Source organism: Halopolyspora algeriensis (assembly GCF_003337235.1).
Classification (GTDB): domain Bacteria; phylum Actinomycetota; class Actinomycetes; order Mycobacteriales; family Pseudonocardiaceae; genus Haloactinomyces; species Haloactinomyces algeriensis.
Window position 1 is genome coordinate 264,061 of the sequence record NZ_QPJC01000003.1, and the last position, 57,671, is coordinate 321,731.

Here is a 57,671-nt window from a genome sequence, read left to right on the forward strand (position 1 = left end):
CGGCGATCATCTCCTCGTTGAAGACCACGTTGAACCGGAAGTCGTCGACACCGCCCCCGCCGTGGCGTTCGTCGACCGACATGCCCAGCAGTCCTTGCTTACCGGCGGCAAGCCACGCATCGCGGCTGACGATGCCCGCGGCCTCCCACTCCTCCTGGTGCGGCACCAGTTCCCCGTCGATGAAGGACCGGGCCGCCTCTCGGAACGCCTCGTGCTCGTCGTCGAACAGTTCCCTGCGCATGGGATCACGCATCCTTTCGGTTCGGCCGAACGGCTCCGGAATCGAGCAGTCCTTCGGCACCGGCGACCCGCCACTCCCGCAGCACGGACTCGCTGTCGGCGCCGGAACGCGGAACCGGCCCGGGCTCCGGGTTCGGCGTATGGGAAAACCGGGGCGCGGCCGCCGGTTGCAGCGCCCCGCTGTGCTCCACGAGCGACCCGCGTGCCCGCACGTGCGGGTGTTCGGCGGCCTCGGTCATCGACAGCACCGGGGCCACGCAGGCATCGGAGCCGGAGAAGATCTCCGTCCATTCCTGCCGGGTCCGTGTCGCGAAGACCTCGGTGAACCGCTCGCGCAGTGCGGGCCAGTTCGACGGATCGTCCCGGTCGGGCACGGCACCGGCCAGCCCCAGGCGCTCCAGGAGCTCGTCGTAGAACTGCGGCTCCAGCGCCCCGACGGCCATGTACTCGCCGTCGGCGGTGGCGTAGACGTCGTAGAACGGGGCTCCGGAGTCGAGCAGGTTCGTGCCGCGTCGGGTACTCCAGGAACCGGTCGCCAGCATGCCGAACAGCATTGTTCCCAGGTGTGCCGAGCCGTCCACGATGGAGGCATCGACAACCTGGCCGCGCCCGCTGCCGCGCGATTCCAGCACGGCCGCCAGGACCCCGACCGCGAGGTACATCGCGCCCCCGCCGAAGTCACCGAGCAGGTTGACCGGCACCTGAGGAGGGCCGTCCGCCCGGCCGATCCCGTGCAGCATCCCGCTCAGGGCGATGTAGTCGATGTCGTGCCCGGCACTGGCCGACAGTGGGCCGTCCTGGCCCCATCCGGTCATCCGCCCGTAGACCAGGCCGGGGTTGACCTTCCAGCACGCATCGGGGCCGACTCCGAGGCGCTCGGCAACGCCCGGGCGGAAACCCTCCAGCAGCACATCGGCCTGTTCGACCAACCCGAGCACGGCGGCCGGTCCTCGCTCGTGCTTGAGGTCCACCGAGATCGAGCGCTTGCCGCGGTTGAGCAGATCACCCTGCTCGCCCGCGCCGGCGGGGCGGTCCACGCGCACGACATCGGCGCCCAGATCGGCCAGCAGCATGGCGCAGAAGGGGGCGGGTCCGATCCCGGCCAGCTCGACCACCCGGATTCCGGACAGCGGACCCCGCCCGGTAACCCGTTTCCCGGAATCCTCGTCTGCTGCCACGTTCCCACCTCCCTGCGTGCCTGTGTCCGCCGACACAGGATTACGACGCAAGTAGTGTTACACCGCTGGTGTCACACCGGTCAAGGAGTATTGTGCGACGCATGCTCCGGACAGCGGACGAAGAGCTCACCATCGACGAACTGGCAGCACGTGCGGGCGTCACCGTGCGCACCGTTCGGTTCTACGCTTCCCGCGGGCTCCTGCCTCCCCCGCGCCTGCGCGGTCGACTGGGACTGTACGGGGGCGACCATCTCGCGCGGCTCGACCTCATCCGGGAGCTCCAGGCACTCGGATTCACCCTGACGGCCATCGAGCACCACCTCCAACGCATCCCGCACGATGCCCCGCCCGAGGAACTCGCACTGCAGCGAGCACTGCTGGCGCCGTGGACCAGCGACCAGACCGAGGACATCGACCGGCACGAACTCAATCGGCGCGCCGGCCGTCCCCTCGACGACGAGCGGATCGAGCAGCTCGCCACGCTCGGCATTCTGGAGCGCATCGACGACGATCCGGACCGCGTGCGCCTTTCCAGTACCGCGATGCTGGGCATCGGCATGCAGATCCTCGATCTCGAGCTACCGCTGGACATGATGGTGCAGGCCAAGCGGATCGTCGAGCAGCACACCGCGCAGATCGCCGCCGACCTGCGCGAGCTGTTCGCCGCCCACGTGCTGCGGCCCTATGTCGAGCGCGGCAGGCCGGAGGACGAGCGGGAGCGAGTGCGGACCGCGACCGACCGGCTCCGGCCATTGACGATCCAGGTCCTGGTCAACGGCTTCCAGCGAGCCGTCAACGACGTGATCCGCGATCACGTCGAGGAGCACGCCGACGGCACACGTCTCCACCGGGACACCGACACGGGCGAGGAGGACAGCCAGTAGGCAACATCCGGACGGGGGAAGCTCGATCAGGTGGTTTCCGCCGTTGAACGCGGAAACTCGGCGACCTTACCGGTAGAGATGTGCCTGTCGCTCCCGATCCGGATGGAGGCACAACGAGCATGGCTGCAACCCGGTCACTCGGCCGCGCACTTCTCGCCGCCACCGCGGTATTCGCTGCCACCCTGGCGCCCGCAGGCGCCTCCGCCCAACCGCCGCCCGCACAGGATTCCGCCCCTGCCGCACCACGGCCCTCCGACGTCATGCGTCTCACCGTCGACAGCGCCACCGGTTCCGGCACACCGCGGTCGGTGGTACTCGCCTGTCATCCCTCCGGCGGCACGCATCCGAGGTCGGCAGCGGCCTGCGCTGCCTTGTCCAAGGTCGACGGGAAGTTCGAGAACCTGCGCAAGGGCCGCGCCAACGGCATGTGCACGATGATCTACAAGCCGATCACCGTCACGGCCACGGGCACGTGGAAAGGCACCACGGTGAAGTACGACGACGATTACCCCAACGCGTGCGTCCTCACCGCGCACACCGGCCCGGTCTTCGACTTCTGACGACCGCCCGCACGGACACGTCGCCGTCGTGGCCGCGCTTATCGGGCGGCCGGCTGTTTGCGGCCGTCCGGTAAGCGGCGGCACCTGCTTTCGGCCACGCACGCAGTCGGCACCGCGCGGCCAGGTCCGCGCGGAGGGCTGGTTAGGGTGGCCGCATGGGTTCCGCCGATTCCGAGACAGAGCCCCGGCGCCGCCCGTACCGGGTCTACCGCGAGGGTTCCGAACCCGATCCCCGCTTCACCCTGGCCAACGAACGCACCTTCCTCGCATGGCTGCGCACTGCCCTGGCCCTGATGGCGGGCGGAGTCGGCATCGAAGCCCTCAACGCGGCACAGGGCGAGACGGGGCCGCTGCGGACACTGCTGGCGGTCGTGCTGCTCGTCGGTGGCATTCTGTGCAGCATGACGGCGTTCGTGCGCTGGGCCGTGACCGAACGAGCCCTGCGCACGGGCAGTGCTCTCCCCGCACCGCGGCTGGCTCCCGTGCTCGGTTACGGACTCGCGGTGATCGGTATTTTCGCCTGCATTCTCGTTCTGGTGGCCGGGGTTTAGACCAATGCCGGGACGTGACAGCGGCGACCGCGAAAGCAGCGGGCGCCCGAGCGGCCCGTGGGATCCCGGGCTGCAGATCGAACGGACCACCCTCGCCTGGTCGCGCACAGCCCTGGCATTCGTGGTGGGGGCAGCGGTGTTCATCCGCTTGCTCGTTCGGGCCGACATCGTCCTCGCCACCGTCTGTGCCGCGCTGACGCTGCCACTGGTCGTGATCATCACCCGGCTGGCCTGGCGACGCCACCGGCAGGACGAGCGCAGTCTCCGCAGTGGGGCACCGCTGTCGGACGGTGCGCTGCCCGCTTCGCTGGCCGTCCTCACGGTCCTCGTCGGCGGGATCGGCCTCACCTACGTGCTGGTGAACTGAGAAGACCGCCGGGACCGGTTACCGGCTGCGCCGTTGCTTTGCCGCCAGAGCCGGCGATCGCCACCCCGCGTCGGCCGGATTCAGCGTCGTGCCGGGTGGCACGATCTCGTCGATGCGGTCGAGCGTGCTCTCGTCGAGCTCGACCTCGGTGGCACCGAGCTGGGATTCGAGAGGTTCCATCGTGCGCGGTCCGATGATCGCCGAGGTGACCGCCGGATGCTCCAGAACGAACGCCAGCGCGAGATCGATCAGCGTCAGCCCGGCATTGTCGGCCAGTTCCACCAGTGATTCGACCGCGTCCAACTTGCGCTCGTTGTCCGCTGTGGAGGGATCGAACTGCGACATCGAGGCCCACTGGGCCCGCTGGGTCCGCACTTCCTGCCCCCGCCGCGAATCAGATCCGTCAGCGCGGCCAGTGTCTCGTCGATGTGCGTGTCGGGGTCGGGCCGGTGGATCTGGTACAGGTCGATGTGGTCGGTACCCAACCGGCGAAGGCTGTTCTCGACCTCGCGGACCAGCCAGCGCCGTGAGTTCCCCCGCATGTTGGGGTCCTCACCCATCGACCCGTGGGCCTTGGTCGCCAGTACGACATCGTCACGGCGGCCGCCCGCCAGCGCCTTGCCGACGATCTCCTCCGACTCTCCCCGCGAGTACACATCGGCAGTGTCGATGAAGTTGATCCCCGCGTCCAGTGCGCGGTGGATGGTGCGGATCGAGTCGTCGTGATCGGCGTTGGCCCAGGCGCCGAAGTTCATCGCGCCCAGGCACAGCGGGCTGACCTTGACCCCGGTGCGCCCGAGAGAAACGTGATCCATGTCGGCGGCTCCCTCCTGTCCCGGTAGTGCGGGTTCCCCGTCCGTACGGGTGCCATGCCGGCCGTGCGCCTACACGGGTGCGCGCAGTCCGCGCAACTGCCCGGTGCCCTCGCAGTGCGGGCAGGTGCGCCACTCGGCCATCGTCATCCCGGTTTGCAGGTCGGATGTGGCCTGAACGGCATACAGTCGCGCTTCGCCGATGCGGCGGTAACCGCCGCAGATGAAGCACAGGGTGTTCGGTCCCCGCGCGAAATCGCTGTTGTCCTGATCACTCGTCACGTCGCTCCCTGCCCGGTGTGCCCGGGCAGGGCGGCTGCCCGGGCGATTGTGCCCACTTTCCGGCGGGTTTGCGGTCGACCTCGGAAAGGGAGCTTCACGTTGCCATCCTCCCTCGAGACCACCGTGACACCGAAAGCGCCGGACGTGGTTTCCCCGGCGACGAACGACACCGTATCGATTTTCCCGAACGGAACGGGCAAGCCCGCCGGGCATGTCACCGAGTCCGGGCTGCGCCACCTTCCGTGCGAAACTCCGGCCGACTCGGGCGAACGACCATGGCATGCCGTTCTCGTCATGCGGGCGGATCCACCGACAAGAAACGGGAGGCGCCGGTCGCCGTTGACCAGCGCCTCCCGCATCCGCACACGGGTCTGCTCACCCGCTGGTCAGTTCGGCGTACTGCTCGGCGGTGAGCAGCTTGCCGTTCTCGCTCACCCGCAGTTCCAACAGCCAGCCGTCACCGAAGGGGTCGGCGTTGACCAGCGAGGGGTCGTCGACCACGGACTCGTTGACCGCCACGACCTCGCCGGTGGCGGGCGCGAACAGGTCGCTGACGGACTTCGTGGATTCCAGCTCGCCGCAGGACTCACCCGCCGTGATCTGCTCGCCGACCTCGGGCAGCTGCACGTAGACGATGTCGCCCAGCGCCTCGGAGGCGTAGTGCGTGACGCCCACACGCACGGTGCCGTCGCGCTCTTCGAGCCATTCGTGCTCTTCGGTGTAGTGCAGATGCGTTGGCAGAGACATAGGGGAGGCTCCGTCGATGTCGAGGGCATGGACATGCCCGGGTACCGGACCTCCCCCTCTGTTGCGATACCTGAGAGCTTCGCCGCGGGATCGCGGCTTGCACCGTGGGTGCGCGGGCGCCCCTGGGGGACGTGCGGCTTTCCAGAGCTGCCTCGGTCGAGCGGTCATGGGTGCCTGAGAGTTTGCGGGGAGTCTTGCTCCTTCGGCGCCCTGCTCACCCGGAGAAGTCGCCGTTGACCTCTTCCATCTCGACAGGGGCTCTCCCGCCCGACTTCGACGGCCGATATGCGATTGTCGCTGTTGTGCGGCAACGATAACCCGGCCGCCGGACACGGCCAATCCGGGTGTGCGCTCCGGGAGGCAGCCGATGATCGACGTTCGTGCCCTGGCCGAGCGGGTCGGTCCGACCTTGCTGCACCTGGTGCACGTCCCCGACTCGACCGGGTGCGTCGGCGACGTCGTCATCACCGAGCCCGATGTGACTCCCGCCCTCGCCGAAGGCGATCTCGTGCTCGGTGTCGCCGTGGCCGATCCCGCGCACGCGGTGGCCCTCGTCCGCGAGTGTGGCGCGCAGGGCGCGGCGGCGGTGCTGCTCAAGGCGCCGATGGCCACCGACGGCGAGGTGCGCCACGCCGCCGAGAGCGGCGGTCTCGCGCTCGTCGAGGTGCGCCACGGCACGGCATGGGCGCAGCTGGTCTGGCTGATCCGCGCCACGCTGGCGGGTACCGCTGTCGAGGACGTCGACGGCGGTGACCCCACCTCGGTGGGGACAGCCGGGGTCGGGGACCTGTTCCGGCTCGCCGACGCGGTCGCCGATGTCGTCGACGCACCGGTGACCATCGAGGACGCGCACTCCCAGGTCCTGGCTTACTCGGCACGCCAGGACCTCACCGATCCGGCCAGAGTGTCCACGATCATGGGCCGCAAGCAGCCCGACGACGTGCTCGCGAAGTTCCGTGCGCGCGGCACGTTCCGCCGGCTCACCCGGGGCAGCTCGGCGATCTTCGTGCCCGCGCAGCAGGACGGCACCCTGCCGCGGTTGATCATGCCGATCCGGATGGGCGGTGAGTTGCTCGGGTCGATGTGGGCGGTCGTCGGTGACGAGGTCTCCGAGGAACGCGCCACGGCGTTCGCCGACACGGCACCGCTGGTGGCCCTGCAACTACTGCGCTGGCGTGTCGTCGCCGACGCCGAGCGCAGGCGCTCGGCGGAACTGACCCGGCGGCTGCTGGAAAGCGGCGAGGGGTGGCGCGCGGCCGCGAACGAGCTCGCCCTGTCCGATGAGGCACACCGCGTCGTCACCATCGACGTCTCTGCCGCGGACGGCCTCGCCGAGGGGCATCGACTGGCGGTGTGGGAGTGGATCACCAAGGGCATCGGCACCCGACCGCTGATCGCCGAAGTGGACGGGTTGCTGTACGCGCTCGTCCCCGACCACGGCGGTCCCGGCGGGTGGTCCGCGTTGCGGGACACCCTGACGCTCCATGTCCACCGGCGCGCCGCGGATGCTCCCCGGCTGCTGGTCGCGGCGGGCGCCGCCGCCGCTGTCGGGGACCTGGCACGTTCCCGGGCGCAGGCCGAGGAGATGCTCGGGGTGCTGCGCAGCGGCCGGACGCACGAGCCCATCGCCGTGCACGAGGAACTGTGGCACCTGCTCGTGCTCGACCGGATGGCCGGTGCCGCCATCGATGCCGGGATCGGCACGCTCGGCCCGCTACCGCAACTGCGCGAGCACGACCACACCCACGGCACGGAGTACCTGGCCACGCTGTACGCCTGGCTGCGGCATCCCGGCGACCCCCGCACCGCCGGCGCCGAACTGTGCGTGCATCCCAACACCTTCCGCTATCGGATGAAGCGGCTGAGCACGCTCGTGGAGGTGGACCTGACCGATCCCGAGGTGCGTTCGGCGCTGCTGGTACAGCTCCTCGCCGAGCGGTGGGCACGCCACACCTGAGTCGTTTGTGTCGGCGGAACAAGCAGCACGGGCGAATCTCGTGCCGGGGCAATGATGCGCCCTGCCGGGCGGCAGCGGATCGTGGTGCACACCGCAAAGGAAAGGATTGCCCGTGAAGATCGCCGTTCCCCGCGAGATCAAAAACAACGAGTACCGGGTCGCGCTGACGCCCGCAGGTGTGCACGAATTCACGGCTCGCGGTCACGAGGTCCTCGTCGAATCGCAGGCAGGCATCGGCTCGTCGATTCCCGATGAGGAGTACCTGGATGCCGGGGCCGAGGTCCTGCCGAACGCCGAGGAGGTCTGGGCGGAGGGACGGTTGGTGCTCAAGGTCAAAGAACCCGTCCCCGAGGAGTACCCGTACCTGCGCTCCGACCAGGTGCTGTTCACCTACCTGCACCTGGCCGCCTCGGCCGAGCTCACCGACGCGTTGCTGCGCTCCGGAACCACCGGCATCGCCTACGAGACGGTGCAGACCGGTGACGGCAGCCTGCCGTTGCTCGCCCCGATGAGCGAGGTCGCCGGCCGACTCGCACCCCAGGTCGGTGCGTACGCGCTGCTGCGTCCCGGCGGAGGGCGTGGTGTGCTGCCCGGTGGAGTACCCGGCGTGCCGCCGGCTCACGTGGCGGTGATCGGCGGCGGCGTGGCCGGTCGCAACGCCGCCGCCGTCGCCCTGGGGATGGGTGCCGACGTGGAGTTGCTGGACACCGATGTCGACAAGCTCCGCGACATCGATCGCGACTACCGCGGACAGCTGCGTACCGTGGCGTCGAATCACTACACCATCGAGCGGGCCGCACGCGCGGCCGACCTCGTCATCGGCGCGGTACTGATCCCGGGCGCCAAGGCGCCGAAGCTGGTGTCCCATCAACTCGTCGCGCGGATGAAGCCGGGCAGCGTGCTCGTCGACGTCGCCATCGACCAGGGCGGATGCTTCGCCGACTCCCGGCCGACCACGCACGACGATCCGACGTACCCGGTGCACGAGTCGGTGTTCTACTGCGTGGCGAACATGCCGGGCGCGGTTCCGAACACCTCGACGCATGCGCTGGCCAATGTGGCACTGCCCTACGCGCTGCGGATTGCCGAGCAGGGATGGCAGCAGGCGTGCCGCGAGGACGCCGCCCTGGCCCGGGGTCTCAACACCCACGGCGGCGCGCTCGTCAACGCAGCCGTTGCCGCAGCACACGGGCTGACGTGCGAGTCCGGCGAGGACGTCCTACGGTAAAGGCAGCATCGACCGGTGCCACGGCACGCACTCCGCACGGCCACCGGCCGGCATCGGTACCGGGCGAGTCCGGGTACCGGGTCGTGACAAGAAGGGGCGGCCTGCTCAACCAGCCTGGGGGTCACCGGGAGCGGGCCGCCACCCTTCAGTATAAGTCACGATCGCGTTCCTATCGAAGGGTCGAAGCGGGACGATCTCAAAAATTCCGCTCACCGGGAGTTCACCGGTCCGACATCCGCTTTCCGGAGCCATCCTGCCCCGCATTCATCACTCGAACGAGTGTTTCTGTGCTTTTCCTCTGAAGTTCGTCCCCACAACGACCGATCCCTGCACAGAAGAAGCCGGAACCGGACGTCTCCGCAGACCTAGATCGGGCTCCTCCGCAGACCGGACGCCTCTGCAGAGCAGCGTTTTTCGCGAGCACCCGGCTTCGGCCTTCCGCGGCCCGCAACACCGGCGATGGTCACCGTTCGATGGCGCTGGGAGACGACGTGACGGACACGAGGGCAGCGGATCCGGGAGATCCGGATCCGGCACGGGGAGACCGGGAACAGCGGGAGGCGGTTCTCGAACAGCTCGACAGGCTGGACGAGGTGGCCCGGGAAGGTGAACCGGACACGCTGCTGCCGCTGGCGCGCAGCGAGCTGTACCGCCTCACGGAAGGCTTGCGTGTCCTCCTGGAGGAGCACCGGCCGGACGAGCACGGTCGCTGCCGCATCTGCCCCGGCTCCCTGCGGGCCCGCCGCTGGCCCTGCCCGGTATGGACCACGGCCCACTACCAGCTGATCGGCGAAGAGGCCGACCGGTCCGACCGCGCGAACCGTTCCCGGCTCAACGCGCTGCGCAAGCCCTTCTCCCGGGCAAGCTCCCGCGGTGGGCCCAACCGGCGATCGGCGCCACCACATGCGGTCACCACCTCGGACGAGCGCCCTTCCGGCGATCGGACGACCGACGAGTTCGAACCCTCCGGTGCCGCCGACCACGTCACCGGTGCCGACGACCACTCCACCTCTCCCCCGATCGGTGGCCATATGGAGACCGACCACATCCGGATCCATCGCGCCCCCGTGGCCGACACCACGGTCAGGTGGCCGCCGCCACGTCACCACCGTTTTTGAGCGCCTGTCTTCGGACCGGCTCCTCGCTCGCGGGATCAGCCCGAGCGACCACCCGACCAAGTCCCGAGACAACTTTTGATCAACGTTGTGCCGGGATGTCCCCGGTAGCTGCCACTCGTACGTTCGCCATGAGGCAGGATGGGCACAACCGGCGTACCCGGTTTCCGGCAGTGAGCTCCGCCGGAAACAGCGCCGTTGCGACACATCCTGTCCTCTGGAGGAGCGCGTGCACGACGGCAGCGGCCGGATCCTGGTGCAGGGCCTCAGCAAGAACTTCGGGCCGATCGACGCGGTCCGGAACCTCCATTTCACGGTGGAGCCGGGCTCGGTGACCGGGTTTCTGGGACCCAACGGATCCGGCAAGACCACCACTCTGCGGATGATCCTGGGTTTGATCGCACCGAGCGCCGGAGTGGCGACCATCAACGGGCTGCCCTTCGCACAGTTGTCGAACCCGGGCACCGTGGTCGGCGCCGTACTGGAGGCGCAGAGTTTCCACCCCGGCCGCACCGCACGCAACCACCTGCGCAGCTATGCCGCCGCCATGGACGTGCCGGACCAGCAGGCCGACCAGGTGCTGGAACTGGTCGGCCTGGGCAGTGCCGCCACGCGCAAGACCGGTGGCTTCTCGCTCGGTATGCGTCAGCGGCTCGCCCTGGCCACCGCCCTGCTCGGGGATCCGCAGGTCCTGGTGCTGGACGAGCCGTCCAACGGGCTCGACCCGGAGGGCATCGCCTGGCTCCGCGGCTTCCTCAAATCGTTCGCCGCGACCGGCCGTACCGTCCTGGTCTCCAGCCATCTGCTGCGCGAGATGGAACACACGGTCGACCACGTCGTGATCGTCAGCCAGGGGCAGTGCGTCTACAACGGCGATCTGGGACAGCTGCGTTCCGCGCAGCGCTCCCGGGTCCTCGTCCGGGCCGCCGACCCGGGAAAGCTGGTCACCGCGCTGCAGCACAGCGGCTTCGTCGTGGAACACCTGCCGGACGGCCGACTGGCAGTGCTCGACTCGGATTCCCGCACGGTCGCCGATCTCGCGCTGCAGGCGGGAGTCGCGCTCTACGACATGCAGGACGAGCACGTCGATCTCGAGCAACTGTTCTTCCAGCTCACCAACGGCCAGTACACCGGCGGGGCAGCTCCGTGGGGAGGTCCCGGTCCTGCCGGAGGTGCTCCTCCGTGGGGGCCGCCGGGTGGCGGCTTCGCCCCACCCGCCCCGCAGCAAACCGGGCAGCAGCCCCACCAGCCGCAGGACGCGGCACTGTGGGGCGCACCGCAGCAGGGACACCGGCGCGAGAACGAAAACGGCGATTCCGGAGGAAAAGCCTGATGGGCGGGCTGGTCAAGGCGGAGTTCCGCAAGATCTTCACGGTCAACCTGTGGTGGGCGCTGCTCATCCCGGTGGCCGTGCTCAGTTTCGGAGCGGGGTGGATCGGCACCGCTTTCGGCTCGATCGAGCAGATGCAGGAGGCCGCGGGGCGGTCCCTGCCGACCGGACTGCTCACCGTGTCGATGTCCACGAACTACAGCACGATCTTCGCGGCGCTGTTCGGTGCGCTGGCCGTGGCGGGCGAACACCGCCACAAGAGCATCACCACGACCTACCTCACCGGTAATCCGCGTGGTGCCGTGCTCGGTGCCAAGCTCATCGCCTACACGAACATCGGTTTGCTGTACGGCCTGGTCAACGTGCTCTCGGCCAGCATCGGCGGGCTTTTGGGGGCCGGCCTCGACGGTTTCGGCAATCCCGTCGACTGGTTCACGGTGGGTGGCGCCGGCCTGCTCGCGATGGTGCTGTGGACGCTGCTCGGCGTCGGTTTCGGTGCGCTGGTGACGAACTCGATCGTGGCCGTGCTCGTGCTGGTGGCCTACAAGTTCGTGATCGAGTTCATCCTGTCGGTCGTGCTCCTCGGTTCCGAGATCGCCGGTTTCGTCGCCTACCTGCCCGGTGCTGCGAGCAACGGGATCGTCGGCAACCTCGCGGTGCCCATCTTCATTTCCGCGGTGGCCGGGGACTCCGAACCGTACGTGCAGGTGGAGGCCTTCCAGGTGCTGCACTTCTTCTTCGGCGGAACCTACGGGCATCCGTGGTGGCTGAGCCTGCTCACCTTCCTCGGCTACACCGCCGCCTTCGTGCTCGGCGGCTGGCTGGTCAGCCGCCGGCGCGACATCACCTGAGGCGGCGCACCACTTCCGAGGCTTTCTCCTCCCCTGTCGGGAACCGGTCCGGCAACGAGGGGCGGCGACCGATGAGTTTTTCTCGCCGGCGCGGTCCACCGTGAGGAGGAAGTACGCGGAGCCTGCGGGCTCCCCGGAGGAAAGGGCCACCGATGTCCACGACGACCCCGTGCCTGTGGTTCGACACCCAGGGCGAAGAGGCAGCGAACTTCTACACCGGTGTCTTCCCGAACTCCCGGATCCTGGACGTGACTCGCTACGGCGAAGCCGGTCCCGGGCCCGAGGGATCGGTCATGACCGTCACCTTCGAGCTGGACGGGCGGCGGTTCGTCGCCCTCAACGGCGGTCCCCATTTCACTTTCACCGAGGCCGTCTCGTTCCAGGTGGACTGCGAGACGCAGGAGGAGGTCGACTACTTCTGGAGCAAGCTCTCGGAAGGTGGGGAGGAGATCCAGTGCGGCTGGCTGAAGGACAGGTACGGCCTGTCGTGGCAGATCGTGCCCACGGTTCTGCACGAGCTGATCGGTGATCCCGATCCGGAGAAGTCGCGACGGGTCGTGACGGCGATGCTCGGCATGATCAAACTCGATATCGCAGAGCTCCGGCGCGCTTCCGAGTCCGCCCAGGAAGCAGCCGCCGTACACGAGTGAACGCCAACTTTCGTTACTTCTCTCCGAGCGAAAGTTGGCGTTCACTCCTTTCCCCGCTCCGGCTCGGCAACCTTGTGCGGGGCTCTCCACAGTGCCAACATCGATGCGGCGTCGCGTGTCGGTGGCGGGCAGCGTCAGGCATGGAGGCGTCGGATTTTCCGAAAGGTCTTCGATGACCATCCTGTTCAACCACACGATCATCGCCGCGCGCGACAAGCAGCAGTCGGCTTCCTTCTTCACCGAGATCTTCGATCTCCCGCCCGCGGAGCCCGGTGGGTTCTTCCTCGTCGTCCGCCTCGACGGGGATGTCCTCCTCCAGTTCGCCGAGCCGGGGATCGACTTCCCACCGCAGCACTACGCGTTCCTCGTGAGCGAGGACGACTTCGACGGCATCTACGCCCGGATCCGGGTCGCCGACATCGAGCACTGGGCCGACCCGCGAGGGAAGCTCCCCCAGCAGTACAACACCAATCACGGCGGTCGCGGGGTTTACTTCTGCGATCCCTCCGGTCACTACCTCGAGGCCATCACCCAGCCGTACGGCGCGGGCACAGCCGCCTGAGGCGCACCGGCAACCTCACTTTCCGCGCTCGAAGGTTTCCGGCTGCCCGCTGCTTGCCTGCGGTGTCGCCGCGGTGGTCCTCCGGGGTAGCCGCAGCCGAAGTTCACGAGTGAACGCCAACTTTCATTACTTCTCTCCGAGCGAAAGTTGGCGTTCACTCCTTTCCCCGCTCCGGCTCGGCCGCGCGGGAGCGTTCGCGTTCGGTGCGCTCGCGGAAGCGCTCGCGCTCGGCACGGGCCCGCTCGGCGCGGGCCCGCTCGGCGCGGGCATCCCGGCGTGAGCACGCCTCGGCCATGCAGGCGTCGCACGTGGGCATCAGCCAGTCCACATCATCGGGTTCGGTCAGCGTGACGGACTCACCGCACACCGTCTCCCGTTGCCGACCCGCCACCGGGCGCTCCTCGGGCGGCAGCGCGTGCCGGTAACCATCCACCGGACGCCACCACACCACCGGACCCTCCCACCGGAAACCGTCGTAGGTCACCGCAATCACTCCTTTCCTCGGGCAATGCCGCTGCGCACCGCTTCGGTCGATCACTCCTGCTCCGGGCGATCGAAGCGAGCCGGGGCGGCGAGCATCGCGCGCATCACGCACATCAGACACGGCTCAGCGCGATCCTGCCCGGTCACGGGCGGGAACTTCGCCGGTTCGTCGGCCTCGTCGAGATCACCGCGGTCGAACCGCCGCCCGCACGGCGAGACCAGGTAGCTCCCGCCCATCGGCATCTCGGGATCGGCGACATGCACCAGCCGTTCGGACTCCTCGACCACCCCGGCCCGGTACCGGAACCACAGCATCCCCGCCCCGCCCCTTCACTTGATCACCATTTACGCAAAAAGAGCATTGCAAGTCGCAATGCGAGTAGCAATGACACAAAAGGGTGATCACGATCGGGCTGTTGAAGCGGCAAGATTGACGACCATGAACCCACCGAGCCCTGCTGTGTGCCGTCTCCTGCTTGGCCGCGAGTTACGACAACTGCGCGAAGCGGCCGGGATCAACCGCGATGAGTTGACCACGAGCACGAAGTGGCAACCCAGCAAGATCAGCCGAATCGAGCAGGGTCAGGCCACCCTGCAAGCTGCCGAGCTCGAGCGACTCCTGGAACTGTTCCAACCTCCGGCAGCGGATGCCGAACGAGTCCGGTCCCTGGCTGCGCAAGCCCGCAAACGAGGAAGTTTTGGCAAGGTCCCGGACTGGTCACGTCAGTACCTGGGCTTGGAGTCGGACGCGGACGCACTGATGACCTGGGACAGCGAGCTCATACCCGGGCTGGTTCAAACCGAGGAATACGCCCGCGCGATCGTGTCGACTTCCGTCGTGGTCGCCCCTGCGGACATCGATCAGACCGTGCAAGCTCGACTTCGCCGTCAGTCGCTGGTGACTCGCTCCGATCCGCCGCAGCTCAACATCATCCTGGGCGAGGCAGCACTGCGCCGGGAGGTCGGTGGAGCGGACGTACTCCGGCGACAGCTGGAGCACCTGCGGTCGGTTGCCACTCTGCCGCACGTCACCCTTCAGATTCTTCCGTTCACTTCCGGCGAGCACGCGGCCATGGGAACCTCATTCACCTTGCTGCGCCTGGAACTCGAGGACGCCACGTTCACTTACGCCTACCTGGAAAGCCTCACCCGTGCCGACTGCCTCGATGGCGCACAACACGTTGAGGTGTACCAAATGGTCATCGAGCGGCTACGCATCGCAGCGATGGGTCAGCGTGAGACACTCACGGCACTCGATAGAGCGATCAGCGATCTGACGAGTAGGAGCCCAGCATGACGACGCCGAAACCGGCCCACATTGCGTGGCGCAAGAGCAGCCGCAGCAGCGGTGGCGCGAACAACTGCGTCGAGGTCGGTTTTGCTGCTGCGGCGGTTGCCGTGCGGGACACCAAGGATCGCGCGGGCGGCACGCTTGCGGTCTCACCCGGTGCGTGGAGCAGCTTCCTCACCGGCCTCAAGCGGGGCGCCTTCAACCGGCGCTGACCTTCCCTCTCCACCGAAGCCCTACCCGCAGGACGCGGGAACGGGCCACTTCGCGCCGTTATGAAACCGTTTCACTTCGCGCGTTGACCCTCCGTGTCAAGATCAGTACGTTGTGCCTGCTGGAGTGCGCACGCGCGTACGCGAACGGCTGGGGGAAAGCGAACCCGTCATGACGGATCCGCAGCAGGTGGCAAGCAGCCTGTCGGCCACCAACAACGCCATGCAGGACATCATCAGCTCGGCAGGCAGAGGCCAGTTCCAGGTCACCCCCGAAGCCGGCGACGAGCTCATCCGGATCTTCCAGGAGTACGGCGACTACCTGGATGCTCGACTCAATGACATGCAGGTTGTCAAGAACCGGACACCGCTGGGAGACAGTCCCGCCGGCCAGGCGATCGCGGACTTCAATCAGCAGGTCGCCGCAGGTGGGGAAGGCTCCTTCGAGGAAGCGATTCTCCAATCGAGTAAGCAGGTGCCGCAGGTGATCGAGGCCATCAAGAAGGGCATCGCCCTGTACCAGGAAACCGACGAGGGCAACGCCACCAACTTCGGCGACCGGACGTGAGAGCGAGGACGGTCACAGTGCAGAGGAACATGCGGCGCTCGGCCGCTGCGGCGGTGTTCGCGGTCGCGGCACTCTCGCTCTCGGCATGCAGTGGCTCTTCCAGGAGTACAGAAGACACGGCCGGCAACTCGCAGCAGCCACCGAGCTCGAAAACCGGCGAGTCGAACAGTCAGCCCTTGGCCGGGGTCAAGCCCTGCGAGGTCTTCACCTCCGAGCAAGCAACCAAGCTGGGCTTGAGCGGACCAGGCACCATCAACGAATTCGACAACTCCACCTGTGACTGGAAACTCGGCGAGCACATCCTGGGAGTGTCCGTGTACAAGGACATGGCCCTCAACGAGATCAATTTCTCCGGAGACGAGAAGACCCGGACCACGTTCCAGGGACACGACGCCCTGCTTGTCCGCAGTAATGAACGCCAGTGCTCGCTCGCCTTTGCGACCTCGGGTACCACGTCGATGCTCGTTCGAAGCACGGTCGACGTCTCGACTCCACCTGACACGGCTTGCAACCTGGTCAAAAAAGCCGCACCGATGGTCGAGGCCACCATCTTCGGCAACTGAAAACAGCTGAGAGGAAGAAATGACGTCGGGGGAGCCGGAGTACCGAAGCCACGAGTACATCGCCGATCGCGAGCGGCAGGCCTATGTGGACGCCGGCGGTGTCGAGGCGCACCGGATGGCGGTATCCGGAACCGCTGCGATGGACCACGCGGTCGGCAGGGCTCAGCGTGCCGAGGCGAAACGCGAGGCTGCGCAGGTCGCCGCCGAGTACGGACACCAACAGGCAGCGACGCTGTCGGGAAACCACCGCCTGCACGAAAAACCCGCCGATCTGGGGGCGACGCACTACCTGTCCTACCCGCACAGGGAACTGTCCCGGTTCGTGCGCGAGAACTTCGATCCGGTAGCGGTGCACGACATGGGGCGGTACTACCACAAGGTCGGCAACGACCTGATCGAGTTCTCCGGCCGGATCCGCAAAGCCGCCGCCAAAACGGAGGAATCCTGGCAAGGCGCGGCCGGGGACGCGATGCGCAGCAAGATGGCTCAGGTCGCCGATCACATGGGGCATTCCGGTGAGGCCGCGCAGCTGACCGCCAACCAGCTCGGCATGCAGGCCGAGGCCGCCGAACGGGCCCGCAACGCGATGCCCGAAGAGATCGAGGTCGACACGGCCGCCGCACTGAAGGAAAACGCGCAGAACCCGGACCCCACCTCCTCCCCGCAGCAGGCCAACGCCCTGGCGGAAAAGCAGGAGAGAGCCCGGGCCGCCCACGAGGAAGCCGCCCGGGTCGTGTCCACGATGGAAAGCGACTTCGGCACGGCCGCGGCGAGCACCCCGAAATTCGCGCCGCCGCCCCCTCCCCCGGGCGACGACGGGGGTTCCGGCCCGACTTCGGGCAGCACCGCGCCGGTGGGCGGCTTCACCTCCCCTGGCGGATCCGGTGGCGCGGCCCCGACGTATTCGGCCTCCACGGCGCCGAGCGGTGCGGCCCCACCCGCCGCAGGCGGCTCCACTCCCCCACTCGCCCCCTCCGGTTCGGGTGCGCAAGCTCCGGCGGGCACGTCCCCGTCCTGGGCGAGCCCCGGATCGTCCCTGCCGCCGGGAGCGGTGCGCGGCCCGGACGGCACGATCTACCGCCAGGACCCGCGCACCGGCCAGTGGATGCGGCAGAACCCGCACAACGGCCGGTGGGCTCCGGTACCGCCGGGACAGCAGGTGCCGGGCGGCGGTCGCGCCGGTAGCGGGGCAAGCGGTGGTGGCACCGCCCGCCCCGGTGGCGGATTCGGCCCGCGCGGATCGGGTGGCTCGGTTCCCGGCAGCACGATGACCCCGGGTGGGCGCGCAGGCAGTGCCCTGACCGGCTCGCCGGCCTCGCCAACGTCCGCGGCCGGCGCCGCGCCGAGTTCGTCGCAGGCGCGGGGCGGCCGGATGCCGATGGGTGCCATGGGCGGCCAGAACCAGCAGGGCGGCGATGAGGAACAGCACGAGCGCAAGTACCTGCTGGAGGCCGACGAGATCGGCGGCGACCTCGGTCTGCCCCGCGTGGCACCCCCGGTCCTCGGGGCCCTGCCCGATGAGGACGGCGGCCACTGATGCCGGGATCGTTCACCCTCTCGCTGCAGGCCGCCGACATCCTCGCCGAGGACCTGCAGGTCGACCTGCGGCAGTTCCCGTTCGAGATCGGTCACGGCGGCGCCACCCTCGACGAGCGCGCGCGGCTGCGCACCGAGGTGTACGGCGACCTGCAACACCGCAGGTTCGCCGACCGCGGCGAAGTCGACCCCGAGGTGCACCGGGCACTGACGCTGCTGCACACCCCGGAGATCGGTGTCGCGGTCGTGGCCGTGGACGTACCCACCGACGAGGTGTTTCGCGCGCGGATCGCGGTCTCCGGGAACGCCGGGGTACTGGCGATCCAACAGCAGCAACGGATCCGGTTCGATCCCGTCGACCCGCGCGGACTCGTCCGGGTCTGCACCGGCCTGCTGTCCGACGTCCCGGCCGGACACCTGGAGTCGGCGACCGTCTCCACCACCCAGGAGCAACAGCCCACCGGTGCTACCGGCGACGACGCCGACGGCTCGTGGCTGAGCTCCGCGCAGGCCACCGCAACCCGCCAGGCCGGAGGTGCGCAGCTGCGCAAGGTGCAGCGGATCATGGCGCTGCCGGTGCAGCGGGTCGGCTACTTCTTCGTCACCGGGCGCGACGACCGGGGCGATCCGGTGCGGCTGCCCGCGATCGGGTGGCGCGACACCGAGCAGGGCCGCTACAGCGTCACCACCCGCCGCAACAACGACGGCGAGACCTGGAACACCTTCACCGGGGCCGACAAACAGCGTCTCGCCGCCCACCTCGGCGAGCAGCTCAGGAGTTTCCAGCAGCGGTGACCGGCCTGCGACGAGGACACCTTCCGCGCGGCTCACCGTCTGATGATGGTGGAGGGGTTCGAGTTCGGCATCGGTCTCAAGCCGGAGACACCCTGGAACGATTACCTCGAAACGCTGGAGCAGCAGCGAACAGGCATCAACATTCCAGAAGGATTCGTCCCCGCCACGTTCCTGGTCGCCGACGTCGACGGGGAGATCATCGGACGGACATCCATCCGACACACCCTCAACGATTACCTGGCCCGCTACGGGGGTCACATCGGTTACGGCGTTCTACCGCAACATCGTCGGCGCGGTTACGCGACGGAGATCCTTCGGCAGAGCCTTGTCGTCGCGAGAGCCGTCGGAGTCGATCAAACCTTGCTGACTTGCGACGATGACAACATCTCCTCGGCAGCCGTCATCGAGACGTGCGGCGGGCGGCTGGATTCACTCGTCGACACGGCTCCGGGAGTGCAGCCGAGGCGTCGATACTGGATCGACTGAGCCGCACCGCCGAACTGAGTGAACGGAACTTTCGTTACTTCTATCCGGGCGAAAGTTCCGTTCACTTCTCCTCGTTCGCTGGAGGGCAGCGCCTCGCGACCATCTCGCGTTGACAGGCGCGAGTCGGCGGGAGCAGTCTGAGCATCGAGAGGTGCTTACCCGGGGGGGTTGGGTCATGGCGCTGCATCGAGAGCACGACGGCGCCGGCCCGCACGGTGCCGGAGGCACCCGTCCGGCGACCCGGCACGTCGACGCTCCGGCGGAGCACGTCACGCTGAGCCGGCTGGTGGCCCCGCGCGCCGAACGGTCGGGCGATCGCACCGCGCTGTCGTACGAGGGCGAACGCTGGACCTACGCCGATCTGAGCGCGGCAGCCGACGCGCTGGCGTTCGAGATGACCGCAGCCGGACTCTCGGGCGAGCGCGTCGCTCTCATGCTGCCGAACCGGCCCGAGACGGTGCTCGCCTACCTCGCCTGCTTCACCTCGGGGGCGATCGCCGCGCCGCTCAACTCCCGGTACGCGCCGCCGGAGATCGAGCAAGCGCTGGGCCGCGCGCGCCCCGCGTGGCTGATCGTGCACTCCAGCAGGCTGGAAGCGCTGGACGAGGTGGATCCCGCGGCGCTGGCCGGGGTCCGCGTTCTGGTGGTCGGCGGCGGCGAGCGCTACGAATCGCTCGCTCCGCTCCTGACCCCGCACCCGGTGCCGCGCCCGAAGGAGCAGGCCTCGGAACACCCCGCGGTGCTGTTCTTCACGTCGGGTTCCACCGGTATCCCCAAGGGAGTGCTGCACAGTCACAGCTCGGCGCTGGCGATGCTGACGAGCACGTCGGAAGCGCTCGGGGACGTCGACGCCGAGGACGTGGTCCAGGTGTGCGAACCGCAGGTCCACGTCAGCGGCTTCATCGCCACGCTGACCACGCTGATGTCGGGTGGAACCGTCGTGCTCCACGACGGGTTCGACGTGAAGCGGTACGTGGCGGGCCTGCTCGAGCATCGGCCGACGCTGATCTGCACGCACATCGACATCCTCGCCCAGCTCGTCCACGCCCCGGGCGCGTCGCGGGAGTGGTTCTCGTCGCTGCGCGGTGTCTACACCGGTGGTGACACCGTGCCCGCCGCACTGCAACGGGAGTTCACGGAGCTGTCCCGAGAGCCGATCGCGGTGGGCTGGGGAATGACCGAGGCCATCTGGCTCACCGTGGTCCGCGAGCCCCACCTGGAACGGGACGGGTGCATCGGCAGCCCGGTGACCGGCGCCGAGGTACGAGCCGACGAGCGGACCGGCGAACTGCTGGTTCGAGGGCCCATGCTGATGAGCCGCTACTGGCAGGACGAGGCGCTCACCCGCGAGCTGATGGCCGGGGGCTGGTTGCATACCGGGGACCTGGGCTCGCAGGACGCCGACGGTCTCTGGTGGTTCCGAGGCCGGCTCAAGGAGCTGATCGTACGGCGCACCTCGAAGATCACTCCCGGCGAGGTCGAGGCGGCCATCGACGAGAACACCGCCGTGGCCGCCGCCGCGGTGGTCGCCGCCCCGGACCGGGACGAGGGGCAGGTCCCGGTGGCATTCGTCGTGCCGCGACACGGGCACTCGCTGTCCGCGGCCGACCTGCTGGACTCCCTCCGCGGGCGGATCGCCGAGTACAAGCTACCCGCGCGGGTCCACTTCCTGGATGCCCTCCCGCTCACCGCGAGCGGCAAGATCGCACGCCACGACCTGCACGAGCCCGTGTAGCCGCGGCCCCGCCGCGTGTTGCCCGCGGCAGCCCGAGTGAACCATCACAGGAACCTCCCCCATCCCGCCATTCCGCGCACCGCGTCACCGTGGGCACATAACCTGGCGGGGTGCCCGACTCCGATACCTCCGCCCCTGCATCCGGCGGCTGGATACGCCGCCTCGCCGCCGCGTGCTGGCGTCATCCCGCCATCGTCGTCCTGACGATCGGCGCATCGGTCTCGGCACTCGGCATCGAAGCCCTCATCCCGCTGCTGACCAGGGCCGCCGTCGACCGCGCCGTGGTCGGTAGCACCGCCGGACTCGGCTGGATCGTGACCGCGATGGTGGGGCTGAGCCTGTTCCGCTACGGCGCGGCCTTCGTGCGCCGATACACGGCGGGCAGGCTCGCCGTCAACGTGCAGCACGACCTGCGGCGAGCGGTGTTCGGCGCGGTGCAGCGCTTCGACGGCGGCAAGCAGGACGCCCTGCGCACCGGGCAGGTCGTCTCCCGATCCATCAGCGACCTGCAGTTGGTCTACAGCCTGCTGGCGATGACACCGATGGCGGCCGGAACGCTGGTGCTGGCCCTGGTCGCCCTCGGGATCATGCTGTGGCTGTCCCCGCTGCTGACCGTGGTCTCCCTGGTCGTGACACCACTGATCGCCGTGATCTCCGCCCGCAGCAGGAAGACGCTGTTTCCCGCCACCTGGGCGGCACAGCAGAGCGCCGCCGACATCGCCCAGCACGTCGAGGAAACCGTGACCGGCGTGCGCGTGGTGAAGGGATTCGGACAGGAGTCCCGGGAAGTCGAACGCCTGCGCTCGAAAGCCCGCACGCTGTTCGCCGACCGCCTGCGGACCGCGAGCATGACCGCGCTGCCCGCGGCGAGTCTGGCCGCCCTGCCTGCCGCCGGGCAGGTCGGTGTTCTCGGCCTGGGCGGGTGGCTGGTGCTGCAGGGCCGGGTCAGCCTCGGCACGTTCGTGGCCTTCTCCGGCTACGTGGCCATGCTGGCCGGGCCCGCACGGATGCTGTCGAGCCTGATCATCCAGTCGCAGCTCGCCCGGGCGGGTGTGGAGCGCCTCCACGACCTGATCGATTCCCAGCCCGAGGTGGTCGACGCGCCGGATGCGGTGGACCTGCCGGAAGGGCCGCTGCGAGTCGAACTCGACGATGTCCGCTTCGGCTACAGCCGGGACGAACCCGTACTGCGCGGCATCTCGCTGCAGGTGCGCTCGGGCGAGACGGTCGCGCTGGTCGGTTCCGCCGGTTCGGGCAAGTCGACCGTATCGCTGCTGCTGCCCCGCTTCTACGACGTGCACGCAGGCAGCATCCGGATCGGCACCGACACCGACGAGGCGCCCGCCCACGACATCCGCCGGATCCGCATGGACTCCCTGCGGGACTCCATCGGTGTCGTGTTCGAGGAAGCCTTCCTGTTCTCCGACACCATCCGCGGCAACATCGCCTACGGGCGCCCGGATGCCTCCGACGAGGAGATCGTGGCCGCGGCGCGTGCCGCCGAGGCCCACGAGTTCGCCAGTGCGCTGCCCGACGGCTACGACACGCTCGTCGGCGAGCGCGGGCTCACCCTGTCCGGCGGTCAGCGGCAACGCATCGCCCTGGCTCGGGCCCTGCTGTCCGATCCCCGGATCCTCGTGCTCGACGACGCGACCTCGGCGGTCGATCCGGCCACCGAGGCGACCATCCACGCGACACTGCGCTCGGTGACCGCGCAGCGCACGACACTGCTCGTGGCTCATCGCCGTTCGACGCTGGCGCTGGCCGACCGCATCGCGGTGCTCGACGAGGGGTGCGTGATCGATGTCGGCACGCAGCAAGAGCTGGAACAGCGGTGCGCGCTGTTCCGGGAACTGCTGGCCGGGCCGGGCGCGACGATCGACGATCCACAGCACACCGTGGCCCCGGCCGAGGAGGGCGTCACGCCCGAGCTGTGGCCCGAGCCCACCGGGGAGGAAGCCGTACCGCATCGGTCCGCCCCGGCTGCGGCGGCACCGACGTCCGGGACACCGCGCGGGATGCGTCCCGCCGGTGGTGGCGCGACCGGTTCGGGTGGGCTCCCGCCGAGCCACGAGCTGCTCGACGGGCTGCGCAGGCTCCCGCCCGCCACCGCCGCACCGGACCTGGGGACCGAGAACCCGACCGCCCCGGACCCCGAGTTCCGGCTGCGCGGACTGTTCCGGCCGATCCGCTGGGGTCTGGCACTGACCGTGCTGCTGGTCGCCGGGGACGCGCTGTCCTCGGTCACGTTGCCGTCCCTGGTGCGCTGGGGTGTCGACAACGGTGTCAGTGCGGGGAGCACCACGGCGCTGTGGGCGGTGACCGGCGCGGGCGCCCTGGTGGTCGCCCTCGGCTGGCTGATGGTGCGGCTGCAGACCGTCGTGACCGCCCGGACCGGTGAAAGCCTGCTGTACCTGCTGCGTCTGCGCAGCTTCGCGCACCTGCAGCGGCTCGGGCTCGACTACTACGAGCGGGAACTCGGCGGGCGCATCATGACCCGGATGACCACCGACGTCGATGCGCTGTCGTCGTTTCTGCAGACGGGACTGGCCACGGCCGTGGTCAGCGCGCTGACCGTTCTCGGCATCACCGTGGCCCTGATGGTCACCGATCTCTCGCTGGCGCTGGTGGCTCTGGCCGTACTGCCGCTGCTGCTGGCGGCCACCGTCGTGTTCCGCAGGGTTTCGGCCACCGCCTATGCCGAGGCTCGGGAACGTGTGAGCACCGTCAACGCCGATATGCAGGAAAACGTCGCCGGCCTGCGGGTCGCCCAGGCACACCGCCGCGAGCATCACTCCGCGACAGTGTTCGCCCAGCGCAGTGACGCATACCGGCGCTCGCGGCTGCGCGCGCAGCGCTACATCGCCATGTACTTCCCGTTCGTGACGCTGCTGTCCGAAGTGGCTCAGGCGGCAGTGCTGGGTGTCGGCGCCTCCCGGGTCGCCTCCGGTGACCTGACCGCCGGTGTCCTCGTCGCGTTCCTGCTCTACCTCGGACTGTTCTTCACACCCGTACAGCAGCTGTCCGGGGTGTTCGATGCTTATCAGCAGGCGAAAGTGGGGCTGCGTCGCATCGGCGACCTGCTGCGCACGCCGACGTCGGTGCCCGAACCGGCCGATGCGGCCCCGGCGCCCGAGCGGCTCGGCGGGGAGATCGAACTGCGATCGGTGTCGTTCCACTACCCCGGTACCGAGCAACCTGCGCTGAGCGACATCCACCTGCATGTGCGGCCGGGTGAGACGGTGGCGCTGGTGGGGGCGACGGGAGCGGGGAAATCCACGCTGGTGAAACTCCTCGCGCGGTTCTACGACGTCTCACGGGGGGCGGTGCTCGTCGACGGGGTGGACGTGCGCGACTACGAGCTCTCCTCCTACCACCGGCACCTCGCGGTCGTTCCCCAGGAGGGCCACCTGTTCGCCGGTGACATCGCGAGCAACATCGCCTACGGGCGCCCCGGTGCCACCCCGACGGAGATCGAGGAAGCCGCACACCGCGTCGGAGCGTTGCCGGGGATCGCGATGCTGCCGCACGGATTCCGGCAGCAGGTCGGCGAGCGTGGGCACGCCCTGTCCGCGGGTCAACGGCAACTCGTCGCGCTGGCCCGTGCCGAGCTCGTCGATCCCGCCCTGCTGCTGCTCGACGAAGCCACGGCCGCCCTGGATCCGGCGACGGAGTCGATGGTGGTGGCGGCCGGTGACCGGCTCGCGACACAGCGGACGACTTTCGTGGTGGCCCACCGGCTGGCCACCGCCTCCCGCGCCGATCGGATCGTCGTCCTGGACGGGGGCCGGATCGTCGAACAGGGCACCCACCGTGAGCTGAGAGCCACCGGGGGTTACTACGAGCACCTGTGGTCGGCGGGCGATGGCGATCCCCGAAGCCGCCGCGACACGGCACATGCGGGCAATCCTCCCAGGATGTGGCCGCAGAGGACCACTATTCGAGAAAGCAGCCGGGGCGGTGAAACATCACACGCACCACCGCGGGCACACAGGACGGGGGGCACCAGGATCGAATGGGCGAACCATGTTACTTCGATCCCGACCTGCAGAAACCCTCCGAACGGGGGTGATGTCCCCCGCACAGGGGGCTCCTGATCGATTATGTGACCCACCTCCCCGATTGCCGGGTGCACTGCGTGCCGGTTCACCGGGACGGCCGGTTAGCCTGGTATGCGAGTGTCTGTAAATCACGAGCAGATGGATTGAGGCGAACGCCAGCCGTGTCCAGCAGCAGTCCTGCGTCACAGTTCGGCCCCAATGAGTGGTTGATCGAGGAGATGTACGAGCAGTTCCTCAACAACCCTTCCTCGGTAGACTCGGCGTGGCACGAATTCTTCGCCGACTACAAGCCGGGCCAGGCAGCCACCGAAGCCTCCGCTACAGCGGCTTCGGGCACTGCAGCAGCACCGATGACCGCGACCACCGCCTCCCGCGCCACCGAAAGCAACGGCCAGGTCGGCTCGGGTGGGGCGGCGACCGGCACCGGCGAGGCCGGCACGAACAAGACCGGCGCAGGCGTCACGAGTGCCCCCACCACCCAGCCGAAGACCCCACCGGCGGACAAGCAGAAGCCGGCCGACTCCCAGCAGGCTTCCAAGCCCTCGCCGCAGCAGGCCGCCAAGGCCACCCCCGTCAAGGAGGAGAAAGCGGGCGAGGAGAGCAAGACACTGCGTGGGCCCGCCGCGGCGATCGCCAAGAACATGGAGCAGTCGCTGACGGTGCCGACCGCGACCAGTGTGCGCGCCGTCCCGGCGAAGCTGTTGTTCGACAACCGCATCGTCATCAACAACCACCTGAAGCGGCACAAGGGCGGCAAGATTTCCTTCACCCACCTGATCGGCTACGCGCTGGTCCGGGCGCTGAAGGAATTCCCGAACATGAACCGCCACTACGGCCAGGACGACAAGGGCAAGCCCGCGGCGATCACGCCGGAGCACGTCAACCTCGGCCTGGCCATCGACATGCCGGGCAAGGACGGCTCACGCAACCTCGTGGTGGCCTCCATCAAGGGCTGCGAGGAGATGACCTTCCAGCAGTTCTGGCACGCCTACGAGGACATCATCCGCAAGGCGCGGAACAACACGCTGACCGCGGAGGACTTCGCCGGGACGACGATCTCGCTGACCAACCCCGGCCCCAGCGGCACCAACCACTCGGTGCCCCGGCTCACCGCGGGCCAGAGCGCGATCATCGGTGTCGGCGCGATGGACTACCCCGCCGAGTTCCAGGGAGCCAGCGAGAAGACCCTCATCGACATGGGGGTCAGCAAGATCGTGACGCTGACCTCCACCTATGACCACCGGGTCATCCAGGGGGCCGAGTCCGGCGAGTTCCTGCGCCGGATGCACGAGCTGCTGCTCGGCGAGCACGGGTTCTTCGACGACATCTTCGCCTCCCTGCGCATCCCCTACGAGCCGGTGCGCTGGACGCAGGACATCCCCGAGGGGACGGTCGACAAGGCCGCCCGCGTGCTGGAGCTCATCGACGCCTACCGCACCCGTGGCCACCTGATGGCCGACATCGACCCGCTCAACTACCGGCAGCGGCGTCACGAGGACCTCGACGTCCTGTCGCACAGCCTCACGCTGTGGGATCTGGACCGGGAGTTCCCCGTCGGTGGTTTCGCCGGCCAGGAGCGCATGAAGTTGCGCGACGTGCTCGGGGTGCTGCGCGACTCCTACTGCCGCACGGTCGGTGTGGAGTACATGCACATCCTCGAGCCCGACGAGCGGGAGTGGCTGCAGAACCGGGTCGAGAAGCCGCACGCCAAGCCGGACCCCTCCGAGCAGAAGTACATTCTGTCCAAGCTCAACGCCGCCGAGGCGTTCGAGACGTTCCTGCAGACGAAGTACGTCGGGCAGAAGCGATTCTCGCTGGAGGGCGCGGAGACGGTGGTCGCACTGCTGGACGCGGTGCTGGACTCCTCGGCCGCGGCCGAGATGGACGAGGTCGTCGTCGGCATGCCCCACCGGGGCAGGCTCAACGTGCTGGCCAACATCGTCGACAAGCCGATCTCGCAGATCTTCCGCGAGTTCGAGGGCAATCTCGACCCCGGTCAGGCGCACGGCTCCGGTGATGTCAAGTACCACCTCGGTGCCGAGGGCAAGTACTTCCGGATGTTCGGCGACGGCGAGACCAAGGTGTCGCTGACCTCCAACCCCTCTCACCTGGAGGCCGTGGACCCGGTCCTGGAGGGCATCGTCCGGGCCAAGCAGGACATCCTGGACAAGGGGCAGGAGGGCTTCACCGTCCTGCCGGTGCTGCTGCACGGTGACGCCGCCTTCGCGGGACAGGGCGTGGTGGCCGAAACGCTGAACCTGTCCCTGCTGCGCGGCTACCGCACCGGCGGCACCGTGCACGTGATCGTGAACAACCAGGTGGGCTACACCACGGGTCCGGAACACGGGCGTTCCGGCAAGTACTCCACCGACGTGGCCAAGATGACCGGCTCGCCGGTGTTCCACGTCAACGGCGACGACCCCGAGGCCTGCGTCTGGGTGGCCAAGCTGGCCGTCGAGTACCGGCAACGCTTCGGCAAGGACGTGGTCATCGACATGGTCTGCTACCGGCGTCGCGGTCACAACGAGGGTGACGACCCGTCGATGACCCAGCCGGCCATGTACGACGCGATCGACAAGATGCGCAGCGTCCGCAAGACCTACACCGAGGCGTTGATCGGGCGCGGCGACATCACCATGGAAGAGGCCGAGAAGGCGCTCAAGGACTACGCCAACCAGCTCGAGCACGTGTTCAACGAGGTCCGCGAGCTGGAGAAGCACCCACCGGAGCCGAGTCCCTCGGTGGAGTCCGAGCAGCAGATCCCGGCCAAGCTGGACACCAGCATCTCCGCGGAGATGGTCCAGCACATCGCCGATGCGCACGTCAACCTTCCCGAGGGCTTCACCCCGCACTCGCGGGTCAAGCCGGTGCTGGAACGGCGCGCCAAGATGGGTCGGGAAGGCGGTATCGACTGGGCCTTCGGTGAGCTGCTCGCGCTCGGCTCCCTGGCCACGGGTGGATACCCGGTCCGGCTGACCGGTCAGGACACCCGTCGCGGCACGTTCGGCCAGCGGCACGCGGTGGTCATCGACCGCAAGACCGGCACCGAGTACACCCCGCTGCAGAACCTGACGGAGAACCAGGCCAAGTTCCTGACCTACGACTCGGCGCTGTCGGAGTTCGCCGCCGTGGGCTTCGAGTACGGCTACTCGGTGGCCCACCCCGATGCGATGGTGCTGTGGGAGGCGCAGTTCGGCGACTTCTTCAACGGTGCGCAGTCGATCATCGACGAGTTCATCTCCTCCGGCGAGGCCAAGTGGGGGCAGCGCTCCGATGTGGTGATGCTGCTGCCGCACGGCCACGAGGGTCAGGGGCCCGACCACTCGTCGGCCCGCATCGAGCGGTGGCTGCAGCTGTGCGCCGAGGGGTCCATGACGGTGGCGATGCCCTCCACTCCGGCGAACCACTTCCACCTGCTGCGCAGGCACGCGCTGGACGGGATCGACCGCCCGCTGATCGTGTTCACCCCGAAGTCGATGCTGCGCCTGAAGGACGCGACCAGCCCGGTCGAGCACTTCACCAACGGCAAGTTCACCTCGGTGATCGACGATCCGGCCGAGCCCGACCCGCAGAACGTGCGCAAGCTGCTGCTGTGCACCGGCAAGCTCTACTACGAGCTGGCCAACGAGAAGCGCACGCGGGAGCTGACCGACACCGCCGTGGTGCGCCTGGAGCAGCTCTACCCGCTGCCGCATCGCAAGCTCGGCAGGCTGCTGGACCGCTACCCGAACGCCACCGACATCCGGTGGGTCCAGGAGGAACCGGGCAACCAGGGTGCCTGGCCGTTCCTGGGTCTGGCGCTGCCCGAGCTGGACTCGCGCTTCGCCGGCATCAAGCGGGTGTCCCGCAGGCAGATGGCGGCCCCGGCCACGGGGCTGGCCAAGGTGCACGAGGTCGAGCAGGCCGAGGTCGTGCAGGGCGCCTTCGACGACTGATCCGTTCGGCCCGGATCAGAGGCGGGCCGCCGGTTCCCGCGGGGACCGGCGGCCCGCTTTCTGTCGGCGGAGAAGTCACCCCGGCAGGAAGAGGACGGCGTTCACAGCACGGTGAGCCCGTGTTCCCGTGCCGCGGTGGCCTGACGCTGATCCCGCGTCACCATCGCCACCTGCTCCCCTCCCGCGAGCGGGATCGCGTCCTGCAGTGCCGTGGCGAGGTGCAGGGCGTCCGGGCTCCGGAGCCGGTGGGTGGTCACCAGCTGCCGCGCTGCGGGCATGATCGTCCGGGTGTTCATGCGCAGAAATGTGAACGCTCCTTCGTCGCGGCAGTCCCAGTCGAACCGGGCGAGAACACCGGTCGGGTCGGAAAGCCGGTGATCACGATGGGCTGCGGTCACGGCGGAAGCGAACTCGAGTCGTGTCAGCTCGCTGGTCACCACGGGATCGGCGCCTTCGAGAAGCAGTTTCCGCGATATCACCATTGACTCGCAGTCCGGTCGCGAGATTCCTGCCTGTTCCCCGGAGGGAACGCGCGCTCCCCATCGCGCCATCCGTAGGCTACTGGAGAGCAAGGACGAGGACGTATCGGAGGAAGCGGTGTACTTCACCGACCGTGGCCTGGAGGAACTGGAAGAGCGGCGCGGCGATGAGGAGGTGACCCTGACCTGGGTCGCCGACCGGATGCGCGCCTTCGTCGATCTCAACCCCGAGTTCGAGAACGTCGTCGAGCGGCTGGCGACCTTCCTGGCCCGCGACGACACCGACGATCTCGATGACAACGAGGATCTCACCTCGGGCGAGGAGCCCTGAGCGACCGGTACGCACCCGCGGGTTCACGGGGGCTCATGCTTCGGCGCTGTTCGCTCCGGCTTCGGCGCTGCTGTCGACCACTTCGGTCAGGCTGTGCAACAGCGTCGGCAGCGTGTGCATGATCGTTTCGCGGGTGGCGTTCTCCGGGTCGGCGGCACCGGACAGGATCGTCTCCTGCATCGCGGACTCGTACTGGTCGATCAGCAGCCGGGTCAGGTGCACCGAATCGATGACGAAGCGCAGGCCGAGCGAGCGGGCCGTGGCTTCGAGCAACTCGGCGAGCTGCTGACGGAAGGTGCGCGCACTCTCGAGGAACCGCGGCGCGACCTCGGGATCGCGCATGGCCAGTAGCCGGAACTCGCCGAGCATGAGGCACCACTGCCGGGTGTCCGGCTGCGTGCTGAGCAGGTCGGCGATCACCCCCTCGAAGAACTCCCGGCTGGGCTTGTCCCGGGTGCGCCCGAGCGGCTCGACGACGCTGTCGAACCGCTGCCGCAGTCTCTCCAGCCGTGTGCGGTTCTCCCGCTCGGTCAGGGCGAAGAACAGCTCGGTCTTGCTCGCGAAGTTGGAGTAGAAGGCGCCTCGGGTGAATCCGGCCTCGTCGGTGATCGTCTCGATGGAGGCTCCGTTGATGCCCTGTTCGGAGAAAATCCGGTATGCGGCGTCCATGAGCCGCTCGCGCGTCTTGGCTCGACGTGCGGTTTCACGGCCGCCGCCCTGACTCGCGGCACACCCCGCAGCACTCTGCGCCGCGGGGTCCTTCCCGGTCGCCTGCACCATGACTTTTCCTTCCCACCGGACGGGGCGGTGCGCACCAACACCGGCGCACCGTCCTCGCCGCTCCGCCATCCTAAGCGGATACACCCCTGTATCGCGATACGAATCTGTATCAGATACGTTCTCGTATCGGATACGGTGTTGTATCCGCCTCCCCCGTTCCGGCGACAGGAGTGTGGCGTGTCCTCGTTCCTCTACTCACTCGGTCGAGCGGCCTACACCGCTCGGAAAACCGTCCTCGTCCTCTGGATGCTCGTCCTCGTCGCCACCGGCGGTTTGGCCCTGGCTTTCAACAACGGCCTGAACAACACCGTGACCATCCCGGGCACCGAATCCCAGGAGGCACTGGACCGGCTGGCGATCACCTTCCCGGAAACCAGCGGGGCGTCCGCGCAGATCATCGTGGTCTCCCCCGGCGAGGGCGACGTGCACGACCCGGCCGTCGAGGAACCCGTTCGGCAGGCCGTCGACGAGCTGTCCGCGATGGAGGCGGTCGCCTCGGCCGTCTCCCCCTACAACGAGCAGTTCGGCGGCACGGTCAGTGACGACGGTGACGCGGCCCTCGTGGCCGTCCAGCTCCACGGTCAAACGTCCGCCATCGACCAGAGCACCAAGGACCGGCTCGCCGAGATCACCCGATCGCTCGACCAGCGGCTGCCCGCCGATGCCCGGGCCTCCCACGGTGGCCCGCTGTTCAGCCAGGAGATTCCGGGCGCGAGCATCGTGGAAGCGCTGGGGCTGATCTTCGCCGTGATCGTGCTGACGATCACTCTCGGCTCGTTCCTGGCCGCCGGGATGCCGCTGGTGAACGCGCTGATCGGCGTCGGTGTCTCGGTCGCCCTGATCTTCCTGGCCACCGCGTTCACACAGGTCATGGCCACAACACCACTGCTGGCGCTGATGCTGGGACTGGCCGTGGGCATCGACTACGCGCTGTTCATCGTCTCCCGCCACCAGCAGGAACTGGCCGACGGCGTCCCACCGCGCGAGGCCGCGGCGCGGTCGGTCGCCACGGCGGGCTCGGCGGTGATCTTCGCCGGGATCACCGTCATGATCGCGCTGGTCGGACTCGGGGTGGCCGGAATCCCGTTCCTCACCACCATGGGATTGGCGGCGACCCTCGCCGTGGGGCTGGCCGTGCTGGTCTCGCTCACGCTCATCCCGGCGCTGCTGGGCTTCGCCGGGCAGCGGCTGCGCCCCCGCGACCGGTCCCGCCGCCGACTGCGGGCGACCACGCGAAACGCCCCCTCCGAACGGTTCTTCGCCGGCTGGGTCCGCGCGGCGACCCGCTTCCCGCTGGCGACCGTGCTCGCCGTGGTGGCCGCCCTCGGCCTGGTCACCGCTCCCGCCGCCGGTCTCCGCCTGGCCCTGCCGGACGCGGGTGCGCTGCCGAAGGACGAACCGGCGCGGATCACCTACGACCTCGTCTCCGAACACCTGGGCCCCGGTTACAACGGCCCCCTGCTGGTGACCGGAAACATCGTCACCAGCACCGATCCGCTGCAGCTGATGGAGGACCTGAAAAGCGAGATCGAGCGACTCGACGGGGTCGCCGAGGTGCCGATGGCCACCCCGGATCCCGACGCCACCACCGGCATCATCCAGGTCATTCCGGAAGGAGCCCCCGACTCGGAGCAGACCAAGCAACTGGTCGAGCGGATCCGCGCGCTGGACGAGCACTTCCAGCAGACCTACGGCGTCGACATCTCGGTCACCGGGTTCACCGCCTTGGGCATCGACGTGTCCGAGAAGTTGGGCGAGGCACTGCTGCCGTTCGGCGTCGTGGTGGTCGGCCTGTCGCTGGTGCTGCTGGCGATGGTGTTCCGATCGATCGCAGTGCCGATCAAGGCAGCGCTGGGCTACCTGCTCAGCATCGGAGTCTCGCTGGGCGTCATCGCGCTGGTGTTCCAGGACGGCTACTTCGCCGAGTTCCTCAACGTCGCCGCCACCGGGCCGGTGATCAGTTTCATGCCCATCGTGCTGATGGGGGTGCTGTTCGGGCTGGCGATGGACTACGAAGTCTTCCTGGTCTCCCGGATCCGGGAGGAGTACGTGCGCACCGGGGACGCGCACAGCAGCATCCACACCGGGTTCGTGTCCTCGGCGAAGGTGGTCACCGCCGCTGCGGTGATCATGTTCGCGGTGTTCGCGGCCTTCGTTCCGCAAGGCGACGCGAACCTCAAACCCATCGCCCTCGGCCTGGCCGTCGGCGTCTTCGTCGATGCGTTCGTCGTACGGATGACGCTGGTGCCCGCGGTGCTGGCCCTGCTGGGCGAGCGGGCGTGGTGGATGCCGCAGTACCTGGATCGGATCCTGCCGTCGTTCGACGTCGAGGGCGAGAACCTGCGCGAGGAGCTGGAACTCGCCGAATGGCCCCGGCCCGACTCGACGGACGCGGTGGCCTGCGCGGAACTGTCGCTGGTCGACCCGGCTTCCGGGCAGCGGGTGTACACCGACGTCGGTTTCACCGTGACGGCGGGCACGGCGCACGTCGTGCGGGGCGCGGAGGAGTCCTCGGTCACCGCGCTGCTGTTGACTCTGGCCGGTCGGCTCAAGCCCGACGGCGGCAAGCTGAAGGTTCTCGGTTTCGCACTGCCCACCCGGGCCTCCTCGGTGCGCTCCCGGGTCGCCTACGTCGACGTGGGCTCCGACGGAGCCGCCGCAGTGCGCCGGGCCATCGGTGAATCCCCCGAGCTGCTGGTTCTCGACCGGACCGACCGGATTCCGTCCCCGTCCGAACGGGAGTCGGTCCGGCGGCTGTTGGCCGATTCCGCGAGCACGCTCACCGTGATCACCGGAACCACCGGTTCGTCACAGGTGCGCGAACTGCTTCCTTCGGACCGCCCCGCCACCCTCTCCGACATCCGCGACGACGTACCGGACCTGTCCGGTGCGACGCGCTAACGAAGCGGAGGTACACCCCGTGAGCTCACTGACGAACAGGACACGATCCCGCGCCGACGGCGATCGGCGCTTCCCGGTCCGCCGGCGCCTCCTTCCGGTGCTCGGACTGCTGCTCGTGCCCCTGACGATCGCGGGCCTGCTGAGCTGGTCGCTGGGCGGCGCGGAGGAACGGCTCACCGACGTCGAGGCCGCCGTGGTCAACCACGACGAACCGGTGAAGGTGGACGGCCGGCTCGTCCCGCTGGGCAGGCAGCTGGCCGGGAAACTCGTCGGCGACGAGATCCAAAGCAACTACTCGTGGGAGTTCGCCACGGACAAGACGGCCGAGGAGGGCCTGCGCAGTGGCAAGTACGTCGCGGTGGTGACGATTCCGAAGAACTTCTCGGCGGCGGCCACCTCGTTCTCCCGCGATCCCGCGCAGGCGCGGCAGGCCCGGATCGACGTCACCACCGGCGAGCGCAGCCGGTTCGCCGACGAGGCGATCAACCGGTACGTGACCAGCACGGCCGCCGATCTGCTGGGGCAGCAGGTCACCACGACCTACCTGGACAACGTCCTCGTCGGGTTCAACACGCTCGGCGACCGGCTCGGCGAGGCCTCCACGGGCGCGTCCTCGCTCGCCGACGGCGCCGAGCAGCTGGCGTCCGGCATCGGTGAGCTCTCCGGCGGCGCCGAGCAGCTCGCCCGGGGATCGCAGGAACTCGCCGGGGGACTGGGCGAGCTGGAAAACGGCGCGGCACAGCTGGCAGGCGGTCTGAAGCAACTGCACGAGCAGACCGCACAGCTGCCGCAGCAGGCGAGCACGCTCGCCGACGCCGCCGCCAAGGAATCGAAGGGCGTGCAGCAGCTCTCGAAAGGTCTGAGCACCCTGGCAGGCAACCTTCAGGAGATGCAGAAGCAGTGCCCGCCCGGAATCGTTCCGCTGTGCAACAAGATCGCGGTGCAGGCAGCGATCGCCAAGAAGCTCGACGAGGGCGCAGGTCAGGTCGGGAAGGCCAGCACCGGCATCGCAGGCGGGCTGGAGAAGATGGCCGGGCGCACCCCCGAGCTCACCAAGGGGATCGGCAAGCTCGCCGACGGCGCCGAACAGCTGCACGGCGGGACCTCGCAGACCCACGGCGGCGCCACCGAGCTCGCCGACGGTGCCGAACAGCTCTCGGGCGGGATCGGCAAGCTCGCCGACGGCGCCGAGCAGCTCAGCAACGGCTCCGGTGAACTGTCCTCCGGGCTGAAGCAGGCCACGGAGCAGCTGCCCACCTACCCGGAGAAGCAGCGGCAGACCCTCGCCGACACCGTGGCCGACCCGATCACGACCTCGAACGGGACGAAGGTGGAGGTCGGAGGCACCGGCCTGCCGATGTACGCGGTGCTGGCCCTGTGGGTGGGTGCGCTGGCGACGTTCCTGGTGCTGCGACCCGTGCCTGCGCGGGCGCTGGAGTCGACCCGCTCGTCCCTCGTGCTGACGCTGCGGAACTTCGCACTGCCCGTCGGCATCGCGATCGCGCAGGGTGTGCTGGTGGCCGCGGTGCTCGGCTGGGCCCGGGGGCTCTCGCTCGACGCCTGGGTGGTGACCACCGGCATCGCCGCGCTGGCCGCCGTTGCCTTCACCACCGTCAACCATGCGCTGGCAGCCGCGCTCGGCGGTGCGGGACGCTTCGTGTCGATGCTGGTCGCACTGGTCGTTGTTGCCAACGGGTTCGTTTCGGCGGTGCCGGCCGTGCTGCAGCAGCTCGCGGCGGCGCTGCCCACCGGCCCCGCGCTGGATGCGCTGCGCGCCGTGGCGACCGCAGGATCCGCTCCCTCGGGCGGCGCGGTCGCGCTCCTGGCGGTCTGGGCACTGCTCGGACTGGGCGTCAGCTGCCTGGCCGTCGAACGACACCGCACGGTTCGTCCGGCACAGCTGCTGGCCACTTACGGCGTGCGCGGGCGCCGGCTCGGGACCGCCTGAGCATCGTCGGGGCCGGTGCGAGCTTCGCCCGGACCGGCCCCAGCTTCGCACCGCCGGCCTTCGCTGGTCTCTCGTTCCCCCGCGGGGCAGCGCGCCGTGCGGCGGGATCGCGGCTCGTCGCCGGCGCTGTGCAGCGGCGCTAACCAGCCAGTGCAGAAAGTCGTGATGGACCCGGCAGGCCCGCGCGCCCCAGACTCTGCGGCGGCAATCCCACCGGTCACCACCGGGAACGGGACTTTCGCCGAGAAGGGAGGCAGCGTGCGAGCGCTGGTCAAGGGATCGCCCGCGCCGGGGTTGGAGCTCACCGAGGTTCCCGACCCGGCACCGGGCCCCGGCGAGGCCGTCGTCCGCGTCCTGCGAACCGGGATCTGCGGCACCGACCTGCACATCGCGTCCTGGGACGACTGGGCCGCGCGGACCGTGCCGACACCGCTGGTCGTCGGGCACGAGTTCGCCGGGGAGGTCGTCGAGGTCGGCACGGCGGTGGACAAGGTCCGCCCCGGCGATTTCGTCAGCGGCGAGGGCCACCTGGTGTGCGGCGACTGCCGCAACTGCCGGGCGGGCAGGCGCCACCTGTGCGCCCACACCCGGGGCATCGGCGTGCACCACCACGGCGCCTTCGCCGAGTACGCGGTCCTGCCCGAGCACAACCTCTGGGTGCATCGCCACGACGTCGACCCGGACGTCGCCGCGATCTTCGACCCGTTCGGCAACGCGGTGCACACCGCGCTGAGCTTCCCCGTGCTCGGCGAGGACGTGCTCATCACCGGCGCCGGGCCGATCGGCCTGATGGCCGCCGGGGTGGCCCAGCACGCCGGCGCCCGCAACGTCGTGATCACCGACGTCAGCGAGCACCGGCTGGAACTGGCACGTCGGTTCGGCGTCGACCTGGCCCTCAACGTCGCGGAGCACACGATTGCCGACGCGCAGCGACAGCTCGGGATGGACGAGGGCTTCGACGTCGGCATGGAGCTGTCCGGACAGGCCTCGGCGTTGCGGGAGATGATCGCCAACATGACCCACGGGGGCCACATCGCGATGCTGGGCCTGCCCGCCGAGGAGTTCCCGGTCGACTGGTCCTCGGTGGTGCTGAAGATGCTCACGATCAAGGGCATCTACGGCCGCGAGATGTTCGAGACGTGGTACTCGATGTCGGTGCTGCTGCAGGCCGGCCTGGACCTCTCCCCGGTGATCACACACCGGTTCCCCTACACCGAGCACGCCGATGCGTTCGACACGGCGCGCGGCGGCCGCTGCGGCAAGGTCGTTCTGGATTGGACGGTGGACAAGTAATGTTCGGTACCGTGGCCGAGGACCTGCGTGCCCGGCTCGACGAGATCCGTGCGCAGGGCCTGTACAAGCACGAGCGGGTTCTCGACTCGCCGCAGAGCGCGCGCGTGCAGGTGAGCGGCTCGAGCGGCAACGGCGAGCTGCTCAACTTCTGCGCCAACAACTACCTGGGGCTGGCCGATCACCCGGCGCTGCTGGACGCGGCCAAGGAAGCCCTCGACGACCGGGGGCTGGGCATGGCCTCGGTCCGGTTCATCTGCGGAACCCAGACCCCGCACAAGCAGCTGGAACAGCGGCTGACGGAATTCCTGGGCACCGGGGACACGATCCTGTACAGCTCCTGCTTCGACGCCAACGGCGGTCTGTTCGAGACGCTGCTGGACGAGCAGGATGCCGTGATCTCCGACGAGCTCAACCACGCCAGCATCATCGACGGCATCCGGCTGTCCAAGGCCCGCCGCACCCGGTACCGCAACAGGGACATGGCCGACCTGGAGCAGCAGCTCGAAGAGACCGCGGGTGCGCGGCACCGGCTGATCGTCACCGACGGCGTGTTCTCCATGGACGGCTATCTCGCCCCGCTGGACGAGATCTGCGACCTCGCCGAACGGCACGAGGCCATGGTCATGGTCGACGACTCGCACGCGGTCGGCTTCACCGGGCCGACCGGTGCGGGAACGCCGGAACTGTTCGGCGTCACCGACCGGGTGGACGTGAACACCGGCACGCTCGGCAAGGCGCTCGGCGGCGCCAGCGGTGGCTACGTCTCCGCCCGCGCGGAAATCGTCGAGCTGCTGCGGCAACGCTCGCGGCCCTACCTGTTCTCGAACTCGCTGGCACCACCGATCGTGGCCGCCTCGCTGGCCGCTCTCGACCTGGTGGGCTCCGAACCCGGGCTGCGGGAACAGCTGCGCAGCAACAGCGAGCTGTTCCGCCGCCGCATGTCCGAGGAGGGGTTCGACCTGCTGCCCGGTGACCACCCGATCATTCCCGTGATGATCGGTGACGCGGCCGAGGCCGCGCGGATGGCCGAGCTGCTGCTCGACGAGGGCATCTACGTCATCGGCTTCTCCTATCCCGTGGTGCCGCACGGCAAGGCACGTATCCGCACGCAGATGTCGGCGGCACACTCGCACGCCGACATCGAGCGAGCGGTCTCGGCGTTCGTCCGCGCACGCGACAGGATGGGTACCCTGACCGGGTGATCGACCCACGTCGGCTGCAGGTGCTGCGCGCGCTCGCCGACCACGGAACCGTGCGCGCGGCCGCCGAGGCGCTGTACCTCACTCCCTCGGCGGTCTCGCAGCAGTTGAACGCGTTGGAGAGCGAGGCCGGGCAGCCGTTGCTGGCCCGCCGCGGCCGCCGGGTGCGCCTGACGGCCGCGGGCGAGCTGCTGGCCCAGCACGCCAAGGCGGTGCTGGCCGAGCTGGAACGTGCCGAAGCAAGCCTGGCCGCCTGCGCCGCGGGCACCGTCGGCCAGGTCGAGGTGGCCTCGTTCGCCTCGGCGATCACGCAGGTCGTCGCCCCGTCGATCGCGGCACTGCGCGAGCGCGCCCCCGGGGTGAACGTGCTGGTCCGCGACGCCGAGGCGCACGACAGCCTGCGGTTGCTGCTGGCCGGGGAGGTCGACGTCGCGATCTCGATGGAGTACGGCTCCACGCTGCAGGCCGACGGCGACAGGCTGATCCGCTACCCGCTGTACGCGGAGCCGTTCGACGCCGTCCTGCCGCCAGGGCACCCGCTGGGCGAGTCCGCGGACATCGCGCTGGACGACCTGCGCGAATCCGACTGGATCGTGCCGCTACCCGGCAATCCCTGCCGCGCGGTGACTCGGACCTGCTGCGAGAACGCCGGATTCATCCCGCACATCACCCACACCTCGGACGACTTCCACGCCGTGGTGGCCCTGGTCACGGCAGGCACCGGGGTCGCGCTCGTGCCCCGCACCGCCATCCCCACCGAGCACGGCGCACAGGTGCGGCCGCTGACGGACAACGCCCCGACGCGCCGCGTCTTCGCGGCCGTGCAGCACGGGCGCGAAGAGCACCCGCTGCTGCGCACCCTGCTCGACACGTTGGTGACGCAAGCCCGGGACGCATTCGGAAAAGCCTGGTAGGGAGCACTCGGAGCTTTCCGCAGACATCATGTGCAGCGCGTCCCCGCGCGCCAGACGGCGTGGGTCAACGGGACGCCGGGACGATAGGCCAGCCACGCCGCGCTCGGCGCATCGAGCACGTGCACGTCCGCCCGAGCACCCGGACACAGCACACCGACCGCCCCGTCGCCTTCCTCCCGGCGCAGCGCCCTGGCCCCGCCCCAGGTCGCCGCGCGGACGGCCTCGTCGACACTCATCCGCATCTGCAGCACCGCCGTGGTCACGCAGAAAGCCATGGAAGAGGTGTAGGAAGAGCCCGGGTTGCAGTTCGACGCCAGCGCCACGGTCACCCCGGCATCGAGCAGGGCGCGAGCGTCGGGCAGCGGCTGGCGGGTGGACAGGTCGCAGGCGGGCAGCAGCGTGGCGACCGTGTCCGAATCCGCCAGCGCCTCGACGTCGGAGCGCTCGAGGTGGGTGCAGTGGTCCACGCTCGCCGCGCCGAGTTCGACCGCCAGGCGAGCTCCGGGCCCCGGCCCCAGCTGGTTGCCGTGCACCCGCAGCCCCAGTCCCCGCTTCGCGGCGGCCTGCAGCACCCGCCGGGACTGCTCGGCACCGAAAGCACCCTGCTCGCAGAACACATCGCACCAGCCCGCATGCGGGGCGAGCGCGTCGAGCATCTCGCCGCACACGAGATCGACGTAGTCATCGGCGTCCTGCCCCGGCGGCACCAGGTGCGCACCGAGGAAGGTCACCTCGTCGACCTCGGTGGCGGCGAGTTTCGCCGCACGCAGCTCGTCGGCGACGGTGAGCCCGTAGCCGGTCTTCGTCTCGAGACACGTCGTGCCCTGTGCCACGGCCTCGGCGACATGCCGGCGCAGGTTCTCGGCGAGTTCGACGTCCGTGGCCGCCCGGGTCTCCTCGACCGTCACCGCGATACCGCCGGCTCGGTAAGGCTCCCCCGCCATGCGCGCGGCGAACTCGGACGTGCGGTCCCCGGCGAAGAGCAGATGGGTGTGGCTGTCGACCCAGCCCGGCAGCACCGCGCGGCCTCCGACGTCGACGCGCGTGTCGGCCTCCGGTGCCTCGGCTTCGGGGCCGACCCAGGCGACCCGGTCCCCGTCGAGCACCAGCGCCGCGCCGGTGCGTGTACCCGTCTCCTCGGCATTCGTCGTGAGCTCGCCGATTCCGGTGATCACGGTGCTGGCCATGGGAAATCCTCACTCCCGCTGCAGAGAGGTCGCCGAGTGCTCCGGAGGTCTTCCGCCCGCCAGGTGTTCGAGGGTGCGAGCGAGCGCGGTCACACCGGCCTCGCAGTCCTCGGGTTCGGCGTGCTCCTGCGGCGCGTGGCTCACCCCGGTGGGGTTGCGGACGAACAGCATCGCCGCGGGGGTGTGCGCGGCGAGGATCCCGGCATCGTGGCCGGCCCCGGTGGGCAGGACGGGAGCATCGCCGAGCAGTGTCGCGAGCTCCTCCCGCAGCCCCGCGTCGAAGTGGGCCGTGTCCGCATAGGACTCCTCGGAGATCTCCACCCGGCACCCCTCCTCGGCCGCGTACTTCTCGGCCAGCCCGGAAAGCTCCGCCACGAGCCCGCGCGTCGCCGCATCCGCAGGCGAACGCGCATCCAGCCACATGTCCACCGAGGACGCGACGACGTTGGTGCCGCCGGGATTCGGGACGAGCCGGCCCACGGTCGCCCGCGCACCGTCGACGTCCCGCGCGGCATCGCGTGCCGCGAGAACGAGCCGGGAGGAGGGCAGCATGGGATCCCGCCGGTCGCCCATCGGCGTCGCCCCGGCGTGGTTGCCCTGGCCGGTGATCCGGAACCGCCACCGGCCGTGGGACAGGATCGATGAGGCCACCCCGACCGGGCGCTGCAGGTCGATCAGCCCGCGTCCCTGCTCCACGTGCAGCTCCACGAACCGCCCGATCCGCTCCAGGGCGGCATCGTCGCGCCCGGCACGTTCCGGCTCCATGCCTGCCGAACGCATCGCCTCGGCGAAGCTCACCCCGTCGGGATCGCGAAGCGCGCGGGCCCTGTCCGGGTCGATCGTGCCGGTCAGCAGGCGCGACCCCAGGCACGGCACACCGAACCGGCCGCCCTCCTCCTCGGCGAAGACCACCACGGCCAGCGGACGCCGAGGGGTGAATCCCCGGGCCCGCAACAGATCCAGCGCCGCCAATGCGCTCACCACGCCGAGCGGGCCGTCGAAGGCGCCACCGCCGGGCACGGAGTCGAGGTGGCTGCCGGTCACCACCGCGTCCGGGCCGGGCTCGCCCCACCAGGCCCACAGGTTCGCGTTCGCGTCGGTGGTGACCTGCAACCCCCGCAGGCGGGCCTGCTCGGTGAACCACTCCCGCAGCTCCTGCTCGGCACGGTCGAGGACGTGCCGCGAGAAGCCACCGCGTGTGCGGTCGGCGCCGAGGTCGTCGATCGCCGACAGCAGTTCGCTCGCCGTCGCCATGCTCACTCCTGCGTGCTCGCGAGCCCGGGCACGTGGACGCCGCGCTCGGTGGCCACCTCACGCGCACGGCCGTAGCCCGCGTCGACGTGGCGGATCACGCCCGTGCCGGGATCGTTGGTCAGCACCCGCTCCAGCTTCTGCCGCGCCAGCGCCGTGCCGTCGGCCACCGTGACCTGCCCGGCGTGCAGCGAACGCCCCATCCCGACACCACCGCCGTGGTGCAGCGACACCCACGTCGCCCCCGAAGCGGTGTTGACCAGGGCGTTGAGCAGCGGCCAGTCGGCGACGGCGTCCGAGGAGTCGGCCATGCCCTCGGTCTCGCGGTACGGCGAGGCCACCGACCCGCAGTCCAGGTGGTCCCGGCCGAGCACCACGGGTGCGCTCAGCTCGCCGGAGGCCACCATGTCGTTGAACCGCTGCCCCGCGAGATGGCGCTGACCGTAGCCGAGCCAGCAGATCCGCGCCGGAAGTCCCTGGAAAGAGACCTTCTCGCCGGCCAGCCGGATCCAGCGCGCCAGGTGGTCGTCGTCGCCGAACATGTCGAGCACGGCCCGGTCCGTCGCCGCGATGTCGGCCGGGTCGCCGGACAGTGCCGCCCAGCGGAACGGCCCCTTGCCCTCGCAGAACAGCGGCCGGATGTAGGCGGGCACGAACCCCGGATAGTCGAAGGCGCGCTCGTAGCCCGCCGCCAGGGCCTCGCCGCGCAGCGAGTTGCCGTAGTCGAACACCTCCGCGCCCTCGTCCAGAAAGCCGACCATCGCCGCGACGTGCTCGGCCATGGAATCCCGGGCCCGGTTGGTGAACTCGTCCGGCTTGCGCGCCGCGTAGTCGTGCCAGTCCCGCACCGCGACCCCGGAGGGCAGGTAGGACAGCGGGTCGTGCGCGGAGGTCTGGTCGGTGATGATGTCGGCGGCCACTCCCCGCCGCAGCAGTTCCGGCAGCACGTCGGCGGCATTGCCGATGACGGCAACCGAGTACGCCCTGCGCTGCGCCTTGGCTGCCGTGGCCTTCTCGACGGCCTCGTCGAGGCTGCCCGCCACCTCGTCGAGATAGGCGTGCCGGAGGCGGCGGTGCGCGCGGTCGGCGTCGCACTCGACGACCAGGGCCACCCCGCCGTTCATCGTCACGGCCAGCGGCTGGGCACCGCCCATACCGCCGAGTCCCGCGGTGATGGTCAGCGTTCCCGCGAGGCTGCCGCCGAAGCGCCGTTCGGCGACGGCACCGAAGGTCTCGTAGGTTCCCTGCAGGATGCCCTGGGTGCCGATGTAGATCCACGAGCCCGCGGTCATCTGCCCGTACATCATCAGGCCGAGCGCGTCGAGACGGCGGAACTCGGGCCAGTTCGCCCAGTCACCGACGAGGTTCGAGTTCGCGATGAGCACCCGCGGCGCCCACTCGTGGGTACGCAGGACTCCGACGGGTTTGCCGGACTGCACCAGCAGCGTCTCGTCCTCTCCCAGAGTGGTCAGTTCCCGGGTGATCGCGTCGAAACTCGCCCAGTCCCTGGCTGCCTTGCCGGTGCCGCCGTAGACGACGAGGTCGTCGGGACGTTCGGCGACCTCCGGGTCGAGGTTGTTGTGCAGCATCCGCAGCGGAGCCTCGGTACTCCAGCTGCGGGCGGTCGGCTCGGTGCCGCGCGCCGCGCGCACGGGCCTGGCTCCGGTGCTCACGAGGACCACCCCCCGGTCGGAACGTCGAAGCGCCCGAGCACCTCGTGCACGGCGCCGGAACGGATCAGTTCTTCGGCCGCGGCGATTTCCGGAGCCACGTGCCGATCGGGGCCGGGACCGTCGACCCGCTCGCGCAGCAGGGCACGGACAGCCCCGGTGGCCGGTGCCGGCCGCAGCGGGGCACGCAGGTCCAGCGCCCGCGCAGCCGCGAGCAGCTCGACCGCCAGGGCCGTGGTCAGCCCGTCCACGGCCCGGCGCAGCTTGCGTGCCGCCGACCACCCCATCGAGACGTGGTCCTCCTGCATCGCGCTCGTCGGGATGGAATCCACCGAGGCGGGCACGGCCAGGCGCTTGAGCTCGGTCACCACCCCGGCCTGGGTGTAGTGCGCGATCATGTAGCCGGAATCGACGCCGGGGTCGTCGGCCAGGAACGCGGGCAGGCCGTGCGAGCGGGCGACGTCGAGCATCCGGTCGGTGCGGCGTTCGGCCATGCTCGCCACATCGGTCAGCGGGACGGCCAGGAAGTCGAGCACGTGCGCCAGCGGCGCACCGTGGAAGTTGCCGTTGGATTCCACCCTGCCGTCACCGAGCACCACCGGGTTGTCGATGGCCGCGGCGAGTTCCCGCTCGGCCACGGTTCCGGCGTGGGCGGTGGTGTCCCTGGCGGAACCGTGCACCTGCGGGGCGCAGCGCAGCGAGTACGCGTCCTGCACCCGGTTGCAGTCGGGTCCGCGATGGCTGGCCACGATCGCCGAGTCGGCCAGCAGCGCGTGCATCCTGGCCGCCGAGTGCGCCTGGCCGGGATGGGGCCGCAAGTCCTGCAGGTCCGCGGCGAACGCGCGGTCGGTGCCCAGCAGCGCTTCGACGCTCATCGCCGCGGTCACATCGGCCACGTCGAGCAGTGCGGCCAGATCGTGCAGCGCCAGTATCAGCATGCCGAGCATGCCGTCAGTGCCGTTGGTCAGCGCCAGCCCTTCCTTCTCGGCCAGCACGACCGGTTCGATCCCGGCGCCGGCCAGCGCCTCGGCGGCAGGCCGGAGCTGCCCCGACGGGTCGAGGACGTCCCCCTCGCCGGTCAGGGTCAGTGCCACGGCGGCCAGCGGCGCCAGATCACCCGAGCAGCCCAGGGAGCCGTACTCGTGCACGAGCGGAACGATGCCCGAGTTGAGCAGTGCCGCCAGCGCGTGTGCCGTTTCCGGCCGGACGCCGGTGTGGCCGGTGGCGATCGTGTGCAGGCGCAGCAGCATCAGCGCGCGCACGACCTCGGGTTCGACGGGCGCACCCGCGCCTGCCGCGTGCGAGCGCACGAAGGACTGCTGCAGCGCGACCCGGCGATCGGCCGGGATGTGGCGGACCGCCAGCGCGCCGAAACCGGTGGAGACCCCGTAGGTGGGTTTCTCGGCGGCGGCCAGTGCGTCGATGTGCTTGCGGGTAGCGCCGATGCCCTGCTCGGCGGATTCGGTGAGCCGGACCCCGCGACGGCCGCGGGCGACTGCGGCGACCTGTTCCAGCGTCAGGGGCTCCGGACCCACCTGCTGCGGGTGCACCGTGTCCGGACGGGAGCTGTGTGGCATGCCCCCATATCACCGCAGCGACCTCCGCACCGAAAGCGCGGCCACGACAACTCCGTCTGCCATTTCAGACAGATGAGGCTACACGCCCACCCCGGTGACGAACGTCTTCGCCAGATCCGCCGGATTGGCCTTGTCGACCATCAGACGCTTGTTGAGCTCGGCGAGCTTCGTGGTCGTCAGCGCCTGCGAAACCCGGTTGAGCGCGTCGGTCTGCTGCCGGTTCAGATCTCCCCGGTGCACCAGCGGCACGACGTTCTGCGCCGGGAACATGTTCTTCGGATCCGCGAGCTTGACCAGATTGTTGCGATCGATCGCCGCCGAGGTGCTGAACAGGTTCGCCACCTGAACCTCACCACCGAGCAGGGCATCCACCGTGACGCTGCCCGCCTGCAACTCGCGGATCTCGGAGAAAGTGCAGCCGTAGACCTCGGCGATGCGGTCCTTCCACCGCACCTTCCACTCGGCGGGCGCACCCAGCACGAGCTCACCACAGCGGGGGCCGAGATCGGCCATCGACCGCAGCCCGGAGGCGGCCGTTTCGGCGGTCACCGTCAGCACATCGGAGTCCTCGGCCGGGGAGTACTGCAGGACACCCAGTTGCGGCGGCAGAGACTGCTTCAGGGCGTCGTAGACCGGCTGGGACTTGGTGGCCTGCGCCTTCTCGTTCACGTACTTCAGCAGGTTGCCGGTGTAGTCCGGAATGACGCTCAGCTCACCCTGGCGCACCGCCTTGACGTAGACCTCGCGGGCTCCGATGCGTCCCTTCGTCCGCACCTCGGCGCCGGTGGAGCGCAACGCTTCGGCATAGATCTCCATCAGCAGCTCGCTCTCGGCGAAGTCGGCGGAGCCGACCACGATCGGACCCTGCGAGCCCGATCCGCTCTCCAGCGGATCGCCCGAACCACAGCCGGTCAGCGTCAGCGTCGCGACCAGCGCGAGCCCCAGCGCGAAAACACGTCTCATGCCCGTCTCCCGTTCCTTCGAAATCCTGTCGGATCTGCGGTTGCTCAACTGCCGTCACGATTGGCTTCAGCGGCCAGGGCAAGACCGCGCGGAACCACCAGCCGCGAGATCCCCGCCAGCACGAGATCGACCGCGACAGCCAACAGCGCGATGAACAGCGCGGCGGCGGCCATCTGCTCGTAGTGCCCCACGGCCAAGCCGTCCAGCAGGATCCGGCCGAGGCCGCCCAGGTTGACGTAGGCTGCCACGGTGGCCGTGGCCACCACCTGCAGCATCGCGCTGCGGACACCCCCGATCAGCAACGGCAACGCGTTCGGCAGTTCCACCCGCCACAGCCGCTGGATCGAGGTCATCCCCATTCCCCTGGCCGCATCGACGATGTCGGAAGGCACGCTGTCGACTCCCGCACAGGTTCCGGCCAGGATCGCCGGGATCGCCAGGATCACCAGTCCGGCCAGTGCGGGAGTGTCGCCGAGGCCGAAGATCAGTACCAACATGGTCACCAGGCCGAGCGTCGGCAGCGCACGCATCGCATTGCTCACGGCGACCACGGCGGTCGCACCACGACCGGTATGTCCGATGTAGAGGCCGAGCGGAACGGCGATGAGCATGGCGGTTCCCACCGAGACCACGCAGTAGTACAGGTGCAGCAGGGTTTGCGCGGGCACACCCCCGGCGCCGCGCCAGTGCTCCGGGTTCGTCAACCAGGCGAGCAGGTCCGCGATCACGGCTCGCTCACCACCTTGCTCGCGCGGGACCACGGCGTCAGCAGCTTCCGCAGCCCGACCAGCACCAGATCGACCACCAGCGCGAGCAGCAGGGTCAGCACGATACCCACCAGGATCTCGACCATGTAGCGCCGCTCGAAGCCGTCGGTGAACAACCCGCCCAGGCCACCGATACCGATCAACGCGCCCACGCTGACCAGGCTGATGTTGCTGACCGAGGCCATCCGCACGGCCGAGATGAGTACCGGAATCGCCAGCGGCAGCTCCACCGCCACGAAGCGCCGCCACGGCCGGTACCCCATCGCCGTCGCCGCCGCGGTGACATGGCCGGGCACCGACTCCAGCGCGTCGAGCACCGGCCGCATCAACAGGGCGGCGGTGTAGAGCGCCAGCGCGATGATCACGTTGATCGGGGACAGCAGCGGTGTGCCCAGCACACCGGGAATGAGCACGAACAGGGCCAGGGACGGAATCGTGTAGACGACGCTCGCCGCTCCCAGTATCGGGCCACGCAGCCGGTGATGCCGCTGAGCGAGCCTGCCGAGCGGCAGTGCCAGCAGCGCACCGAGGACCAGCGGTGTCAGCGACAGGTACACGTGTTCACCGAGCAGGGTCAGCGTCATCTCGCGATAGCCGGGGCTGGCGAAGAAGCGCAGCAGCTCCTCGATCACGGGGCGACACCCTCGGCCGTCACCGAGCTGCGATGCTCCTCGATGAGGTCGAGCACCTGCCGCGCGGTGACCACACCGACATAGCCGCCGTCGCCGTCGACCACCACGCCCAGCCCGGATGGCGCGGACAACGCCGAGTCGAGAGCTCCTCGCAGCGATGTCCCCTCGACGTGAAGAGAGCCACCTGCCACGAGCTGGTCCTCGGTGAGCTGCCCGTCCACAGCGGCCTCGGGAGGCAGCCATCCGCGCGGACGCCGGTGCGCGTCCAGCACCAGTACCCACCCGGCACGGCTGGGCACGTCGGCACTGGTGTCACCGATGTGGACGGTGTCGGTGGCTTCCGGCCGCAACCTTCGGGAGTCCCTGAAGGACAGCCGCCGGTATCCCCGGTCGCGCCCCACGAACGAGGTGACGAAGTCGTCGGCGGGTTCGGCGAGCAGCGCGTCGGGCTCGGCGTATTGCGCGAGGTGACCGCCCTGCCGCAGGACCGCCACCTTCTCGCCGAGTTTGATGGCCTCGTCGATGTCGTGGGTGACGAACAGGACGGTCTTGCCCAACTCCTCCTGCAGCCGCAGCAACTCGTCCTGCAGGCCCGCGCGCACCACCGGGTCGACCGCGCTGAACGGTTCGTCCATGAGCAGCACCGGCGGGTCGGCCGCCAGGGCTCTGGCCACCCCGACACGCTGTTGTTGCCCTCCGGAAAGCTGCGCCGGATACCGCCTGCCCAGGTCGGCGGGCAGGCCGACCCGGTCGAGCAGTTCGGCGGCGCGCGTCCGCGCCTCGCGCCGCCGGCACCCGGACAGCAACGGCACCGTCGCGACATTGTCGAGGACCGTGCGATGCGGGAACAGACCGGCTTGCTGAATGACGTAGCCGATGCCGCGCCGCAGGCGTGCCGCGTCGAATTCCCGGACGTCGGTCCCATCGACGAGCACGGCCCCGGAGGACGGCTCGATCATCCGGTTCACCATGCGCATCAGCGTGGTCTTGCCGCATCCGGACGGTCCGACCAGCACCGTGATCGTGCCGGTCTCGGCCGACATGCTCAGCTCCTGCACGGCCACCGTGCCGTTCTCGTACTGCTTGCGCACGGACCGGAACTCGAGCACCGAGCCCCCTCGCTGAACACCGACGGTCACTTGCCGACCGTCCAAACCGGCACCGAGCCTAACCCGATCAGGCGGCACATGCGACGTAATACGGCGCACGCGTGCTACGAACAGTACTCGAGTGCGGTCCACTCGGGCCGGTGTGCGCGGTCGCGTCGGCGCTCTCTCCGGGCCGGCAGCGCTGCGCAAGCGCGAGAGAGGACCGTGATCCGGCGGGTATCCGACAGTCCCGGTAGGACCGGGCGGACGGCGATCCCCTCGGCGACACCCTAAGCTGGAAGCCTCATGAGCAGTCCGAGGGATACGGGATCGTCGGCCGACACACCGCAGGCCGAACCCGCGGTGTCCGGGAACACCGGCGACTCCGCCGCCACCGAGCCGATCGAGGCCGTCGCCGCGCTCCTCGCCGCGGCAGGCGCTCGTGCACGTCGCCTGCGTGCGGTACTCGCACTGCTCGTCGAGGGGCCCCGCACCTTCGACGAGCTGATCCGCACCCCCGCGGTCCCCCGCCGCACCGTCGAAGAGCTCCTCGCGGCAGCGGGCAGCGACCTCGATACCGAAGGTGGGCTCCACCGGCTCATCCCCTCGGTGCAACGCCACTATCGCGACCGATTCGCACTCGACGAGCTGCACGCTGGCCCCGGCGGCGCCGACGTGCAGGACCGTATCCGGGAGTTCATCGACTCGGGCCCCACACCCGCCACCGCGCTCGACCACGTGACGGCCACCCCGGAGACGGTGCTGCGCCGTGCCGAGTGGCTGCGGGACACCTACGACCTGCTCCGGGCACGGACCCTGTTCCTCGGCGACCACGACCTGACCTCGCTGGCGGTGTGCCTCGTCGAACCCTCCGCACAGGTGACGGTGGTCGACCTCGACGAGCGGGTCCTGGCCCATATCGACGGAATCGCCGCCGAGTACGGGTTGCACATCCACACGTTGCACGCCGATCTGCGGTTCGGCCTGCCCCCGGCCGTCAAGGGTGCAGCCGATCTGGTGTTCACCGATCCGCCCTACACCCCGGAAGGGGTCGGCCTGTTCACCGCACGCGCCGCCGAGTGCCTGACCGACACCAACAGCCGCGTCGTCCTCGCCTACGGCTTCAGCGACCGGAGCCCCGCACTCGGTCACCGGGTCCAGCAGGAGCTCCTGCGGTTGGGCATGGTGTTCGAGGCGGTCCTGCCGGACTTCCACCGCTACTACGGTGCCCAGGCCATCGGCAGCGCCGCCGATCTCTACGTCTGCCTGCCCACCACGCAACCCCGGAAGCTGACGGGCAGGCAGCCCGCGGCCATCTACACGCACGGCCCCCAGTCGGTGGAGGCGGGCACCGCGGCACCGAGCGAGGACTTCCTGCGGAAGCTGGGCGAGCTCACGCGCACACCGGTGCAGGAGCTGCAGCGACCGGGTTGGGACCGGCCGCTGCACGGAAACCGGGAATTCCCCGTCTTCGACCTGCGGGCCGATCCGGGGCCGTGGCTGCTGCGCATGCTGCTGGCCTGCAACACCGAGCGGGCCGCTTTCGTGGTCGGCAACCGGCACCCCGACATCACCAGCGAGCACGCGCAGAGTGCGCTTTCGGGGCTGATCGCGGCCAAGTACACGGTGCGCTTCCACCGCAGCAGCCCGGAACCGACCTGCGCGGTGGTGTTCGCCGATCCCCCGGCCCGCACCACGGGCGTCGCTCACGACCTGCTGCACCGCGCGCACGGCAAGGTCGGCAACACCTGGCGGGAGGCGCTCATCACCGACGCGGCCGGTGCGGGCTCGACCCTCACCAAGAGGGAAGCCCGGCAACGCGTCACGGGACTGATCCAGGATCCCGCCGACCTCGGCGTCCGCCTCATCGACCTGCCCCGCCTCCGCCTGGATGCGCTCCTGCACACCGCCGAGGCGTGAGCATTCGCCCCGGCCGGGGATTCCTCGGCGCCGAAGCCCGCACCGGTTCCCTCGGTCAGGGGGCGGGCGGGACGTGGAGGGGGCCGCACGACAGCAGGGTCCGCAGCTCCGCTGCGGGAAGTGGGTAGGAGAACAACCATCCCTGATGGGCGTCCACGCCGATCTCGGAAAGGACGTGGAACTGCGTGGCGGTCTCCACCCCTTCCGCGATGCACTGCCTGCCCATGGCCCCGGCCATGTCGACCACCGCTTTGGCCACTGCGAAATCCGAGGCATCCTCGCCGACACCGGAGACGAAGCGGCGGTCCACCTTGATGATCTGGGCGGAGAGGTCCTTGAGCCGGGCCAGCGAGGAGTACCCGGTGCCGAAGTCGTCCACCGCGAAGCGCACCCCGCGCTCGGCCAGCTCCCCCATCGACTGCCGGGAGCGCGAGGGCAGGTCGACCAGAGCGGTTTCGACCAGTTCCAGCACGACCCGGTGCCAGTCGATTCCGGATTCCGCCACCGTGTCGGCCACGACATCGACGAAGTTGTGGTCACCGGGCACGATGCCGCCCATGTTGATCGCCACCGTCACCGGCCGCCCGTGCGGCTTCGGCCAGCTCGCGGCTTCGCGCAGGGCGTTGCGCAGCACCCACCGGTCGATCTCCCGGAGCAAGTCACCCTGCTCCGCCACCGGCAGGAACACGCCGGGGGAGAGCATGCCCCGTTCCGGATGCGGCCAGCGCAGCAGCGCCTCGACGCTGACGATCGAACCGTCCCCGTCCACCACGGGCTGGTAATGCAGCGTCAGCTCGTCATTGTGCAGTGCCTCACGGAGCTGCCCCTCCAGGTGAAGCTGCCGGTCGGCCGAGGCGATCAGGGCAGGACCGGCCAGCGAGACCCTGCCCGCACCACGCCGTTTCGCCTCGAACATGGCCGCGTCGGCAAAGCGCAACAGGTCCACGCCCCCCACTCCGCTGCCGTTGGGCGCCGACGCGCCGATCGAGGCCGACACCCGTACGAGCTGACCACGTACGGGAACCGCCGTGCGGAACAGGCCGGAGACGCGGGTGGCCAGTGAGTCCACGCCCCCCACGTCATCGGTGTCCGGGCAGGTGATCACGAACTCGTCACCGGAGAGGCGCGCGACGGTACATCCTTCGGGGAGGCCACCCTCCAGGCGCCGGGCCAGCGCCACGAGCAGTTCATCCCCCGCGTCGTGCCCCAGGGAGTCGTTGACCCGCTTGAAGTTGTCGATGTCGCAGAACAGGACGGCGACCCGGTCGGAATCGGGGCGGTCGAGCATCCGACCGAGCCTCTCCTTGACGGCCACCCGGTTCGGCAACCCCGTGAGCTCGTCGTGCGTGGCCTGAAAGTGCAGCGATTCGGCGGCCCGGCGCCGCTCGGTGATGTCCTGGAAAACCACCAGCCAGAAGTGCGTGCCATCGTCCTGTACCGACAGTGCCGTGTGCAGCTCGCAGTACACCGGCTTCCCGTCGGAACGGATCAGCGTTCGCTGGGGAACCCGATGGTGTTCTCCGTCCTCCGCGCGGGCCTCCCCCAGGGGAATACCCCGCTCGTCGGGATGGGTCATCTGCCCGGCGGTCATTCCCCGGAGCCGGTCGAGGTGATACCCCAGCAACTCGCAGAGCGCGTCGTTGGCGTCGACCAGCCGTTCGCTCCGGTCGAACAATCCGATACCCACCGGAGTGATGGCCACCAGATCGGTGAAGCGCTGACTCGAGCGCTCCATTCTGGTCACGGCCGCGCGCTGCTCCGTGATGTCCTGTGCGGTACCGACCAGCAACGTACGCCCGCCGGGATCCTCGATCACGGCACCGTGCAACCGGAGGGTGCGCACCGCCCCGTCCGGGCGGATGTAGCGATGCTCGAGCTCGATCGGTTGTCCGCCCTCGGTCAGGGGGCGCCACGCCTCGCGCACCCGGGCGCGGTCTTCGGGATGCACATGGTCCAAATAGGAGCGGAAAGTGGTGACAGAGCCGGGTGACTTGCCGATGACCTCGTAGAGCACCTTCGACAGCCGCATGCTCTCGACTTGCGGATTCCACTCCCACGTGCCCACCTGCGCGACCCGCTGCGCATCGTGCAGCTTGCGGCGTTCGTCGGCGATCCCGGAGGGATCGACGAGATCCGACACATCGACGAGCACCGTCACCGTGAGCTGCTTGTTCCTGTGGTGCGGCCAACTGAGCATCCGGACGCCGACATCACCGCAGCGAGCGCGCAAGCGCACGACATCGCCCCTGGTCACAAGCAGCTCCGTCAGCTTGCGTCCGACCAGGGCGACGGGCGAGAACTCTCCTGCCAGGGCCGCCGCCTGCGGTGTCGCGCGGATCACCGTCCCGTCCGGTGTGCTCAGCAGTGCCGGCGCCTCCGGCAATGGTTCCGGCTCCGGCTCGCTTCCCAGGTCCACTCCGGGCATACGCAACACGCCGGAGGTATGTCTTCGCCCCCCACTGTGCTCGGTGGTCAAGAGCCCTCTCCTCCTGCGTTGCCTGCGCCTCTGCGACGGGCACCGACCCCTCATCGAAGCAAGTGATCGACGCCACAGCAGGAGGCAGACCTTACCGGCAAACGAGTGAACAGGACAGTTCGGATGAATGCCGGCATCGTGCTTCCAGGGCAATACTCCAGGGGAGACGGCGACAATTCCCCGAAAACGGTGACATCCGTTGTCGCCCGCGTTTTTCGCCGGGAGCACAGCGAGCGACGAGGCCGGGGCCGCCCCGTCCACGGGTGGCCCCGGCCTCGTTCACACTGCATCCCACCTCAGGCGGTGGCGACACCGTCCTCGCGGGCCGCCTTCGCGACAGCAGCGGTCACCTCGGGCGCCACGCGTGGGTCCAGTGGGCTGGGCACGATGCGGTCGGCCGCCAGTTCGTCGGTGGCGACCTCCGCGATCGCCTCCGCCGCCGCGACCTTCATCCGATCGCTGATCATCCGCGAGCCCACCTGGAGGGCTCCCTTGAAGATGCCCGGGAAGGCGAGCACGTTGTTGATCTGATTGGGGAAGTCGCTGCGCCCGGTCGCGACCACCGAGGCATGCTTGGCTGCCACGTTCGGGTGAATCTCGGGGTCCGGGTTCGACAGTGCGAACACGATCGCGTCATCGGCCATCGACTCGATCAAGTTCTCGGGAATCTGGCCCGCCGAAACGCCGATCAGCGCGTCGGCGCCCCGCAGCGCCTCGGTGAGCCCGCCCGTGATGGCCCGGGGATTGGTCCGTTCGGCCAGCTCGAACTTGATCGGGGTGAGGTTCTCTCTGCCGGAATGGATGATGCCGCGCGAATCCGCCACGATGACCTCACCGACCCCGGCGGCTTCCAGGATCTCCGCACAGGCCACCCCGGCCGCACCCGCACCCGAGATGACCACGCGCAGCGAGCTCAGCTCGCGACCCACCACCCGGCAGGCATTGCGCAACGCGGCCAGGGTCACCACCGCCGTACCGTGCTGATCGTCGTGCATGACCGGGCAGTCCAGCGCCTCGATCAGGCGACGTTCCAGCTCGAAGCAGCGTGGTGCGGCCACGTCCTCCAGATTCACCGCTCCGAACGACGGGCGCATCCGGACCAGGGACTCGACGATCTCGTCGACATCGGTGGTGTCGAACACCAGCGGAATCGAGTCGAGCCCGGCGAAAGTCTTGAACAGTGCCGACTTGCCCTCCATCACCGGCAACGACGCCCGGGGGCCGATGTCGCCCAGCCCCAGCACAGCGGTCCCGTCACTGACCACGGCCACGAGTTGCTGCGTCCACGTGTAGCGGGCGGCCAGCGTCTCGTCCCCGGAAATCGCGCGGCTGACCTCGGCCACACCGGGCGTGTAGGCGATCGACAGGTCACGGGGACTGGTCAGCGGCGCGGTCGGCGCGATGGAGAGCTTGCCGCCCTCGTGGGCACCGAAGACTTCCTCATCGGTCAATGGCACGCTCGGGTCCTGGGGGTTGCTTTCGCCGGAGTCGGCCTCATGCGAGCCGGGCACGGTACTGCGGTCGTTCACGGTGGTCACGGCGTCCCTCCTGTTGCCTGACCTGCAGGCCGGAATGTCCTATCCCGGCCCAGGCGATTGGGCGACGGTCCGCACCTGCACGGACGGTACCGGCGAGGCGGACGTCTTGGTTACCGGCGCTCGCTGTCCCGGTTGACGAACAGCGGCTTCGGCGGACGCTGCGGTCCCGTCAGTATGACAGGCAGCTCCGCCGCTGTCTGCGATCCGGGTCACAGCGGACCAGCAACTTCAACAATTTGTCAATTTCACTGTGGTGCTTTGCGACACCCGCACGGCGGCGCCCCTCGCGGACGGCCCGGCGTAGCCGCACAGATCCGTAGCCGCACAGGGCCGTAGCCGCACAGGTGCACCAGGGCCCTGGCAGGACATCGCAAAGCCCACTTCTAGGCTTTCGGTCGTGCAGGCACGGCAACTTGAGTTCATTGGCGCGTTCGAGTTCACCCCGGATTCCTTCCCCGACCACCGCGGCCTGTTCGTGGCACCGTTCCAGGAGGCCGTGTTCACCGAGGCCGTGGGACACGGGCTCCACGTGGCGCAGAGCAACCACAGCGTGTCGGCACGCAATGTCGTGCGCGGCGTGCACTTCGCCGAGGTCCCCCCCGGGCAGGCCAAGTACGTCTACTGCCCGGCAGGCGGGATCCTCGACGTCGTCGTGGACGTCCGGATCGGCTCGCCCACCTTCGGGCGCTGGCAGGCGGTACGGCTGGACTCCGCCGAATACCGCGCGCTGTACCTCGCCGAGGGACTGGGGCACGCCTTCGCCGCGCTCAGTGACGACACGGCGGTGGCCTACCTCTGCTCCACCGCCTACAACCCCGCCGTCGAGCACGGCGTCAATCCGCTGGATCCGGACCTCGACCTGCCCTGGGGAGAGCTCGGTGCCGACCCGATCCTGTCGGCCAAGGACCGCGACGCGCCGAGCCTTTCCGAGGCCGCCGAGGCCGGATTGCTCCCGCACTACGACGACTGCCTCGCTCGCTACGAGCGCCTGCGTGCCGGGAGCTGAAGCGACTCAGCGCACCCGTCCGGGACGTGGCCACAGCCGCCAACGCACGACCCCCAGCACCATGGCCGGACCGAGCTCCCGGGAGTCCGTCGACCCGGCCGTGTTGTCCCCCGTGACGTGCCAGCCGTCGCCCTCGTGGCACACCGCCCGTTTCACCGACAACTGGTGCGGCCGCTGCGGCCAGCGCACCAGCACCACCGCATCGGGCTCCGGCCGGGCGCGCGTCCGCAGCAACACCACATCGCCGTCGCGCAGTGTCGGAGTCATCGAGGGCCCACGCACCAGCACCCGCCTCCAGGGCAACCGGTCGAGTGAGTTCACGGGCACCTCCGATAAGACAACAGCGATCTTAGGCGAGTAGGGTCATGCGTGTCGGAGCATTCACTGTCACAGGGAGGACATATGCGACTGCTGTCGCGAATCCTCAGCCCGCGCCTGGAGGCGACCGCACACTGCGACCTCCCGTGCGGCGTGTACGACCCGGCGCAGGCCCGGATCGAGGCTGAGTCCGTCAAGGCGATTCAGGAGAAGTACCAGGCCAGCGAGGATTCCGAGTATCGCACACGTGCGATCATCATCGCCGAGGAGCGCTCGGAGCTGGTCAAGCACCACCTGTGGGTGCTGTGGACGGATTACTTCAAGCCGCCGCACTTCGAGAAGTACCCGCAGCTGCACGAGCTGATCAACAAGGCCACCAAGGCTGCGGGGGCGGCCGGCACCAAGGGCTCGATGGACCCGGCCACGGGCCAGGAGCTGTTGGACTACATCGCCGAGATCGACAAGATCTTCTGGGAGACCAAGAAGGGCTGAGGTAGTCGCTTCGGTGGCGGCGCCGGCCGGCGAGAACTCTTCGCCGGCCGGCGCCGTTTTTCGTGGGCGAACCCGTGCCGATCCGGTAACGCCGCAAGCCGTCGACGGGCCCGGCAGGACGGCCGCACTTCCGGCTCGGCAAGCCGTGACGCCATGTTGATGTTGTGGTCGATGTGGGTACTTCGGGACGAGTGTGGCCGTGGTGATGCCGACGACGGCGACGGCCCCATGCCCGAACACCGGACGCAGCACTTGAGGCGCTTTTCGCGCCGGGCGGCGCGGGGACGGATGTCTGCGGTGGCGACGAAAGGCAGCGAGCACCGATGGGCGACGGACGTACCGAGGAGCGGACATCGGGCCGGGCACGGTCCTGGCTGCAGGGGCTGGTGGGCAGGGGGCGCGATCCGCTCGAACGGTTCGGCCTGAGCAGCGATGCCCTGCTGCTGATCGTCAAAAGCGTCGTGGCCGCGACCCTGGGCTGGCTCATCGCCGAGGTGGTGCTCAATGCACCCTCGTCGACCTTCGCCCCGTTCAGCGCGGTGCTGATGCTGCACGCCACCGTGTCCCGATCGGTGAATCACTCCTTCGGTTTCGCTGCCGCGATGACCGGCGGTGTCGCCCTGGCCGGGGCGCTGGTCCCGCTGCTGGGTCCGTCGCTGGGGACGTTCGCACTGCTGGTGTTGCTGGCTTCTCTGCTGGGCAGGTGGCGCAAACTCGGCAGCCAGGGCGTGCAGGTCACCGTGGCAGCGATGTTCAGCTACGCGGCGTTCTTCCAAGCCGACAGCGGACCATCGAGCTGGCTGCATCTGGCCAGCATCGCCGGGCTCGTCGTGCTGGGCTGCTTCATCGGCGTGGGGACCAACCTGGTGATCGTGCCACCGCTGCGCTACCGCACCGCCGAGCACAGCGTGCGCATCCTGGCCCAGCAGCTGTGCGGGCTGCTCGGCGACATCGCCGCATGCCTGCGCGCCGGCCACCACGACTCGAACCAGGTCGACGCGTGGTGGGACCGCGCCAACGAGCTGCAAAACACCGTGGCCCAAGCCCGCTCCAGCGTCGAAGACGCCGCCGAAACCCTGCGGCTCAACCCCCGGCGCCTGCTGCTGCGGCAAAACCCCTCCTTCGCCGGACACCGCCGCACCGTCAGCTCTCTGGAACGTGCCACCGAACAGCTGCGCTCGCTGACCCGAGCCTTCAGCGACATCAGCCGAACCGGGCACCTCGACGACGCCCAGCAGGCCTTCCTGCGCTCCTACGCCGACGTCCTCGACGCCGCAGCCGCCGCCACCCGCGTCCTCGGCGAGCTGCACACCTACGCCGACCTGCGTCAGGACAACGACCTCGACCACCACATCCACCAGGGCCGCACCGCCCACCAGTACCTCAACGACCACATCAACGCCCACCGCCTGGACGACCGCGACCACTGGCCCGTCTACGAAGCCCTGCACACCGACGGCCGCCGCCTCGTCGAGGAACTCGCCCGAGCCGAACACGAACTCGCCCAACTCGACAGCACCACCCCCAGCACCCGATGAACGGGCCGTTTCCGCTCGGGCGGGCAGACGAGAGCAGTGACCGACTGTCCGTGAAAGGGGCCCGCTTTGCCTGCCTCGCCGACCGCCGTGCCTCCTGCCGTGGCAGGATGCGTCCGGCTCGTCAGGCAGCGACGGCGAAAGGCAGGCCATGCCCGAGCAGAGAATCCGCAGGGTCACGGAATCCGATGTGCCCGCCGTGGTCACGCTGGTGCACGACCTCGCCGCGTACGAGAACGCCGCCCGGGAGTGCCACCTGACCACCGAGCAGCTGCACGCCGCGCTGTTTTCGGAGACGCCCGCACTGTTCGGCCACGTGGCCGAGGTCGGCGGTGAGGTCGTCGGCTTCGCGCTCTGGTTCCTCAACTTCTCCACCTGGCGGGGAACACACGGGATCTACCTGGAAGATCTTTTCGTCCGCCCGGAGCAC

General features: G+C 69.3%; 51 protein-coding genes, 1 pseudogene and 1 riboswitch (2 of these 53 only partly in view). Of the genes and pseudogenes, 32 read left to right on the plus strand and 20 right to left on the minus strand.

Features of this window, described 5'->3' with window-relative positions:
* Together DFQ14_RS07695 and DFQ14_RS07700 are read right to left on the minus strand one after the other, a co-directional pair.
* On the minus strand, positions 1 to 241 hold the start of the coding sequence (locus DFQ14_RS07695; protein ID WP_114452401.1) for an acyl-CoA dehydrogenase family protein. Its footprint begins 902 nt before the window's first position; the window shows 241 of its 1,143 coding nt (coding positions 1-241); it begins with the start codon at positions 239 to 241; the stop codon falls past the left edge of the window.
* A 4-nt stretch (positions 242 to 245) separates the two neighbouring features.
* Entirely contained in the window at positions 246 to 1,418 is a 1,173-nt protein-coding gene (locus DFQ14_RS07700) for a CaiB/BaiF CoA transferase family protein (RefSeq protein WP_114452402.1), read from the minus strand.
* A gap of 101 nt (positions 1,419 to 1,519) precedes the next feature.
* Between DFQ14_RS07700 and DFQ14_RS07705 the strand changes: the two genes are divergently transcribed.
* The 4 genes from DFQ14_RS07705 (at position 1,520) to DFQ14_RS07720 (ending at position 3,780) form a co-directional block, all read left to right on the plus strand.
* On the plus strand, positions 1,520 to 2,302 hold the full coding sequence (locus tag DFQ14_RS07705) for a MerR family transcriptional regulator (protein WP_114452403.1): 783 nt from the start codon (positions 1,520 to 1,522) through the stop codon (positions 2,300 to 2,302).
* 119 nt (positions 2,303 to 2,421) lie between these two features.
* On the plus strand, positions 2,422 to 2,862 hold the full coding sequence (locus DFQ14_RS07710) for an SSI family serine proteinase inhibitor (protein ID WP_141921384.1): 441 nt from the start codon (positions 2,422 to 2,424) through the stop codon (positions 2,860 to 2,862).
* 155 nt (positions 2,863 to 3,017) lie between these two features.
* Complete coding sequence (locus tag DFQ14_RS07715; RefSeq protein WP_114452405.1) at positions 3,018 to 3,413, plus strand: YidH family protein; 396 nt, start codon at positions 3,018 to 3,020, stop codon at positions 3,411 to 3,413.
* A 4-nt stretch (positions 3,414 to 3,417) separates the two neighbouring features.
* A complete protein-coding gene (locus tag DFQ14_RS07720) occupies positions 3,418 to 3,780 on the plus strand; it encodes a YidH family protein (protein ID WP_114452406.1) in 363 nt (120 codons plus the stop codon).
* 18 nt (positions 3,781 to 3,798) lie between these two features.
* On the opposite strand, the pseudogene DFQ14_RS07725 reads toward DFQ14_RS07720, so the two are convergent.
* From DFQ14_RS07725 to gcvH, 3 genes and pseudogenes are all read right to left on the minus strand, one after another.
* Positions 3,799 to 4,595: pseudogene (locus DFQ14_RS07725) on the minus strand (aldo/keto reductase).
* A gap of 69 nt (positions 4,596 to 4,664) precedes the next feature.
* Positions 4,665 to 4,874 carry a hypothetical protein gene (locus DFQ14_RS07730; RefSeq protein WP_114452407.1) on the minus strand — a complete coding sequence of 70 codons (210 nt, stop codon included), beginning with the start codon at positions 4,872 to 4,874 and terminating at the stop codon, positions 4,665 to 4,667.
* Positions 4,875 to 5,249: 375 nt separating this feature from the next.
* Positions 5,250 to 5,621: a glycine cleavage system protein GcvH gene (gene gcvH, locus DFQ14_RS07735; protein WP_114452408.1), complete on the minus strand. Its 372-nt coding sequence runs from the start codon at positions 5,619 to 5,621 to the stop codon at positions 5,250 to 5,252.
* Between the two features lie 151 nt (positions 5,622 to 5,772).
* A riboswitch (glycine riboswitch) is annotated at positions 5,773 to 5,897 on the minus strand.
* 91 nt (positions 5,898 to 5,988) lie between these two features.
* Between gcvH and DFQ14_RS07740 the strand changes: the two genes are divergently transcribed.
* From DFQ14_RS07740 to DFQ14_RS07770, 7 genes are all read left to right on the plus strand, one after another.
* Entirely contained in the window at positions 5,989 to 7,578 is a 1,590-nt protein-coding gene (locus DFQ14_RS07740) for a helix-turn-helix domain-containing protein (RefSeq protein WP_114452409.1), read from the plus strand.
* A gap of 112 nt (positions 7,579 to 7,690) precedes the next feature.
* Complete coding sequence (ald, locus tag DFQ14_RS07745; RefSeq protein ID WP_114452410.1) at positions 7,691 to 8,806, plus strand: alanine dehydrogenase; 1,116 nt, start codon at positions 7,691 to 7,693, stop codon at positions 8,804 to 8,806.
* Between the two features lie 491 nt (positions 8,807 to 9,297).
* A complete protein-coding gene (locus tag DFQ14_RS07750) occupies positions 9,298 to 9,924 on the plus strand; it encodes a hypothetical protein (RefSeq protein WP_141921385.1) in 627 nt (208 codons plus the stop codon).
* 226 nt (positions 9,925 to 10,150) lie between these two features.
* Positions 10,151 to 11,254 (plus strand): ATP-binding cassette domain-containing protein, encoded by a 1,104-nt coding sequence (locus DFQ14_RS07755; protein ID WP_114452412.1) that lies wholly within the window; start codon positions 10,151 to 10,153, stop codon positions 11,252 to 11,254.
* Positions 11,254 to 12,102: an ABC transporter permease subunit gene (locus DFQ14_RS07760; protein WP_114452413.1), complete on the plus strand. Its 849-nt coding sequence runs from the start codon at positions 11,254 to 11,256 to the stop codon at positions 12,100 to 12,102. The genes DFQ14_RS07755 and DFQ14_RS07760 overlap by 1 nt, the downstream gene beginning before the upstream one ends.
* Positions 12,103 to 12,254: 152 nt before the next feature.
* Positions 12,255 to 12,752 carry a VOC family protein gene (locus tag DFQ14_RS07765; RefSeq protein ID WP_114452414.1) on the plus strand — a complete coding sequence of 166 codons (498 nt, stop codon included), beginning with the start codon at positions 12,255 to 12,257 and terminating at the stop codon, positions 12,750 to 12,752.
* A gap of 172 nt (positions 12,753 to 12,924) precedes the next feature.
* Complete coding sequence (locus DFQ14_RS07770) at positions 12,925 to 13,314, plus strand: VOC family protein (protein ID WP_114452415.1); 390 nt, start codon at positions 12,925 to 12,927, stop codon at positions 13,312 to 13,314.
* 154 nt (positions 13,315 to 13,468) lie between these two features.
* Here DFQ14_RS07770 and DFQ14_RS07775 read toward each other — a convergent pair whose 3' ends face one another.
* A complete protein-coding gene (locus DFQ14_RS07775; protein WP_114452416.1) occupies positions 13,469 to 13,798 on the minus strand; it encodes an HC3 family zinc finger protein in 330 nt (109 codons plus the stop codon).
* A gap of 50 nt (positions 13,799 to 13,848) precedes the next feature.
* Positions 13,849 to 14,112, minus strand: a complete 264-nt coding sequence (locus tag DFQ14_RS07780) for a hypothetical protein (protein ID WP_114452417.1) — start codon at positions 14,110 to 14,112, stop codon at positions 13,849 to 13,851.
* 124 nt (positions 14,113 to 14,236) lie between these two features.
* On the opposite strand from DFQ14_RS07780, the gene DFQ14_RS07785 reads away from it, so the two are divergent.
* The 10 genes from DFQ14_RS07785 to DFQ14_RS07830 all read left to right on the plus strand — a co-directional run bounded on the left by DFQ14_RS07785 (position 14,237) and on the right by DFQ14_RS07830 (position 28,976).
* Positions 14,237 to 15,094, plus strand: a complete 858-nt coding sequence (locus tag DFQ14_RS07785; protein ID WP_218956398.1) for a helix-turn-helix domain-containing protein — start codon at positions 14,237 to 14,239, stop codon at positions 15,092 to 15,094.
* Positions 15,091 to 15,300 (plus strand): DUF397 domain-containing protein, encoded by a 210-nt coding sequence (locus DFQ14_RS07790; RefSeq protein ID WP_114452419.1) that lies wholly within the window; start codon positions 15,091 to 15,093, stop codon positions 15,298 to 15,300. The genes DFQ14_RS07785 and DFQ14_RS07790 overlap by 4 nt, the downstream gene beginning before the upstream one ends.
* A gap of 169 nt (positions 15,301 to 15,469) precedes the next feature.
* A complete protein-coding gene (locus tag DFQ14_RS07795) occupies positions 15,470 to 15,865 on the plus strand; it encodes a hypothetical protein (protein ID WP_114452420.1) in 396 nt (131 codons plus the stop codon).
* Between the two features lie 29 nt (positions 15,866 to 15,894).
* Positions 15,895 to 16,428, plus strand: coding sequence for a DUF3558 family protein (locus tag DFQ14_RS07800; RefSeq protein WP_114452421.1), 534 nt, complete (start codon positions 15,895 to 15,897; stop codon positions 16,426 to 16,428).
* Between the two features lie 19 nt (positions 16,429 to 16,447).
* On the plus strand, positions 16,448 to 17,965 hold the full coding sequence (locus tag DFQ14_RS07805; protein WP_114452422.1) for a hypothetical protein: 1,518 nt from the start codon (positions 16,448 to 16,450) through the stop codon (positions 17,963 to 17,965).
* Positions 17,965 to 18,759, plus strand: coding sequence for an ESX secretion-associated protein EspG (locus DFQ14_RS07810; protein WP_114452423.1), 795 nt, complete (start codon positions 17,965 to 17,967; stop codon positions 18,757 to 18,759). The genes DFQ14_RS07805 and DFQ14_RS07810 overlap by 1 nt, the downstream gene beginning before the upstream one ends.
* 45 nt (positions 18,760 to 18,804) lie before the next feature.
* A complete protein-coding gene (locus tag DFQ14_RS07815) occupies positions 18,805 to 19,245 on the plus strand; it encodes a GNAT family N-acetyltransferase (protein ID WP_246195776.1) in 441 nt (146 codons plus the stop codon).
* Between the two features lie 175 nt (positions 19,246 to 19,420).
* Complete coding sequence (locus DFQ14_RS07820; RefSeq protein WP_114452425.1) at positions 19,421 to 20,980, plus strand: class I adenylate-forming enzyme family protein; 1,560 nt, start codon at positions 19,421 to 19,423, stop codon at positions 20,978 to 20,980.
* 110 nt (positions 20,981 to 21,090) lie between these two features.
* Positions 21,091 to 25,077 carry an ABC transporter ATP-binding protein gene (locus DFQ14_RS07825; RefSeq protein WP_114452426.1) on the plus strand — a complete coding sequence of 1,329 codons (3,987 nt, stop codon included), beginning with the start codon at positions 21,091 to 21,093 and terminating at the stop codon, positions 25,075 to 25,077.
* Positions 25,078 to 25,202: 125 nt separating this feature from the next.
* Positions 25,203 to 28,976, plus strand: a complete 3,774-nt coding sequence (locus DFQ14_RS07830) for a multifunctional oxoglutarate decarboxylase/oxoglutarate dehydrogenase thiamine pyrophosphate-binding subunit/dihydrolipoyllysine-residue succinyltransferase subunit (RefSeq protein ID WP_114452427.1) — start codon at positions 25,203 to 25,205, stop codon at positions 28,974 to 28,976.
* A gap of 101 nt (positions 28,977 to 29,077) precedes the next feature.
* Here DFQ14_RS07830 and DFQ14_RS07835 read toward each other — a convergent pair whose 3' ends face one another.
* Entirely contained in the window at positions 29,078 to 29,458 is a 381-nt protein-coding gene (locus tag DFQ14_RS07835; protein ID WP_246195777.1) for a type II toxin-antitoxin system VapC family toxin, read from the minus strand.
* Between the two features lie 115 nt (positions 29,459 to 29,573).
* Here DFQ14_RS07835 and DFQ14_RS07840 point away from each other — a divergent pair, with 115 nt between their 5' ends.
* Positions 29,574 to 29,786 (plus strand): DUF6104 family protein, encoded by a 213-nt coding sequence (locus DFQ14_RS07840; RefSeq protein WP_114452429.1) that lies wholly within the window; start codon positions 29,574 to 29,576, stop codon positions 29,784 to 29,786.
* Positions 29,787 to 29,819: 33 nt separating this feature from the next.
* Here the strand turns inward: DFQ14_RS07840 and DFQ14_RS07845 are convergent, their stop codons facing one another.
* Positions 29,820 to 30,566: a TetR/AcrR family transcriptional regulator gene (locus DFQ14_RS07845; protein WP_114452430.1), complete on the minus strand. Its 747-nt coding sequence runs from the start codon at positions 30,564 to 30,566 to the stop codon at positions 29,820 to 29,822.
* Positions 30,567 to 30,743: 177 nt separating this feature from the next.
* Between DFQ14_RS07845 and DFQ14_RS07850 the strand changes: the two genes are divergently transcribed.
* From DFQ14_RS07850 to DFQ14_RS07870, 5 genes are all read left to right on the plus strand, one after another.
* Entirely contained in the window at positions 30,744 to 33,467 is a 2,724-nt protein-coding gene (locus tag DFQ14_RS07850) for an efflux RND transporter permease subunit (protein ID WP_114452431.1), read from the plus strand.
* Between the two features lie 19 nt (positions 33,468 to 33,486).
* Complete coding sequence (locus DFQ14_RS07855; RefSeq protein ID WP_246195778.1) at positions 33,487 to 35,415, plus strand: YhgE/Pip family protein; 1,929 nt, start codon at positions 33,487 to 33,489, stop codon at positions 35,413 to 35,415.
* Between the two features lie 258 nt (positions 35,416 to 35,673).
* On the plus strand, positions 35,674 to 36,708 hold the full coding sequence (gene tdh, locus DFQ14_RS07860; protein WP_114452432.1) for an L-threonine 3-dehydrogenase: 1,035 nt from the start codon (positions 35,674 to 35,676) through the stop codon (positions 36,706 to 36,708).
* Positions 36,708 to 37,910, plus strand: a complete 1,203-nt coding sequence (locus tag DFQ14_RS07865) for a glycine C-acetyltransferase (RefSeq protein ID WP_114452433.1) — start codon at positions 36,708 to 36,710, stop codon at positions 37,908 to 37,910. Before tdh ends, DFQ14_RS07865 begins: the two co-directional genes overlap by 1 nt.
* Entirely contained in the window at positions 37,907 to 38,821 is a 915-nt protein-coding gene (locus DFQ14_RS07870) for a LysR family transcriptional regulator (RefSeq protein WP_114452434.1), read from the plus strand. Before DFQ14_RS07865 ends, DFQ14_RS07870 begins: the two co-directional genes overlap by 4 nt.
* A 26-nt stretch (positions 38,822 to 38,847) precedes the next feature.
* Here the strand turns inward: DFQ14_RS07870 and hutI are convergent, their stop codons facing one another.
* From hutI to DFQ14_RS07910, 8 genes are all read right to left on the minus strand, one after another.
* The gene (hutI, locus tag DFQ14_RS07875) at positions 38,848 to 40,008 is read right to left on the minus strand and encodes an imidazolonepropionase (protein ID WP_114452435.1); all 1,161 of its coding nucleotides are present in this window, start codon (positions 40,006 to 40,008) and stop codon (positions 38,848 to 38,850) included.
* Positions 40,009 to 40,017: 9 nt separating this feature from the next.
* A complete protein-coding gene (locus tag DFQ14_RS07880) occupies positions 40,018 to 41,262 on the minus strand; it encodes an allantoate amidohydrolase (RefSeq protein WP_114452436.1) in 1,245 nt (414 codons plus the stop codon).
* Positions 41,263 to 41,264: 2 nt separating this feature from the next.
* On the minus strand, positions 41,265 to 42,932 hold the full coding sequence (gene hutU / locus DFQ14_RS07885) for a urocanate hydratase (protein WP_114452498.1): 1,668 nt from the start codon (positions 42,930 to 42,932) through the stop codon (positions 41,265 to 41,267).
* The gene (hutH, locus tag DFQ14_RS07890) at positions 42,929 to 44,506 is read right to left on the minus strand and encodes a histidine ammonia-lyase (RefSeq protein ID WP_114452437.1); all 1,578 of its coding nucleotides are present in this window, start codon (positions 44,504 to 44,506) and stop codon (positions 42,929 to 42,931) included. The genes hutU and hutH overlap by 4 nt, the downstream gene beginning before the upstream one ends.
* A gap of 78 nt (positions 44,507 to 44,584) precedes the next feature.
* Positions 44,585 to 45,469: a glycine betaine ABC transporter substrate-binding protein gene (locus DFQ14_RS07895; RefSeq protein ID WP_114452438.1), complete on the minus strand. Its 885-nt coding sequence runs from the start codon at positions 45,467 to 45,469 to the stop codon at positions 44,585 to 44,587.
* Positions 45,470 to 45,513: 44 nt separating this feature from the next.
* Complete coding sequence (locus DFQ14_RS07900) at positions 45,514 to 46,197, minus strand: ABC transporter permease (RefSeq protein ID WP_114452499.1); 684 nt, start codon at positions 46,195 to 46,197, stop codon at positions 45,514 to 45,516.
* A complete protein-coding gene (locus DFQ14_RS07905) occupies positions 46,194 to 46,868 on the minus strand; it encodes an ABC transporter permease (protein ID WP_170206385.1) in 675 nt (224 codons plus the stop codon). The genes DFQ14_RS07900 and DFQ14_RS07905 overlap by 4 nt, the downstream gene beginning before the upstream one ends.
* The gene (locus tag DFQ14_RS07910; RefSeq protein WP_114452439.1) at positions 46,865 to 47,977 is read right to left on the minus strand and encodes an ABC transporter ATP-binding protein; all 1,113 of its coding nucleotides are present in this window, start codon (positions 47,975 to 47,977) and stop codon (positions 46,865 to 46,867) included. The genes DFQ14_RS07905 and DFQ14_RS07910 overlap by 4 nt, the downstream gene beginning before the upstream one ends.
* 285 nt (positions 47,978 to 48,262) lie before the next feature.
* On the opposite strand from DFQ14_RS07910, the gene DFQ14_RS07915 reads away from it, so the two are divergent.
* On the plus strand, positions 48,263 to 49,876 hold the full coding sequence (locus tag DFQ14_RS07915) for a bis-aminopropyl spermidine synthase family protein (RefSeq protein ID WP_114452440.1): 1,614 nt from the start codon (positions 48,263 to 48,265) through the stop codon (positions 49,874 to 49,876).
* 55 nt (positions 49,877 to 49,931) lie between these two features.
* Here the strand turns inward: DFQ14_RS07915 and DFQ14_RS07920 are convergent, their stop codons facing one another.
* Positions 49,932 to 52,301 carry a sensor domain-containing protein gene (locus DFQ14_RS07920; RefSeq protein ID WP_114452441.1) on the minus strand — a complete coding sequence of 790 codons (2,370 nt, stop codon included), beginning with the start codon at positions 52,299 to 52,301 and terminating at the stop codon, positions 49,932 to 49,934.
* A gap of 347 nt (positions 52,302 to 52,648) precedes the next feature.
* Positions 52,649 to 53,890, minus strand: a complete 1,242-nt coding sequence (locus DFQ14_RS07925; RefSeq protein ID WP_179951520.1) for an NAD(P)-dependent malic enzyme — start codon at positions 53,888 to 53,890, stop codon at positions 52,649 to 52,651.
* Between the two features lie 397 nt (positions 53,891 to 54,287).
* Here DFQ14_RS07925 and DFQ14_RS07930 point away from each other — a divergent pair, with 397 nt between their 5' ends.
* Positions 54,288 to 54,896: a dTDP-4-dehydrorhamnose 3,5-epimerase family protein gene (locus DFQ14_RS07930; protein ID WP_114452442.1), complete on the plus strand. Its 609-nt coding sequence runs from the start codon at positions 54,288 to 54,290 to the stop codon at positions 54,894 to 54,896.
* Between the two features lie 6 nt (positions 54,897 to 54,902).
* Here DFQ14_RS07930 and DFQ14_RS07935 read toward each other — a convergent pair whose 3' ends face one another.
* Positions 54,903 to 55,217 (minus strand): S26 family signal peptidase, encoded by a 315-nt coding sequence (locus tag DFQ14_RS07935; protein WP_114452443.1) that lies wholly within the window; start codon positions 55,215 to 55,217, stop codon positions 54,903 to 54,905.
* An 81-nt stretch (positions 55,218 to 55,298) separates the two neighbouring features.
* Here DFQ14_RS07935 and sodN point away from each other — a divergent pair, with 81 nt between their 5' ends.
* The 3 genes from sodN to DFQ14_RS07950 all read left to right on the plus strand — a co-directional run.
* Entirely contained in the window at positions 55,299 to 55,706 is a 408-nt protein-coding gene (gene sodN, locus DFQ14_RS07940; RefSeq protein WP_114452444.1) for a superoxide dismutase, Ni, read from the plus strand.
* Positions 55,707 to 56,029: 323 nt separating this feature from the next.
* Entirely contained in the window at positions 56,030 to 57,244 is a 1,215-nt protein-coding gene (locus DFQ14_RS07945) for an FUSC family protein (RefSeq protein WP_114452445.1), read from the plus strand.
* Between the two features lie 148 nt (positions 57,245 to 57,392).
* Positions 57,393 to 57,671 carry the 5' portion of a GNAT family N-acetyltransferase gene (locus DFQ14_RS07950; RefSeq protein WP_114452446.1) on the plus strand. 216 nt of this gene lie beyond the right edge of the window, so 279 of the gene's 495 nt are visible here — the first part of the coding sequence; it begins with the start codon at positions 57,393 to 57,395; its stop codon lies off the right edge, out of view.

Excerpts from the sequence above, each read along its gene's own strand:
- DFQ14_RS07865 (WP_114452433.1), top strand. The coding sequence starts at position 36,708 with ATGTTCGGTACCGTGGCCGAGGACCTGCGTGCCCGGCTCGACGAGATC.
- DFQ14_RS07705 (WP_114452403.1), top strand. The coding sequence starts at position 1,520 with ATGCTCCGGACAGCGGACGAAGAGCTCACCATCGACGAACTGGCAGCA.
- DFQ14_RS07760 (WP_114452413.1), top strand. The coding sequence starts at position 11,254 with ATGGGCGGGCTGGTCAAGGCGGAGTTCCGCAAGATCTTCACGGTCAAC.
- DFQ14_RS07810 (WP_114452423.1), top strand. The coding sequence starts at position 17,965 with ATGCCGGGATCGTTCACCCTCTCGCTGCAGGCCGCCGACATCCTCGCC.
- DFQ14_RS07805 (WP_114452422.1), top strand. The coding sequence starts at position 16,448 with ATGACGTCGGGGGAGCCGGAGTACCGAAGCCACGAGTACATCGCCGAT.
- DFQ14_RS07880 (WP_114452436.1), bottom strand. The coding sequence starts at position 41,262 with ATGGCGACGGCGAGCGAACTGCTGTCGGCGATCGACGACCTCGGCGCC.
- hutH (WP_114452437.1), bottom strand. The coding sequence starts at position 44,506 with ATGCCACACAGCTCCCGTCCGGACACGGTGCACCCGCAGCAGGTGGGT.
- DFQ14_RS07795 (WP_114452420.1), top strand. The coding sequence starts at position 15,470 with ATGACGGATCCGCAGCAGGTGGCAAGCAGCCTGTCGGCCACCAACAAC.
- sodN (WP_114452444.1), top strand. The coding sequence starts at position 55,299 with ATGCGACTGCTGTCGCGAATCCTCAGCCCGCGCCTGGAGGCGACCGCA.
- DFQ14_RS07915 (WP_114452440.1), top strand. The coding sequence starts at position 48,263 with ATGAGCAGTCCGAGGGATACGGGATCGTCGGCCGACACACCGCAGGCC.
- DFQ14_RS07715 (WP_114452405.1), top strand. The coding sequence starts at position 3,018 with ATGGGTTCCGCCGATTCCGAGACAGAGCCCCGGCGCCGCCCGTACCGG.
- DFQ14_RS07770 (WP_114452415.1), top strand. The coding sequence starts at position 12,925 with ATGACCATCCTGTTCAACCACACGATCATCGCCGCGCGCGACAAGCAG.
- DFQ14_RS07710 (WP_141921384.1), top strand. The coding sequence starts at position 2,422 with ATGGCTGCAACCCGGTCACTCGGCCGCGCACTTCTCGCCGCCACCGCG.
- DFQ14_RS07785 (WP_218956398.1), top strand. The coding sequence starts at position 14,237 with ATGAACCCACCGAGCCCTGCTGTGTGCCGTCTCCTGCTTGGCCGCGAG.
- DFQ14_RS07895 (WP_114452438.1), bottom strand. The coding sequence starts at position 45,469 with ATGAGACGTGTTTTCGCGCTGGGGCTCGCGCTGGTCGCGACGCTGACG.
- DFQ14_RS07780 (WP_114452417.1), bottom strand. The coding sequence starts at position 14,112 with ATGCTGTGGTTCCGGTACCGGGCCGGGGTGGTCGAGGAGTCCGAACGG.
- hutI (WP_114452435.1), bottom strand. The coding sequence starts at position 40,008 with ATGGCCAGCACCGTGATCACCGGAATCGGCGAGCTCACGACGAATGCC.
- DFQ14_RS07820 (WP_114452425.1), top strand. The coding sequence starts at position 19,421 with ATGGCGCTGCATCGAGAGCACGACGGCGCCGGCCCGCACGGTGCCGGA.
- DFQ14_RS07800 (WP_114452421.1), top strand. The coding sequence starts at position 15,895 with ATGCGGCGCTCGGCCGCTGCGGCGGTGTTCGCGGTCGCGGCACTCTCG.
- DFQ14_RS07835 (WP_246195777.1), bottom strand. The coding sequence starts at position 29,458 with ATGGTGATATCGCGGAAACTGCTTCTCGAAGGCGCCGATCCCGTGGTG.
- DFQ14_RS07740 (WP_114452409.1), top strand. The coding sequence starts at position 5,989 with ATGATCGACGTTCGTGCCCTGGCCGAGCGGGTCGGTCCGACCTTGCTG.
- DFQ14_RS07815 (WP_246195776.1), top strand. The coding sequence starts at position 18,805 with ATGGTGGAGGGGTTCGAGTTCGGCATCGGTCTCAAGCCGGAGACACCC.
- DFQ14_RS07765 (WP_114452414.1), top strand. The coding sequence starts at position 12,255 with ATGTCCACGACGACCCCGTGCCTGTGGTTCGACACCCAGGGCGAAGAG.
- DFQ14_RS07845 (WP_114452430.1), bottom strand. The coding sequence starts at position 30,566 with ATGGTGCAGGCGACCGGGAAGGACCCCGCGGCGCAGAGTGCTGCGGGG.
- gcvH (WP_114452408.1), bottom strand. The coding sequence starts at position 5,621 with ATGTCTCTGCCAACGCATCTGCACTACACCGAAGAGCACGAATGGCTC.
- DFQ14_RS07720 (WP_114452406.1), top strand. The coding sequence starts at position 3,418 with ATGCCGGGACGTGACAGCGGCGACCGCGAAAGCAGCGGGCGCCCGAGC.
- DFQ14_RS07790 (WP_114452419.1), top strand. The coding sequence starts at position 15,091 with ATGACGACGCCGAAACCGGCCCACATTGCGTGGCGCAAGAGCAGCCGC.
- DFQ14_RS07945 (WP_114452445.1), top strand. The coding sequence starts at position 56,030 with ATGGGCGACGGACGTACCGAGGAGCGGACATCGGGCCGGGCACGGTCC.
- DFQ14_RS07920 (WP_114452441.1), bottom strand. The coding sequence starts at position 52,301 with ATGCCCGGAGTGGACCTGGGAAGCGAGCCGGAGCCGGAACCATTGCCG.